Source organism: Microbulbifer sp. TYP-18 (assembly GCF_040932045.1).
GTDB lineage: Bacteria > Pseudomonadota > Gammaproteobacteria > Pseudomonadales > Cellvibrionaceae > Microbulbifer.
The window spans coordinates 1-57,671 of sequence record NZ_JBFRBC010000004.1 but is presented as its reverse complement, the minus strand read 5'-3'; the positions used below and the strand labels follow the sequence as shown (position 1 = coordinate 57,671).

The following is a 57,671-nucleotide window of genomic DNA, read 5'->3' as shown; positions in this document are numbered from 1 at the left end:
CGCAAAACTGGCGGAAGCTATGCTTTTCACTCCACTAGGAATGGAAAGCACAGTATTCTACCAGCATGGGCAATCTAAATTTCCATCGAATGTTGCCAAAGCGCACAATGACAAACGAGAAGTCATTTCCACCGGTATTCCTATCTGCCCAGAAGCTGCTTGCGGGCTATGGACTAATGCGATGGATATGGCCAAACTTTCTATCGAAATTCAAAAAGCATTATCTGGTGTAAGTACTAAGGTTATATCTAGAGTTGTCGCGCAAGAACTTATTAAAATCCAAACCACTAAGTTATCTGGTGGCTGGAGTATAGGGTGGATGCGTAATCTAGCCGTTGGAAACTTAGATTGGTTTTCCCATAGTGGTTATAACAACGGAACTGGTGGATTAATAATGGCAACAGTGGAAAATGGTAGAGGAATATTCATCTTTGGGAATGGTGCTTATCGGGCAAGGTTATCAACCATAGATCAAATTGTTTCCAGTGTGATAGACTCTATGGGCTGGAAAAAAGATATTGAAGCCACTGTAGAAACCCCTTCAAAAGGTTTGGTTAAAAGTATTGTTGGTAATTATGAAAATTTAACCCCACATCATTTTTCCCCTTTTGCAAAGAGAGTAAGAATAGAAGAGCAGGACGGTATCCTTGTATTATTAAATTCGCAGAATGAAATCAAGCCACTACCTTTGATACATATAGGGAAAGATAAATTTAGGGTAGATCAGCTGGTTAATAGTCAAATAGGATTTTTAGTTGACAAAAGTGGGGCTGTATATTTAACGCTAGAGCAAACTGATACTGAGTTGGTTAGTAAGGCCCTACGCAAATTGAACCGGAGTTAGGGGGGACCCAATCAACTCGGCTCAGGCGGGCCGAAAGCGCAGCAGCGGATTGACCAGCCAGCCGAGTATGCCGGTAACCGAAACGGCCGCTTCCGCGACGGAGAGACACAGGCATTCCTGGTCCTGGGTGGCCATGGGCCTGTGTACCTCCCCCGGTTCGCGCACCAGAAAGTCTCCCGGTGCGTAGACACCATCGGCATCGGAAAAACTGCCATATAACACCAGGGTGATCTCGCGGCCGCGGTGGTCGTGTTCCACCACCTTGCCGCCTTGGCGGATACGCTGGAGCGCCACCTCGCATTGATTCTGCCCACTGGCAAGCCGGGCCATCTGCAGGGACGAGGACATGCGCCGCCAGTGAAGCGGTTGGTTGTCACGCACCAGTTTGTCCACCAGCCGCGGCAGTTGGTCCAGGGGGCGGTCGCGATTACCGCTGTCCACAGCCGCGCTGTGTGCTGTGTTTACTTCCGGGCCGATCAGATCACTTTGGCTCGGGTTATTCTCATCCTGGTCGATGCGCTGCAGTACGCGGGCCAGGCTGTCGGAATGGACCGCCTGTGGCTCTGTGTGCCTTAGCAGCCCGCCGCCGACACAGTCCAGCTGGTGACGCCCTTCACGACATCTGGGGCACAACTGGAGATGCGCGCCGACTGCCAGACTCATCGCCCAGGGCAGGGTGCCTGCGGCGTATTCCATTAAGACGTTGCTGTCTGGGTGGTGACGAATCATGGGGTTTCTACCTGCTCAATTTCACTTGCAACTTCTTGAGCGCCAGCCGCACGCGGGATTTCACTGTGCCCAGAGGCAATCCCAGCTCGCTGGATATCTCACTGTGAGACTTCCCCTCCATATAGGCCTTTTCCAAAACGTGCCGCTGTTCCGCCGGCAGACTGTCCAGGGATTCCGCGATAGTCCGCTCACTGCGTTTTTGCTGTAGATATAGCAGTGGCTGCGCATCCGGCGTCTCATCCCAGATATCATCCACTTCGATGTCGGTATCCGCTTCCCGCCGGCGGCTATTGCGGCGGAGCATATCGATGCGACAGTTACGCATGATGGTGTAGATCCACGTATTGGCGGAGGCCTTACTGGAATCGAAACTTGGCGCTTTGCGCCAGACGCGAAACATCACTTCCTGTACCAGCTCATCAGCAGCTTCGGCACAGTATGCCTGAGCGCTGCGGCTGTAGTGAAAACCCTTAATCAGCGGAGCGAAATGGTGGAACAGCCGCTCGAATGCACTCCGGTCAGCCCGGCTGCCAACCAGGGTGAGGAGGTTGCTCCAGTCGTCATCGCGCTGATGGGGTGCTTCCACTGTGTTCAACTGACTACAGGTCCGGTTTATTTGCGCCATTTTAGCAATCTTTTACTGGCAGTCGGGGCACAATACGGCATTTCCAAGTGACTGGATCACCATTAACCCGGCTACTTGTTGAATTATTGGGTTAATGTCTGCCTCACCGGGATTGCCGCTTCACCTACCCCGGCTTGTAAGTTGGCTAATTATTGACCCGATAGGCCGGCCGATAACACTTTATCGATTGAATTGCCACTCTTGAAACCCGCTGCAATGACTTCTGTTGCGATTGCCAATAACGGCTCTGGCCCGTGGTAGGGCTCGGGCCTGTGCCACACTAACCTGCAACCCATGGATTTGACAGTGGCAGCTTCAAGTTGCGAAAAGCCCGGAAAGGAATCTGGGGGTCTTAGGGCCTGTTCACACTAACTGAGTTGGCCCTGTTGTGACTGAAAAGGGGCCAATCGAGGCAAGAGGAGAGAGGTTTGGTTGCTCCAAATGAGCGACGAGCAACGAAGGGTGGCGCCTTTTCGGGCACAACCCAAAGGGCTGCCTCTGGATTCCGCGCCCTGCGGCGTTAGAAATTGCTCATGTGGACCCACCACACTGCGCAATTCCTGCCTTGCAGGCCACAAAACCAGTGGCAGCAGGGCTATCTCAGTTAGTGTGAACAGGCCCTAGTTTTGGCAGTGAATCCATTTGGTTAGGGAGAGCGTAACAAAGCGGCAAGCGCGCCGTATCGGCACACAGAGCAGCGGGAATTACTCCATGAGCAAGCTGATAACACAGTTGAAGCAATACTATACCGACTTTCTGGCAGTTGACCCGGATTGCCTGGGTGAACTCTATTCGCAACAGGTAATTTTTTGTGACCCTCTGCACCGGGTGGAGGGGCTGGCGGCTCTGAAAGATTATTTCGCCAGTATGAGCGCAAGAATGATTACCTGCCGATTCCAGTTCGACGATGCGGTTGTCGGTACCGACGAGGCCTGCCTGCCCTGGCAGATGCACTATGCCCATCCGCGACTCAATGCTGGGCAGACCCTCAGTTTACGGGGCTGCAGCCTGCTGCGATTTGAGCATCGGGTTTATTACCATGAGGACTTCTACGACCTCGGGGCAATGGTATACGAACGGCTGCCTCTGCTGGGTAGCTTGGTGCGAGGCGTGAAATCCCGTATAGCCGGGGAGGGACCCCAATAATGGCCGCAATTCGTGACAAGTCCGTGTGGATAACCGGCGCCAGTTCGGGTATAGGATGCGCACTGGCACTGCGACTGGTATCACAAAACAATTTCGTGATTGTCAGCAGCCGAAATGCCGATGCGCTGCGGCAGCTGCAACAGTCGGCGCCAACGCGTATTCGGGTGTTGGAGTGCGACGTGACTCAGGATGAAGCTATGGATGCCGTGGGACACAGGTTGGCGGGGCTCACGGATAACCTGGACCTGGTTGTGGCCTGTGCGGGAACCTGCGAATACGACGACGGCCTGCAGCTGGACGCAGCCAGTTACCGGCGCGTTTTCGATGCCAATTTTTTTGGTGTCGTGAATAGCCTGCGTGCGGCGCTGCCACTTCTGGCGGGCAGCCGGGCACCGGTGTTCGCTGCGGTGGGAAGCCTTTCCTCCGTGGTGGGATTTCCCCGCGCGGAGGCTTATGGCGCATCCAAAGCGGCACTGGGATATTTTTTGGATTCGGTGCGAGCGGATGTATCCCGCCTGCCACTGCGGGTGGTACACATCCGCCCCGGATTTATCGATACCCCCTTAACCCGCGCGAACGATTTCCAAATGCCGTTGCTAATGACTGCGGAAGAAGCTGCCGAGCGCATTGAGCACGGATTGCTGCGCGGTCGGCGGGTTATCGACTTTCCCCTGAGACTCAGCTGGCCACTGCGGTTTTTGGGGTTTTTCGACGCCCTCTGGCTCCGTTACTGCGCCCCGAGATTGACACGTATTCGATCACTAAGGAAATCTTGATGCGCATAGCTGTAGCGGGCAGCGGTATAGCCGGTCTTACCGCCGCCTACTTATTGAATAGGCGGTACGATATTACTCTGTTTGAGGCCGAAGACCGGCTGGGGGGGCACACCGCTACTGTCGAGGTGGAGGAAGACGGTCGTACATTGGCCATAGATACGGGTTTTATCGTATTTAATGACTGGACCTATCCAAATTTCATTCACTTATTGAACCAGCTGGGCGTGGCTTCCCAACCCACGGATATGGGTTTTAGTGTCTGCTCTGACAGGGATGATTTTGAATATGCGGGCAACAATCTCAACAGCCTTTTTGCGCAGCGATCAAACTTGTTCAGGCCGGGGCACTGGCGCATGCTGCGCGATATTCTGCGTTTTAACCGCTCGGCGGTCAGTGACTGGCATGCCGGCAAGCTGGATGAGCAGCTGACCCTGGGTGATTACCTGGCACAGAATGGCTATTCTGAGGAATTTGTCTGGCGTTACCTGGTGCCTATGGGCTCGGCCATTTGGTCTGCCAGCACAAAGCAGATGTTGGAATTTTCCGCCAGCTTTTTCGTGCGTTTTTTCTTTAATCACGGCTTACTGAACCTCTTTAACCGCCCTCAATGGCGGGTGATTCGCGGTGGTTCCCGCGAATATATCGAGCCACTGGTGGCCACCTTCAAGGACAGGGTACGTTTGGCCACTCCGGTGCAAAGCGTATTGCGCAAACCTGATGGGGTATCCTTGCTGGCAGGGGGCGAAGAGATGGAGTTCGACGCGGTAGTGCTTGCCTGTCACTCCGACCAGGCACTCCGCTGTCTGGGGGACCCCAGCAGGGAAGAGCGCGAGCTGCTGGGCGCCATTCCATACGCGCGAAACTCTGTGGTACTGCACACGGATTGTCGCCTGCTACCCCGCTATCGCCGCAGTTGGGCCAGTTGGAATTACCGTCTGCAGGAAGGAGACACACAGTTACCGGTCCTGACATACAACATGAATATTCTACAGCGACTGGACGCTAAACTGACCTATTGTGTGACACTAAATTCTGAATCTAATATAGAGCCGGGCAGGATTCTACACCGGTTTGAATATGCTCATCCGCAATTTTCCATCGCTGGTATGCAGGCGCAAAAAGCATGGGGAAAAATTAATGGAGTGAATCGCACCTGGTACTGTGGTGCATATTGGGCCAACGGATTTCACGAAGACGGAGTCAACAGTGCCCTGCGGGTGACCAGGGCGCTGGGAGTCGACTTGTAATGGAAAGCGCACTTTACGCCGGTTGGGTTCAGCATCGGCGGTTTGCCCCCAGGCCGCATCAGTTTCGCTATCGAGTGTTTATGGTGTATCTGGATCTGGCGGAACTGGATTTATTGACCTCCCTGACACCCCTATGGTCACGGGGTGGCTGGGCACCGGCGCGATTTTGTCGCGCCGACTTCTATGGTGACGGGAAAGTTTCCCTGGAGGAAGCGGTGCGCGGCCGGGTGGAGCAGGAATGTGGGGTTCGCCCGGAGGGTCCCATTCGGCTATTGGCGAACTGGCGGTATTTCGGTTACAACATGAACCCCCTCAGTGTTTATTACTGCTTTGATACCACGGGCAGGGAAGTGCAGTGGATTCTGCTGGACGTTCACAATACGCCATGGAAGGAGCGCCACAGTTACCTTTTGGACTGTCGTGGGCAAGGTCGGGTACAAAAAGCAAAATTCTGCAAGAAATTCCATGTCTCGCCGTTTATGCCTATGGAGCAGGGATACCGGTGGCGCAGTGTTACCCCCGGCCATCGTCTGACAACTTACTTGCAGAGCACTCAGCAGGGCGAGCGGATCTTTGATGCAACTCTCGCCCTCCAGCGTGAGGAAGCCACAGCAGTATCTCTGAGGAGGGCGCTGATCCGCTACCCGCTGATGACCGTACAAGTCATCTCTGCCATCTATTGGCAGGCACTGAGGTTGTGGCTCAAACGCGTGCCCATTCACACGCATCCCGGTTCCCCATTGGGGTCTGAAGCAGGAGACAGTCGCCGATGAAATCCGCAGAACTACAGACACCTGCGCGCAAGCAGGATAAAACCGCTGCGAATCATTGGCTCAGTCGGTTGGCGCGGCGCCTGGTGTTGGGAAAACTCGCGGCTATTCAGAAAGGCAATCTGCTGGTGGAGGAGGCGGGGGCAGAGCCCCTGTCCTTTGGGCAGCCCCGCGAGGACGCGGAAATTGCGGCTCATATCTGTGTCCACCACGAGAGCACCTATGTGCAGATTTTACTTAATGGGACTATAGGCGCCGGCGAAGCCTATATGGAGGGCGCCTGGACTTCCCCGGACCTTGTGGCGGTTATCCGGTTAATGGTGTCCAACATGCAACTGCTGGAAAATATCGATTCCCGCTGGAGCACGGCCAACAAATTCATATTGCGGCTTCTGCATGGCTTTAATGCCAACACACGCAAGGGGGCGCGCAAAAATATCGCCGCGCATTATGACCTGGGCAATGACTTCTTTCGCCTGTTCCTCGATGAAACGATGATGTACTCATCGGCGGTTTTTCCCCGGCCCGATGCCTCGCTGCAGGAGGCCTCCCAGTATAAACTCGACCAGATTTGCCGGAAGCTGCAGCTGAAACCCGGGGATCACCTACTGGAAATTGGCACCGGTTGGGGCGGTATGGCACTTCACGCCGCCAAACACTATGGTTGCCGGGTTACCACCACGACGATTTCCCGCCGGCAGTATGAATATGTACGAGCCCGGGTGGCACGAGAAGGGCTCGCAGATCGGATCAATTTGCTATTGCAAGACTACCGGGAACTCGGTGGTCAGTACGATAAGCTCGTATCCATTGAAATGATAGAAGCCGTGGGTCACCGGTTTTACCACCGTTTTTTCAGGCATTGCAGCCACCTGCTGAAAAGCGGCGGATTGATGGTAAAGCAGGCGATCACCATCAGGGACCAACGCTTTGACCGCTACAAAGACCAAGTGGACTTTATTCAACGCTATATATTTCCGGGGGGCTGCCTACCCTCTAACGCCATTATTGCAAAGCATATCTGCGAGGACACAGATATGCAGATGCTGGGGTTCGAGGATATCACTCTGCACTATGCCGCCACCCTGAATGCCTGGAGAAGTGCTTTCCTGAACAAGCTGGATGAAGTGCATCGACAGGGGTTTGATCAGCAGTTTGTACGCATGTGGGAGTTTTACTTGTGCTACTGTGAGGGGGGATTTCTTGAGCGGGCGATTGGGTCCGCCCAGTTTGTATTCGCCAAACCGGATTACAAGACACCTTAGGGAAAATCCATGTGGCGTATTTTGGTCAATGCACTACTGTTTGATATCGCCTGGCCCCTGTGTGTATTGGTGGATAATCTAGCTCTGGTGTGCGCGTTTACCCTGTTGAATCTCTATGTGCACCTGCGCTTTATCGCCAACCTGCCTCATGAATTTTTATGGGTGGGGATGATCTGGGTGTTCGGGGTTCTGATCGATGGCTTCCTATTTTCCCAGGGCCTTATGATCAATATTGACGGATCGAAATTCCCGCCTTTTTGGCTGCTTCTCCTGTGGGTGAATTTCGCCATGGCCCTGCGCTACGCTTTCTTTTTTCTGCAAAAAAACCTCTGGCTTGCGGCTGCTGTGGGGGGAGTCGCTGGGCCATTCAGCTATTATATGGGCGCCTGGCTCAATGGCACAGTAATGTTTCGCGAGCCTGTAGTACTGTCACTTGCCGTATTGTCCCTGGTTTGGGCTCTGTTTCTGCCACTGGTGGCCTGGCTCGCACGGGGCTCCTTATTCAGCAGGGTAGGGTATGCCTGACCTTGCGGCCAGCCTGGCAATGACGGCGGCGCTATGCACTTATGAAGGTGCAGTTTACGCCACTGGTGTGGCCACCAGTCTTGACAGTGGAGAAATTCAATACTGCGAATATCATCTGCCCTCGGTAAACAACAGCCGGCGGGTGCTCTACTACTCAGCGAGCGGACATAAGATTGCCGAAAAATACGTGACCGGAATTGACAATACGCGGCCACAGTTCCAGCAACACGATATTCGCCAGGGTGAGGAGCGCCAAATATCTCTTCAGGGGCAACGGTTGAAGCTGGCTTACCGCAAGAATGCCACTGCCCCCTGGCAATTTTCACTGATCAGTGCCAGGGATGTCGATGTTGCCGATGCAGGTTTCGATGTTTTCGTCCGCGAGCAGTGGGCGCACCTCGCGGCAGGGCGTACAGTCCAATTTCAGTTTGCATCGCCTCTACATGGTCGATCGATAAAGTTGCGCGCCCGGAAAATTCCCTGCCGTGAGAGCGATACTCCCAGCCTGTGCCTGAAAGTCGATCTTGCCCAGCCCCTACTGCGTATTTTTGTCGGGGATTTGTATCTGGTTTACGATAAAGCCAGCCGTCGATTGCGATTGTTTGAAGGAGTGGTAAATCTGCTCAGTGACAGTGGCATCAGCCAGCGACTGACAATTCACTATTCCTATTGAGAATGCCCTCTCCACTTTTTCCCCTATCTGTAAAGCGTCACCGCCTGGGGCCTGTTCACACTAACTTAGATAGCCCTGCTACTGCTTTTGTGACCTGCAAGGCAGGAATTACGCTGTGTGGTGGGTCCACATAAGGAATTTCTAACGCGCAGGGCGCGGAAACCGGCGGCAGCCCTTCGGGTTGTGCAGAAAAAGGCGCCACTCTTCGTTGCTCGTCGCTCATTTGGAACAACCAAACCGCGCTCCTCTCGCCTCGATTGGCACCTTTTCTGTCACAACAGGGCCAACTCCGTTAGTGTCAACAGGCCCTAGCTGGAGTCCCAAATACTTATTTTCGAAACCTTATGGTCAGTATTTTACCGGGCGCTCACTGGCGCTAAGTTCCTCTTGGGTCTAAACCTAAGTTGAATGAGGCGACATTAGGGCAACTCCACAGAGAGCTTGCCCGAAAGTGCGCATGTGAGGTGCAGTCATGAAGTTTGGATTTCTGAGTGGCCTGGGATTGAGTGCCGCGCTGATTACCGCCTGTGTATCACAGCCAGACCAGGTGCCGGGTGCCGGAGGGATAGTGATTGATACCTATGGTGTCAACATGCGCCAGTACCAGATGGACTTGGCGGATTGCAAAGGGCTTTCGGTGGCCGCCGGCAGTGACGCCGGTCGCCGTGGCGTAACCAGAGCCGCCGGCGGGGCCGTATTGGGTGGAGCCCTCGGGGCCATTTTGGGCGATTCCAGTAGTGCTGCTGCGGCTGGCGCCGGAGCCGGCGCAATACTGGGCGGTGTTTCCGGGGTCGGGAGTGCCGGTGCTGAGGAACAAAGTATCGTCAGAAACTGTCTGCGCGGTCGCGGATATCGGGTATTGAATTGACCTTTTGCATCCTGAGTGGGTCAAAGTGTCATACAGACCGCAACTATGCGGGGACTCACAGGACTTGAATTCAGCCGGGCCCAAAGCTCGGCTTTTTTTTGTCTTAAATTCAGGTTCGGCAACTGGAGATCCGCATTTCTGTTTGCCAGGGCACTGAAAAAACTCAACCTGATTTTCTTAGCAGAAATTTGTGACAGTTAATCGACCGACTGCCTTCGGCAGTAAAATTGGCGCCGAGAACCAGGTGTTGAAATTGATACATAGGTACCCGGTGCACAGTTGGTCAGAGTATTCGAATCACTTAAAGAAGGGCGCGGCTTGACGGACACGCTGAGAATAGACAGTTAATCGGAATTTCTTCAGTTATTCACCAACTGGTATCGGGACCCTGGTGTCCTCAATGATTACATTGAGTCAGGTAAATCTCAATAGAGGTCATTCGCTCTTGATTTGAATTATCCATTTCAAGGCGAAGCTTACAATAGGATACAGTTTCCCCCTTTACGGGCTAAGGCCAGTCGGGCTGGGGGAAAGGTTTGCAACGGCCCAGGAATAAATTTTCGACAGCAGTGGTCGGGAAACAGGCGCGATTTTCAACTGAACCGGTAGTACAAAAAATATACACCATGGGGAAACCGGCATACCGCGGCTCGGCGCCAGCATTCGACTCCCGTGCCTGGCTAAGGCATAATCGCCTGCCGCATTTTTGGGAAAGCCTTCTCCATTTGTGCAAAGATTAAGCAAGTGGAGAGTGTAAATACTGCCAGTCGCCGGGCCCACGAATCGGGGCTGCTTGGAGTAGCTGTGTCGGAATTCCAAAATATCGGTCTAATTGGCCGCACTGAAAATGAAGATACGGTTGTTTCGCTGAAACGCCTGATGGCGTTTTTGCAGCGCAAAGGCTATGCCATTGTGCTGGAACAGGAAACCGCCGCTGTCGTGTCCGCCGGTAATCTGCGTATAGCTCCCAAAGACAGGCTGGGCGAGCTCTGCGATCTGGTGATCGTTGTCGGAGGTGATGGCAGCCTTCTAACCGCCGCCCGTGCCCTTGCCAAGTTCAGCGTGCCACTCCTGGGTATCAACCGCGGCCGGCTGGGCTTTCTCACCGATATAACTCCGGATCAGATTGAACAGAAAGTAGACGAAGTGCTTGCTGGCAAATATATGGCTGAGAGCCGTTTTTTGCTGGATGTGACTGTCACCCGGGAAGGCAGGCCGGTTGGAAAGGGCTCTGCATTAAATGATGTGGTTTTACACCCGGGGGAATTTATCCGTATGATTGAATTTGACCTCTATATCGACGGTCAATTCGTATACACCCAGCGCTCAGACGGCCTGATTGTGTCCACGCCTACCGGCTCCACCGCCTATGCTCTTTCCGGAGGCGGTCCGATCATGCATCCGAAACTTGACGCCATTGTCCTGGTTCCGCTCAATCCCCACACGCTCAGCAGCCGTCCGATTGTTGTTGAGGGCAGCAGTGAGTTCAAGATTATTATCGGCGAACACAACCGCGCCAAGCCGCATGTTACTTGTGACGGACACGACCAGATAATCACCGAGCCTGGCGATATTATTCGCATACATAAGAAACCCCATAGACTGACATTGATTCACCCAATCGACCACAATTTTTATGAGACCTGCCGCTCCAAGTTGAATTGGCAGAATAACTAAACAATTGCTTCCAGGCTATAGGATTACAAGGCTATGTCTGCGACCAGGGTAGGTCGGTAAATTATTGAATCTGCTCAGGACGTAAATACTCCCAGGGACTCCCTGAGAGCACAGTTATTTGACAATACTCCAGCACTTATAGGTTTTCTACCAGCCTTACAACTCATTCGATGATCCTGTACCTGTTGGATTGTCGCCCTTAAAGATCTACACAAGTACACTGAATCGCTGGCTTTTCTAAGAGTACAACCGGCTTCCGCTTTGCGGTGGAATCTCCTTGTGTTTTTTAACCTGGAAATTTAATGGTTACCAGACCAATAACTGTATTTATGGAATACGCCAGGGATAGGAATTTATTTCAGAAGTGCAAATGACTATGAATTTTGTGTAGAAGAAGAATTGGTGCGGAAAAACAAGAAATATTTCATAGTGCATACAGTTACAAATAGTCATGTAGTTGATGATTTCCCTGTGAGAATCGACGTCTTATATTCTACGCTTTTACACAAAGCACCGGTTCTAAATCTGGTCATCCTGCTAGTTACTAAAGAATTTGTCTTTTAATGCCAAAAATGCGACCTTCATCACAAAATAAAATATCTTTTTTTTAAATAAAATTTTATGTTTTTTCTCGGCTCAATGCTTACTGGATGACAGATAAAAATACAGGTTTGACTATTTATATAAAATTTTTATCTTGGATTTAATTTCATATCAGTAGCAGTTCAAATAGATTGCTGTATAGGTAGCGCAAAGGCATTTTATAGATTAAACGGAGTGCGTAATGATAAGAGCAAAGATAAGAAATAGGTTCCTGTTTTTAATAATCGGTTTGTTTGGTGCAGTGTCACAGGTTTACGCCTTTTGTACTCCTGCCGGGTGGACTGCAAGCTGCTCAGTCAATGGGGTTCAAGGGTATAAGGTTTGTGGTACTAACGGTTTTTTTGGGCCATGCATCACTCCGCCCCCGGAGGAATATACAGGCGATGTCGTGCCCAAATATAAGGTTTTAACGGTTGTGTATGCTCCACCGGGAACGCAGGGGGGCGGCAGTAGCAGCTCTGTCAATTACGGACTATCAAGCTCACTTGGGTCCACAGTTTCAGCCAGCAACTCGTTTAATAACAGCTATTCGGTTTCAGTAACAGCCTCAGGCGGCGTTCTTGGCAGTGGTGGAAGTATAGGTGGCAGTTGGGGCTTCGGCGTAAATTCCATGAATAGTGAGTCCATGGATATTAAAAAATCAGCATCACTGTCAATTAGTCGAGCAGGTCCATCCGTCGATGGTATCGACCATAATCGCGATCAAATCTGGCTTTGGCTTGGACCCAAAGTGAATATGACGATGACCCCAAATGCAGGGGAGTGGACGATTGATAACTCTGAGGTAATGGATCTTCAATATGTGTACGTGGGCTGGTTAAAAAATCCGAGCCAAATGCCTCCAGGGGTAACTGACCGCTTGGAGGCTTATGGAATCACTACAGCGGATTACCCGGAAATTTTAAAGGCCAATCCCCTGGCTGATCCATCCATCCCATTGGATACAAATCGTTATAAATCAGTTTACACGACCTTTCCCTATGAGCCGCCTTACGCGGCCAACGATCCGGTTTCCACACTGAGTTTTACGGCTACATTCGGCCAGACAAGCTCTTCCTCGTCTTCAGTCACGAATCAATACACTGTAGGAATGACGCAAAGTGGCAGTGTTGGTTTCGAAAACCTATTTACACTGAACATATCACAGCAGAGCAAGTGGACCTGGACAGACTCTGATACCCGGGCAAACTCATCCGGCACCTCAGAATCAGCTTCTGTAACCGTCGGTGGGCCATCTTTTGGTTACACCGGACCAACCGCTATGCAGGTTTACTATGATGTTATCTATAAGACTTTTGCATTCGTGCCAATTCCCCCAGGGGGAGTCCCACCATTTCAGGGGTCGTTGGTAAGTATTTCGGGCCAGCCCTTAAGCTCTAAAGAGGTGGTGGTAACCGCTGGAGATGTTGAGTACCGGACCTTTACCAACGCTAGAGGTGAGTATCGACTATATGGTGATATCCCCACCAATAGGCCCCTTGAGTTCAAAGTTGATGGTCTGGAAGTCAATTCGGTACCGTTCCAGGAAGATACTTATATTGTCATGCCCTAGATTCTTAATCTAACGGGATGAGCTAATTACTTAAGCTTTGGTATGTCCCAATAGTTGCTGGCGGCGTCGCACTACGGCGCCGCCAGCGAGAACTTCCAAAATTTGTTATTTTTCTGCACATCCAGTCAAAGACCTGGTTGGTAAACGTGTGACCGGCTGGAAGTTAAACCAGTCAATCACAGCTTTCTAAACTGGCGCTATTTACCCATCTACAAAGCAGCCGAATGCTATCCAATTGAAAAGGGGCAACCATTGGCTGCCCCTTTTATTAATTCGACAACTTATTGAGTTGCCAGTTTAATAGTGCCACCTCTTTTAAAAACTACCCATTAGGGAGACACCAGAATAGCTGCTGTAAGCACGTACCATTACATAATAGGTGCCGGCCTGGGGGTTGGAATAACTACAGGTTTCATTATTGCCCACGAAATAGGGGCGGCAATCGTAGGTGCCTGTCGTAGGCTGTGCACCATAGCGGAGATAGAGGTCCGCATCGCCACTGCCACCGGACATCTGAAAAACCAGGTTGCTGGCACCGGCAGGCACTGTCAGAGTGTAGTAAATTTCGTCACCGGTTGTGCCGGAGAGACTTGTCACCGGTACACCATTGACCAGAACACCGCCACCCGGGTTACCGCCGCCACAGCTGGCTGTGGACACACCAACGGTGTCGAATGCTGCAGTCACAGCGGTTAGGTCATAGTTCAGATCGTTGGTGGCAGATACCACACCGCAGGCCGCATTGACAAAACTGGAGGAGGGGCTCCAGTACATTTGGTTGGCGAGTACGAAAATATCAAATGCCTGCCGGGTATCCCAGCCGTTGCTATTGGCGATCAGGAAGAAGGCCCGGTTGAAAACCCCGGAGCTGTAATGCACGTTCATGCCGTTGAAATAGTCACTGGCGTGGCCGATGGAACGTCCATCTCGGGTGGGGTCTTCAAAATAACGCAGGGCACCGCTGCTTTTGAAAATTTCCGCACCCACGAGCCAGTCATTGCTGCCGCGCATATAGTACTCTGCCGCCTCGCCGGCTATATCCGAGAAAGCCTCATTGACGCCACCGGACTGGTTAAAATACTGTAGGTCAGAGTTCTGCTCGGTAAAACCATGGCTGACTTCGTGCGCCGACACATCCAGGCTGACCAGCGGGTAGAAACGGCTGGCGCCGTCCCCAAAAGTCATCTGCTGGCCATCCCAGAAGGCATTTTCAAAGCTGTTACCATAGTGGACCCGCATACGCAGCTTTTGGGTCAGCGGTGAGGTGTTATACCAGTCGCTGAACATATCGAATACCACTCCACCGAAGAAGTGCGCATCATTGAGAGGCGAATAGGCGCCATTGATAAAGCGGTAATCATTGAATGGACAGTTAAACTGGAATACAGAGCCACCGCTGGTGCGGTTATCCATATCGACGGTTTCCACATTGTCGGTGCTCATACGGCAGCTATCGTCGACAACCATTGGCGGGAAATCGGTGCCATAGAGGTAGCGACCGGTCTTCTCGTTACCTCCCGGGCCGGTGGCATTCTGTGCAAAGGTAAGGCCTTCCCAGTGCTCCAATACCTCGCCAGTGCGCGCATCTATAAAATAGAAGGGCCTTGAAGGTTCATCGCCATACTCAACCCAATTGACCAGGTAAGCGAGGCGGGAACGGTTGTTTTGGTCGAGATAAATATACAATCGCTGGTTCGGGTTCCGCGCGGCTAGCCGCAGGGCCGGTACCGACAGGGCCCCTGTTAGAGAACCCTCCTGCAGGCGGTTGTCGATCGCCCTGGACATAGCCCGCTCCAGCGCGTTGCGAGCCGGGAGTGATGGTTGCACAGAGGGAAGCTCCACAGCGAGCCCTGTGACTACGTTGCCGGTAACCTTTACCGCTGAGCCCAGGCTCGAACCGGTAACCGTCTGGCCCCATACCGGTATTCCCTGATGGGTCTGGCGGTAGCGGGTAACAACCCGGCCATCGGCTAAGGTGCGACTGCGCACCTTTTCCAGACTGACATCGGATCTCGCCGCAGCCCCCGTCTGTGCAGGCAGCATATCCGGAGTCGCTGGAACTTTATCTGCGGCCTGGACACTGGTAACTAAGGCCAGTGAACAGGTAATCCCAAGTAAAAGCTGTTTCATTTGATATTTCCCTATATGTGCTTGTGTATTTGCCGGGCCCTGCGGGCAGGGGAATACCCCATGGCAATACTAACTAGGCGCTTAAATCCTTGCGCAAAAATGACAAAGCTTAGCCCGAAAAAGCCGGCTCGCTGGAATGGTCAGAATGCAGAAGACGAACCGGAATGCCTGGGAAGAGAGCAACTGACTGCTATGGCATTCCACTTTCTCTAAACCTAGAGATTTACATGCCCGGTATCTCCGGACGGCATAAGGTTACTACGGATATCGCCATCTATGACAAAAAGGTGAATTTTTTATGAATTGCTCCCAATTTTTGCGAATTAGTTCACAAAACTGCAATACTTATCCTGCATTTGGGACTCTAATTGGTCCCTTTATTTCAATTTGCCACCAGCCTGGTTGGCCTCTTAATTGGGGTGGCTGGTTTAGGGAAGTGGCGGCACCGGATGAAAGTGCATCGGAGATTTTTAAAGACAATTAACTCATTCTGATTCTGCGGTATTTCGGGAGCTACGAATCTGGGAGCTCCGATTCCTGTCACTAAGACTTCGTTTTATGTAGAAGCTATACATAGTTAATAAATTTTTCATTAACCGCTCTTAATTTATTGATTTATATGTATTTTTTGTGTGGCAAACAGTTTATCTATGGTAGGGGTTAGGTTGTGGTAAAAGCCAAGGCTGCCTTCTGAATGGCCGCGACATCTATTGCCGGAGTGCAAGAAAAAAAGGGCCGCACAGCGGCCCAATCACAGTATAGAAATTGGCAATCGGAATTTACTTGAACTGCTCTTCTTCAGTTGAGCCGGTCAGGGCGGTTACGGAAGACTGGCCGCCCTGGATAACATTGGTCATATCATCGAAGTAGCCGGTTCCGACCTCCTGCTGGTGGGCTACAAATGTGTAGCCCTTGTCTGCGTCGGCAAATTCCTTTTCTTGTAACTTTATGTAGGCGGACATATCTTCGCGGGCATAGTCATAAGCCAGGTTGAACATGCTGTTCCACATATTGTGGATACCTGCCAGGGTAATGAACTGGAATTTGTAACCCATTGCCGACAGCTCCCGCTGGAATTTGGCGATAGTGGTATCGTCCAGGTGTTTTTTCCAGTTGAAGGAGGGCGAGCAATTGTAAGCCAGCAGCTGATGCGGGTACTCCTTGTGAACGGCTTCCGCGAATTTTTTCGCCTCGGCCAGATCCGGAGTGGCGGTCTCGCACCACAACAGGTCTGCATAAGGCGCGTACGCCAGGCCGCGGGCTATTGCCTGGTCAATGCCGGCTTTGACCCGGTAAAAACCCTCACCTGTGCGCTCGCCGGTAAGGAAGGGGGCATCGTAGGGGTCGCAGTCAGAGGTGAGCAGGTCGGCCGCATTGGCGTCGGTGCGGGCCACCAGGATGGTGGCTACGCCCTCGACGTCGGCCGCCAGCCGCGCGGCGACCAATTTTTGAATAGCCTCCTGGGTGGGCACCAACACCTTGCCACCCATATGGCCGCACTTTTTCACGGACGCCAGCTGATCCTCGAAATGGACACCGGAGGCGCCGGCGCGAATCATATTTTTCATTAACTCGTAGGCGTTCAGAACACCGCCGAAACCCGCTTCACCATCTGCCACTATCGGCGCAAAATAGTCGATATAGCCTTCGTCACCGGGGTTTTTACCGCTCTTCCACTGAATCTGATCCGCGCGTTCCAGGGCATTGTTGATCCGGCGCACGACGGAAGGTACAGAGTCGACCGCATAGAGGGACTGGTCCGGATACATGGTTTCGGAGGTATTGGCATCGGCTGCCACCTGCCAGCCGGACAGGTAAATGGCCTGCACACCGGCTTTCACCTGTTGTACCGCCTGGCCGCCGGTCAGGGCGCCGAGGGCGTTGACGAAATCCTTGTCGGGGCGATAGGAGGGGCGGCCACCCTCATGTAGCAATTGCCAGAGCTTCTCGGCGCCGTGTTGGGCGATGGTGTTTTCGCGTTTGAGGGAGCCGCGCAGACGTACTACATCTTCGGCACTGTAGGTACGCTTGACTCCCTGCCAGCGGAAATTCTCCGCCCAGTCCTTGTCGATGGCCGCGATTTCCGCATTGCGCTCATAACTGCCAGTGGTCATCTCTCACTCTCCTCGAAACTGTGACTGCGAATAAGTGTTGATTATGTTAGGCATGCTGGCATAATTCGCCTAATTTATTATTGTTATCTTCGCTATTAGTTTGGCAAATATGTTATGAAGTTGGAAAGAGCCGATCTCAACCTGCTGGTGTACCTGGACGTGCTGCTGCGGGAGCGCAATGTCACCCGTGCCGCCAATCACCTGGGCCTGTCGCAACCCGCCATGAGCAACGGCCTCAAGCGGCTGCGGGAGCTTTTTGGCGACCCTTTGCTGGTGCGCACAAGGGAGGGCATGATGCCCACCGAGCGGGCGCTGGAACTGCAGCCTATGACCCGCGAAGCCCTGGCCTGTATCGACCGTGTGATTCAGCCGAACCGGGATTTCCAGCCGCAACAGGCGCGCAGGACTTTTCGGATCATGGCCAGCGACTATGCGGAGTCGACACTGATCCCATCGCTGCTGACCCAGCTGCGAGAGCTGGCTCCGGGTATCAGCCTGGATATTATGACCCCCAGCGATGTGAGCTTTGTGGATGTGGAGCAGGGCAAGGTGGATATGGTGATCAACCGTTTCGACAGTATGCCGCAGAGTTTCCACCAGGCCACTGTCTGGCAGGACGCTTTTTCCTGCGTCATGGGGGCGGATAACCCCATTCTTCGCGACTACAATCTGCACAGTTATCTGGCCGCTCAGCACATCTGGGTGAGCAAGACCGGGATGGGGGTCGGCGTCGGTGTGAACCCGGAGGATGTGCAGCGTCTGGGCTGGGTGGACGAGGCCATAGCGCGGCTGGGAAAGAAACGTGAAATCGCTGTTTTTACCCGCCACTACCAGGTGGCTATGTTGCTGGCGGAGCAGAGCGACCTGATAGTGACGGTACCCACGCGACTGGCGCAACTGGCCCGCGACAACCCACGCATTGTGCGCCGCGACCCTCCACTGGAAATTCCTCCGCTGGAGTTGAAGATGGCCTGGAGCCCCTTGCTCCAGCAAAGCGCACCGCACCGCTGGCTGCGCCGGCTGATTCTGGATACGGCGCGCCAGTTGTAGTGGTTCGCGGAGTGCGACACTGGGACCCACCCGTTGTTGTGCTTCTGCTTTGAGAGGTGAAAATTCAGAAAATGAATGGCGGAGATTCGATCTATAAATTAACGCTATAAACAACCCACTGTGTAGAATGCCCGGAGTTCTCCCAACAGAAGTTTTCCCCAACCAAGGACACTGCTATGACAGAACGCGTTCAAATCGGCAATCTGCGTGTGGCATCAGAACTGCAGAAACTGATTGACGATGAAGTGATACCGGGGACCGGTGTCAGTGCCGAAGCGTTCTGGGCCGCTCTGGAAAAGATACTGGTCGATCTGGCTCCGCTCAACCGCGCCCTTCTGCAGCGGCGGGATGAACTGCAGCAAACCATCGACCGCTGGCACGAGGAAAATCCCGGTGCTTTTCGTGATCTGGACAGGTACCGGCGCTTCCTGCAGGAAATCGGCTACCTCCTGGACGAGCCTGGGGATTTCACAATTTCCACGGACAAGGTGGACCCGGAAATGGCCACTGTGGCGGGACCGCAGTTGGTGGTTCCGGTGATGAATGCGCGCTATGCGCTGAATGCGGCCAATGCCCGCTGGGGCAGTCTCTACGACGCACTCTACGGCAGCGATGTAATCAGTGAGGCGGACGGTGCGGAAAGGGGCGCTGCCTACAATCCCTTGCGCGGTGAGCGGGTAATCGAGTTTGGCCGGGATTTTCTCGATCAGTCGGTGCCGCTTACCAACGGCAGTCACCGCGACGTGGTGGAGTACCGGGTCAATGGTTTGTTGATGGAAGCCCTATTGCGCAATGGGGAAGTGGCGACTTTAAAGCGCCGCGGTGAGTTTATCGGCTTCAATGGAGATCCCAGTGAGCCGAGCGCTATTCTGCTGCAGCGCAACGGCCTTCATTTCGAGATTCAGATAGATCGCGACAGCCCCGTGGGCAAAGCCGATCCCGCCGGAATCAGGGACTTACTGATGGAGGCGGCGGTGACCACCATCATGGACTGTGAAGATTCCGTTGCGGCCGTGGACGCGGCGGACAAGGTGGCCGTCTACCGCAACTGGCTGGGTTTGATGCAGGGTACCCTGGAGGAATCAATCCGCAAGGGCGACAAAACCCTGCTGCGCAAGCTGAATCCGGATCGCGAATATACGGGACGGGATGGTACCTGCATCACACTGCCCGGCAGAAGCCTGATGTTGGTGCGTAATGTAGGGCACCTGATGACCAGTGACGCCGTGATAGATGGCGATGGCAGGGAAGTGCCCGAAGGTATCCTGGACGCTATGGTTACCAGCCTGATCGCCCTACACGATTTGCGCGGGGCAGGGGAGATGAAGAACTCCCGCACTGGCAGCATCTATATCGTCAAGCCAAAGATGCACGGTCCGGAAGAGGTACATTTCGCCAATACCCTGTTTGACCGTATTGAGGACGCGCTAGGGTTGGAGCGCAACTGCATCAAAATGGGAATTATGGATGAGGAGCGGCGCACTACCGTCAACCTCAAGGGCTGTATCCACGCAGCGAGGCAACGCGTGGTATTTATCAACACCGGATTTCTCGATCGTACCGGTGATGAGATCCACACCTCCATGCTGGCCGGACCAATGGTTCGCAAGGGCGACATGAAGCAGTCAAAATGGATTGCCGCCTACGAGGACTGGAATGTGGATATGGGCCTGGCGACGGGCTTCAGGGGTCGGGCTCAAATCGGCAAGGGCATGTGGCCCGTCCCGGACCAGATGGCGGCTATGATGGAGGCAAAGATCGCCCATCCGCTGGCCGGTGCCAACACGGCCTGGGTGCCGTCCCCAACGGCGGCCACCCTGCACGCGCTGCACTATCTGCAGGTGGACGTCGACCAGCGCCAGGAGGAATTGACCCAACGGGCCAGGGCCAAACTGGACGATATCCTCACGGTGCCGGTGGCGGACCACCCCGACTGGAGCGCAGAGGAGATACAGCTGGAGCTGGACAATAATGTCCAGGGGATTCTGGGATATGTAGTACGCTGGGTGGAGCAGGGAATCGGTTGCTCCAAGGTACCGGATATCCATAATGTGGGCCTGATGGAGGACCGCGCCACTCTGCGCATTTCCTCCCAGCACATTGCCAACTGGTTGCGCCACGACATCGTCAATCGCGAGCAGGTGATGCAGACCATGCGCCGCATGGCAGCGGTGGTGGATCAGCAGAATGCGGGTAACCCGGGCTATCGCAATATGGCACCGGACTGCGAGCAGAGCATCGCCTTCCAGGCTGCCTGTGAACTGGTACTGGAGGGTTGTTCACAACCCAACGGGTATACGGAACCGGTTCTGCACCGGCGGCGCAGAGAATTCAAGGCGATTCAAGGGGGGCGTTAAACCCCACTTTAGCCAGACCAGCCCGGCACAAGGGCCTATTGGAAAACAGCGTAAAATCAACTGGTTGAAAGCAACCCAGAAGGATTGTGGGCCCTTTTCGGCCAATCCCGTACAAAGCTGACCGCCTATTGATTTCGGTGACCGGCGCCCCCATAGTGAGTGTCTAGAAAGCTAGCACTCCAGATTCCATATGGTCTCTACACAGCTATTACAAATTATCCGCAGAGTCCCTTCTCAATGGACTATTCCTTTGGGATTCCTGGTCCTTTGTGGATTGATTGTCTGGGCTGTAAATCTGCCGGACCACAGAAACGGAATAGCACCGCCGGTATTCGCCAGCCAGGGGGCACAGCAGGTTTTAGCCGGTGCTGGCAGCGATTTACGTGTCCGGCCCGGTGTTCGCAAAGGCAAGTTTTTTTCCGATTCCGGCGACAGTCCCGACCAACCCTGCTGGGCAGGCGTAACTGCTACAAGCCTATTTGACCCCTATTTATTCCCACTCAATTCCCCCTTTCTCACAAATGTCCAGTTTACGGGAATAATCCGCTACCAACTGCCGTCCCCACGCGAGCCGCCACAAGTTTAATCCTCTGTTTTCAATTTTCTATACAAATTAGATTTGGCCGCTTTTGGCACAAATATCTTATGAGGGTTACCCATGAAATTCCTCTCTATGAGAGCGGTTGCGTACTGCCTGGCTATTTTTCTGGGCCTGCTCAGTGCGCTACCCAACCTTTTACCTGACTCTGTTATCGGCAAACTGCCCGACTGGTACACAGCCAATACCCTGGCTCTGGGGCTTGACTTGCGCGGTGGATCGCATCTGCTTTTGGAAGTGGATACGCGGGATCTGCTGAAAAGTAAGAACGAGCAATTGGCAGAGCAAATTGGCACAGCTCTGCACGGCGCACAGCTTGACTACAGCCTATCAAGAACTACTGAGAAGGCTATTTATATTGCCCCCAAAGGCTCGGTAAGTCTGGATGATTTAGAGTCTATTGCCCGCGATGTTGTTAAATCCATAGGGAATGCCTCCTCCTATTCAATTGATAGAGACAATGGACAGCTTGCCCTTGTAACTACTGACGCATATCGCGACAGCCTGACCGCTGATGCCGTGGAGCGTAGTCTTCAGGTGGTACGGCAACGCCTGGATGAAGTGGGTTTGGTGGAGCCGAGTATTACCCGCCAGGGCTCAGATGGTATCCAGGTGCAGTTGCCCGGTGTAGATAATCCACAGCATATCCGTCAGCTCCTGGGTACTACTGCAAAAATGAGCTTCCACTGGGCCGCCCCTAGCAGTTCCAACTCTCATGTCAGCACCATCACTCTGGCGGGTAAGAATGGAGCACCCTACAAGCTGGAACGGCGGGTTGCCCTCGAGGGCAAGCACATCGCCGATGCGCGGCTAGCCTATAACCCGGAAACGGGAGAGCCAGTGGTCAACTTTCGGCTCGACAAAGAGGGCGCCCGGCTCTTTGGCGACATGACCAGGCAAAATATTGGTCGTCCACTGGCTATTGTATTGGATGACCGTGTCATCACGGCCCCGGTGATTCGCGGTGTAATTGCTGGGGGTAGCGGAGAAATCAGCGGGTCCTTTACCTCCGGCGAGGCAGGCGATCTGGCCGTACTGTTACGCGCTGGGGCACTGCCTGCACCATTGAAGGTCATTGAAGAGCGCACTGTGGGCCCGGACCTTGGCAGGGACTCCATTGCCATGGGGATAACCACAGGTCTTATTGGCGCAGTGCTGGTTATCGGTTTCATGCTAACCGTATATCGCCGTTGGGGATTGATCGCTTGCCTGGGGTTGGGTGTTAATGTCGGCCTTGTATTCGGGGTTCTCAGTGTACTGGGGGCAACACTCACCCTGCCGGGTATTGCGGGAATTATCCTCACCGTCGGCATGGCAGTGGATGCAAACATACTCATCAATGAACGTATTCGGGAGGAGGGGCGCAAGGGTCGGTCAGCTTACGGAGCATTCGAGGAAGGATTCAAGCAGGCCTATCGCACCATAGTGGATTCCAACCTTACCACCCTCATCGCCGTCAGCCTGTTGTTTTTGTTTGGCAGCGGCCCGGTACGGGGTTTTGCTGTGACTATCGGCATAGGGTTATTGACATCCCTGTTTACAGCCATCTCCGTAACACGACCCCTGATGAAGTGGCGTGTGCGTAAAGCTGGTCGGCGCCCGTTCCAGCTCCCTGGTATCCAACTTATCAATCGGCTGAGCAGCCAAACCATTAATTTTATGAGAGGGCGGATTGCCGGACTTGCCCTATCCGTCGTTTTATCCCTATCTGCAGTGATACTTTTCATCCATCCAGGGCTGAACTACGGGATTGACTTTAGCGGTGGAACCCTCGTAGAGGTTCAGGCGCCGAACACCTCCGTCGAGGACCTGAGAAAAACCCTGACTCAGCAGGGCTTCAACCATGCAGCCATCCAGGAATTTGGCGAGGGTGGCGGAAATTACCTGATTCGTGTTCCATTGGGTAATGCAGGGCAGGGGGATGATGAGGTCGCCACGGGTCTGCCCGTGGAGCAGCTAAAACAAGCCGTGCTGCGGGATTCGCCTGAGGCCAAATTCCCCCGTGTGGAAATGGTCGGGTCCAAGGTGAGTGGCAATTTCTCTGATGCGACTATTTTGACATTACTGCTGGCTGGCGCTGGTATGCTGGCTTATCTATGGATGCGTTTCGAGTATCACTTTGCCCTGGCAGCAATCCTGACCATTGCCCTGGATCTCACCAAGACAATCGGTTTTTTTGTGCTGGCCGGTGTGGAATTTAACCTCACGGCAGTAGCAGCATTGTTGGCCCTGATGGGTTACTCCATCAATGACAAAGTGGTTGTTTTTGATAGGGTCAGGGAAAACCTGAGACAAACGCCGGATAAACCGCTCCTGCAATTACTCAATGAGAGTATCACCTCCACCTTGACGCGGACAGTTTTCACCTCTACAACCACCTTTATAGCGCTGCTGCCAATGGCGATCGCCGGAGGAGCTGCCGTGGCCAGCTTTGCATTGCCAATGCTGTTTGGAATTGCTATTGGCACAAGTTCCTCTATTTTTGTCGCAGCACCTATTGTGTACTACCTTGGGCAGCGTAGATTAAAAAAAGGGTTGTCCCAGTTGCGTCCGACCGCCGATGAGATCCGGGCGCAATTGGAGCAAATGCCTTAGGACAGCAGTTGAACCTGCCGAAGAAAAGTCTAGCATTTGGTTAGTTTGCGGTAGTAACCTATTAGAAGAGTCGGTATGCCCAGCCAACCCATCCTGGGAGTTGGCTGGGTATCAGATTCCAATAGTGCATCTGTCGGATAAATACAGGTTATTTCTATAGTTCAGCAACCGCTCGTTCTGCGGGTAGTTGCTGATTGACCGTCGAGCTCACGTACATGAGCTTTTTCAATGACAGAACTAGAAAACACCGGTTGTCAAAACGCCGCCGCCCCGGTAGCCGGGGTGGCGGTTAAGAGGCTACTGCCCTAAAGTGAACAGTTGTGTGTTGCCACCAGTGGCCACTGTGTTGATGGTTTTGGTTTTTTCCTCGGCGAAGCGGAACAGGTAGTGCGGCCCTCCTGCCTTGGGTCCGGTCCCGGACAAACCCTGGCCCCCAAAGGGGTTTACCCCGACGACAGCGCCGACCATATCCCGGTTTACGTAGCAGTTGCCCACCTTGACCCGCTTGAATATGGCGCTGGCGCGCCCCTCGATGCGGGAGTGCAGTCCAAACGTCAAACCGTAGCCGGTGGCATTGATCTGCCGAATCACATTTTCCAATTCGCCGCCTTTGAAGCGCACTACATGCAAAATGGGGCCAAATACCTCTCGCTTTAGCAGCGAGAAGTCCTCGATTTCCACCACTAGCGGGCCAAAGAAAGAGCCACTTGCGGGTTTTTTCTTTGGGTCGTAGGCGAACAGGACACTGGCTTCTTTCTGCATGCGCTCGCTGTGGGCCTCCAACATGGCCAGGGCTTTGTCGTCGATGACCGGGCCGATATCGGTTTCCAGTTTGGAGGGGTCGCCCAGGGAAAGCTCTTCGCAGGCGCCTTTGAGCATTGCCAGCAGACTGTCCGCAATCACGTCCTGGACACACAGAATTCGCAGCGCTGAACAGCGCTGGCCGGCGCTGAGGAAAGCGGATTGAATCACATCGTCGACCACCTGTTCGGGCAGGGCGGTGGAATCCACGATCATCACATTCTGGCCGCCGGTTTCGGCAATCAGCGGGATGATGGGGCCCTCTTTATCTGCCAGCTGCCGGTTGATCAGGCGGGCGGTTTCGGTGGAGCCGGTAAAGGCGACGCCACCCAGGCGCGGGTCGCCGATCAGCAGTGGTCCCACCGCAGCACCAGTGCCGGTGATCAGGTGAAGAACCTCCTCCGGTACCCCCGCTTGCAACATCAGTTGCACGGCCCGGGCGGCGATCAAGGGCGTCTGCTCCGCGGGCTTGGCCAGCACCGCATTGCCCGCCGCCAGTGCCGCCACCACCTGGCCGGTAAAAATGGCCAGGGGAAAGTTCCAGGGGCTGATTGCCACAAATACCCCGCGCCCGGTCAGGTAGAGCTGGTTGCTCTCACCGGTGGGGCCGGGCAGGTCCTGTGGCGCGTCAAAATGACGCCGGGCGCCGTTGGCGTAATAACGGCAGAAGTCCACCGCTTCCCGCACTTCCGACACGCCGTCATTCAAAGTGCGGCCGGCCTCAGCGCAGACCAGCGCCACCAGATCATCCATGTGCTTTTCATACAGCTCGGCGACGCGATCGAGAATCTCTGCACGGGCCATGCCGCCCATACGATCCCAGGCGATCTGGGCCTCAACGGCGGCGGCATAGGCGGTATCGATCTGGTGTTTGTCCGCGTCGGCGGTATACCCCACCAATTCGCCGGTAGCGGGACTGTAGACTGGTTCTGTGGTTTCCCCCATGGCGCCTTTGATGATGGGGCCGCCCCTGAACTGTTTACCGCGGATGTCGTTGACCACCTGCAGCAGTGGTTCCACTGCCAGGGGGTCTGTCAGCTCAATTCCGCAGGAATTGTTGCGCGGCAGCACTTCGTGGCCCAAGTAGATGTCTTTGGGCAGGGGAATCTGTGGATGGCGATAGGGCTTGCAATTCTCGCTCAGTTCGATGGTGTCCTGCACCAGCGTATCAATCGGGGTTTTTTCGTCCATAAAGCGATTGACGAAGGAACTGTTGGCGCCGTTCTCCAGCAGGCGGCGCACCAGGTAGGGCAGCAGGTCCTTGTGCGCCCCGACCGGAGCATAGACACGCACCGGCACCGGCTTGCCGTGCACTGCCTCCACCTGGGCGTAGAGCAGGTGGCCCATGCCGTGCAGGCGCTGGAATTCGTAGTCGTCGCGGTCGCCGGCCAGCTCCAGTATCTGGCCTACGGTATAGGCGTTGTGGGTGGCGAACTGGGCATAGATGGCATCGCTCGCGTCGAGCAGCTTCTTTGCACATACCTGGTAAGACAGGTCCGTATGGCACTTGCGTGTATATACCGGGTAATCGGGCAGTCCCAGCTGCTGTGCATGCTTGATTTCGCTGTCCCAGTAGGCGCCTTTGACCAGGCGTACCATCAGCTTGCGCCCCGTGTCGCGACCCAGGGCGATGAGCCAGTCCGCCACATGCGGAGCGCGCTTCTGGTAGGCCTGCAGGACGAATCCGAGTCCCTGCCAGGCCGCAAGCTCCGGGGCGCGGGCCAGGGCTTCGAAGATGTCCAGAGAGATATCTAGGCGGTCCGCTTCCTCGGCGTCGATATTGAGCCCCATACCGTGTTCAGCGGCGGCCAGGCACAGAGCCTTTACTTGGGGCAGCAGCTCGGTCATCACCCGCTCGCGCTGCAGGGCTGTGTAGCGGGGGTGCAGGGCGGAGAGTTTGATGGAGATTCCGTTGGCCTCCACTACGTCACGCTTGCTGTTATCCGTACCGATGGCTTCAATTGCCGCCATGTAGGCGTCGAAATAGCGTTGGGCGTCCGCCATGGTACGGGCACCTTCCCCCAGCATATCGAAGGAAAAGCGCGTGCCAGGCAGGTTTTCCGCCGGGCCGCGTTTCAGTGCCTCTGCGATGGACCTTCCCAGCACATATTGACCGCCCATGATCTTCATGGCCTGCATCATTGAGGTGCGTACCATGGGTTCACCCATACGGCTGACCAGACGCTTTACCCAGTGGGAGGGTTTTTCGGTGATATCCGGGTCCAGCTCGACGATATTGCCGGTCAGCATCAACCCCCAGGTGGACGCGTTCACAAACAGGGAATCGGACTGGCCACGATGGCTGGACCAGTTGCCGGAATGGACTTTTTCCGCGATCAGTTTGTCGGCAGTATCAGCGTCCGGAACCCGCAGCAGGGATTCCGCCAGGCACATGAGTGCCACACCTTCCCTATTGGATAGGCCGAATTGCTGCAGGAAGGCATCCAATGTGCCGCGCTTGCTCCTGTGTTTGCGGGACTCGGCCACCAGGGCGCGGGAGGTATCGAGAATTTTCTGGCGCGATTGGTCACTGGGGCGTGGGGCCGACAACAGTTCGCTAACACACTGGTTTTCGTCGGCGTGCAGATACTGGCGGGCCTGCTGGCGCGCGCGGTGCAGTTCTCCGGCGAAGTTTGTGGACATGATCACTCCCAAATATCAGTTAGTACGACCAGAATAAAAATCGGATTATGTGGCATTTTGTTCAGAATTAATCGCCATATTGGCGGCAAATGTGGTTAAATATCACGCCTATTTAGCTGATAACCAGTAGGGTATGTTGTCATGTCTCGACAGTTGGAAGACCTGGATAGAATAGACCGTCAAATACTCAGTATCCTGCAGCGGCACGGCCGCCTGCCCAATGTGGAGCTGGCGCGCCGGGTCAACCTCAGTCCGACTCCCTGCCTGGAAAGGGTCAAGCGCCTCGAGCGGGAAGGCTTTATCCGGGATTATGTGGCTTTGCTGGACCCGCTGAAAGTCCATGCCGGTCTGGTGGTATACATTCAGGTGACACTGACGGACACGGCTACCGAAGCGCTGGAAGCCTTCAACAGGCATGTCTCGGGCCTGGAGGAGGTCCAGGAGTGCCATATGGTTGCCGGCGGCTTTGACTACCTGGTGAAAATCCGCATCAAGGACATGCTCGGCTACCGCCGTTTCCTGGGCGAGAAACTGGCTTCGATTCCAGGGGTGCGGGAGACCCACACCTATGTAGTGATCGAAGAGGTCAAGACCGATACCGCCGTGGCGGTGCCGGACCCCGAGGGTGATTCCAGATCCAGCAAGCGCTCCTCCTAGGGCCATTTGCCTCAGTGCTGGCCTGTGTCGAAGAGGGCTGGCGTCAGCCATATACGCCTGTGACGCACTGATTTCGTAACCAGTTTGTTTGCCGGGCTAACAGGGGATAGCTGGCATAGCTTCCTGATTACCCTCGCCAAGCGGGTTTCTGCTGTGGGAGACATCTCAAAGCGATGAAGAATTCTTCTACCGTCAACAACCGCCGCGCCTATCTACTGGCGCTGGCGGCAGTGCTGTGCTGGTCCACAGTGGCCAGTGCCTTCAAGCTGTCACTGCAGTTTGTGTCACCGCTGCAGCTGGTGACCATCGCTGCGCTTGTCTCCACTCTGCTGCTGGGGCTGGTGGTCACATGGCATAAGGAATGGCGCACTCTGGGGGTCTCGTGGCGCAAACGCTGCCGGCTGTATATGGCGCTGGGATTTTGCAATCCGTTTCTCTACTATCTGGTGCTGTTTCACGCTTACGATATGCTGCCCGCGCAGCAGGCACTGTCTCTGAACTATACATGGGGCGTATTGCTGGCACTGCTGTCGGTACCGCTACTTAAACAGCGAGTGCGACGGCGGGACCTGTTTGCGGCTCTGGTCTGTTATGGGGGTGTCCTGGTCATTGCCAGCGGCGGTAGTCTGCACGGATTTCAACTGGACAATCTGCCCGGTGTGGGACTGGCGTTACTCAGTACGCTTATCTGGTGCTGCTACTGGCTACTCAGCACCCGTATCGGAGGCAGCCCGGCGGTCAACCTGTTATTGACTTTCCTGTGCGGTTTGCCCTGGCTTGCCCTGGTGATCCTGATACGGGGAGACTGGCAGTGGCCGCCCCTGGCCGGCTGGATGGGGGCGGTTTATGTGGGCCTGTTTGAAATGGGTATCGCCTTTTTGCTCTGGCAGGCCGCGTTGATGGCCTGCGACAACACCGCCCGCATCAGTAATTTGATTTACCTCTCGCCGCCGCTGTCACTGGTGCTGGTTGCACTGCTGGTGGGGGAGAAGATTCACCCGGCCACGGTTGTGGGTCTGGTGTTGATCCTGCTCGGCGTCGGGATCCAGCGGGGCGCATTGCGCGGCCTGTTGGGTAGGATGTCTTGGGGCGGAGCCATGGCGCCGCCGGACTCTACACATAAATAGCATAGGTAGCCTATGAATTTCGCACTGACCGAAGAACAACAGATGATTGCCGAGGCGGCCCATCAATTTGCTGACAGCGAATTGAAGCCGATAGCCGCAGAGTTGGATAAAAGCGGGAACCGCGAACTGCTGCTGCAGAAACTTAAAGCTTTGGCTGAACTGGGCTTTATGGGTATCAATATCGAACCCGAGTACGGCGGCACCGGCGCCGGCACTGTGGCCTTCAGCCTGGCAATTGCAGCTCTTGCCCGTGGCTGTGCCTCCACCGCCACTACCACCTCTGTAACCAATATGGTTGCCGAGGTGATTCAGGCGGTGGGTAGTGAGGCGCAAAAAGAAAAATATCTGCCAAAAATCTGTAGTGGTGAATATGCTGCCGGTTCCTTCTGCCTTACGGAATCGACGTCCGGCTCCGACGCGGCCGCCATGCGCACACGAGCGGTCAAGGAGGGCGATAACTATATCCTCAATGGCAGCAAGCTCTATATCTCAAGTGCTGAATTCGCCGGAGTGTTCGTGGTTTGGGCGGTGACCGATCCCGAGGCGCCAAAAGGTAAAGGCATCTCCTGTTTCCTGGTGGAGGCGGGTACACCCGGCCTGATCATCGGCAAGGCGGAGGAAAAAATGGGCCAGAAAGCCTCTGTCACCAACGAGGTTGTATTCGACAATTGCCGTATCCCTCTCGCCAACCTGATGGGGGAGGAGAACCGCGGTTTTCGTATCGCCGCCGGAGAACTGGCGGGTGGGCGCATCGGAATAGGTTCGCTGGCGCTTGGCCTCGGCCTGGAGGCACTGGATCAGGCGCGCGCCTATATTCAGGAGCGCGAGCAGTTTGGGCAGCCGTTGGCGCGGTTCCAGGGGCTGCAGTGGCAGTTGGCGGATAAATATACTGAAATGGAAGCGGCGCGACTGTTGCTGTTACAGGCCGCCTGGCAAAAGGATGCCGGCCTGCCTTTTGGGCCCGCCGCCTCGATGGCAAAGTTGTTCGCAACGGAAAAGGCCAATGAGGCGTGCTACACCGCTTTACAAATGCATGGAGGAGCGGGGTACACGCGGGATTATCCGCTGGAGCGTATGGCCCGGGACGCGCGTATTACCACCATCTACGAGGGAACCAGCGAAATCCAGCGTTTGATTATCGCCCGCCACCTTCTCGGATAACCTTTAATCCATCGGATTCCTGCCCATGGAAACCTGCGCTATGACGCGAAATCGACGGTTTTCCCTGGGCTTGCGCCGGTCTCATTCCCGCGGCGGCACATCCCTGTGTCCCAACAGGGCCAACTCAGTGAGTCTGAGCGGGCCCTAGTTGCCGGGTGAATAATCAAAATAATCGACGCCAAAAAATGGAAGTCAAAGCCACCAAGCACGGTATCAGTCTTTACTGAATATTGGCTGGCAGGATTTTACAGGCGTACTCGTTTCCTTAATTTTTCCGCTGGATTTTACCCGGCTGGGAGATAGGAAAAACAACGCCTAGCCGATGTAAAAGCCTGGCACCACTGCGCTGATTTTATCTCTAGTGAACTTTGATCACACCTTGACAGAATGCTGGGCGCCTGGAGCAGAGGGACCTGACGATGAGTAATGGGGCTGAATTGGGCTCAGGGACGCGCAAGCTGTTGATCTATACGGCACTGACCTCAACGCTCACTGCAACCCAGCTGGCTTTTGCCGGGGGACTGTTGTTTTGGGAAATGGGCACACCGACGCTGGGCACAGCGGGAGCGGGTTGGGCGGCTATGCCGGAGGACGCGTCCACCGCCTTCACCAATCCCGCCGGCACCGTCTGGCGGGAATCCACCGAGATAATGGCGTCGGGACAACTGCTGTACGGCCATCTGGATTTCAGCGACGGCGGTGAGAGCAATGTGCCGGGCAATGATGGCGGCAATGCCATCGAGTGGTTTCCCGGCGGAGGCTTTTTTGCTGCGGGTCGCTTGAATGAGAATTTTGGCTGGGGGTTTAGTGTCAGTGGCAATTTCGGTGGGTCAGTGGCCTATGACAGTCAGTGGAAGGGACGGCGATTCGTACGCAAAGTGGACCTGCTGAGCGGCAATATCATGCCTTCTCTCAGCTGGCGGGCCAGTGACAGGCTTTCCCTGGGGCTCGGGTTTATCCTTGCAACCGGCTATTACCGCTTTGAGTCGTCGCCACGGGCGGGCATTCTCCCGGGAGACGCCAGTCTCAGGTATGACGACACACAGGTGTCCCCCGGCGGCAGCCTGGGGGTTATTTACAAGCCCACCAGTGATACTGTTCTGGGTCTGACATACACCTCAACCATCTCCTGGGATTTCAACTACCGGCTGCAGTTAAAGAATTTCGGTCCCCTGTTCGGGCCACTGGCAGAGCAGTTCAATGGCCGCAATTTGCGGATCAATGTGGATGTTCCGCAAACGCTCACCGCCAGTGTTCAGCAGCGCCTTTCCCCAACAGCCACTGTGTACGCCAACCTGAATTGGCAGCACTGGTCAGAATTTGGATATTTCGGACTTGAAATCGACAATCCAGCTCAGGTTAGCGTTACTCTCAACCGAAACTACAAAGATACCTGGCATGGCGCCATTGGAATCCGCCACAAATTTGATAGCGGCACCCTGCAGGACTGGTCACTGTCTGCGGGAATTGCCTACGATAGCGGTATGGTCAACACCGAGAACCGCACCGCGGATCTGGTGACGGATGCGGCCTGGCGCCTGGGTTTCGGTGGCCAAAAGGAACTCTGCTATGGCTTGCGCCTCGACCTCGGCTACACATTGCTATGGTTTGGCGATACGGATATCGACCAGACCGGGCGCCCGCCTTTTAACCCGCGATTGCAGGGCACCTATAAGAATTATTCGGTGAATTTTTTTGGCGCTTCGCTGCAACGCAGTTTTTAATAACCCCTCAACAGCCTGGTACCGGAATATGGATGTTCCGGCAAAATCGGCGACGCCTAAGTCGGTGATTTTGGGAGAAAAGTGGAAATCACATTTTTCGCTTTTCGTGTGTTGCAAAAGGCAGGATGCCTTTTGCAACAACCTGCTAGGGCCTGTTGACGTCCATTCAGCCACTGGGATTCAACAGCGCCTCATAGTGCTGCGCTTTTTTGTCATTGCCGGACTGGTGGTAGAGGCTGGCCAGTGCGCGGATAATACCGCCGTCGTTGGGAAAGCGCTGCAGGCCCCGTTCCAGTACCGCCAGGGCAGAGTCGGTCCGCCCCTCGGAGTTCAGGGCGATAGCGTAAACATAAATATAGCGGCTGGATGTGTCGGTTCCCTCTGCCGCCTTGCGTAAATATTCCATTGCCTCGTGACTTCTCTGCTGCCGGACCAGGCAGAGTCCCAGCGAATGCTGGACCGGCTCCGGATTGGTGGCCTGTTGTAATCCGCGACGCAGCAGTGCCTCCGCCTCCTTTTCTCGGTTGGAAACCCGGTAGAGGTCCGCCAGATTAATATAGGCGGGGGTATAGTAGGGTGCTTTGGCCAGTGCCCGTTTGAACATGGTTTCCGCCAGTTGTGTATTGCCCTCTTGCCAGTGCATGGTGGCCAGATTGGTCAGGGATTCAGGGCGGTCGGCATTAAAGGTTTCCGAAATGCGGTAGTGGTTCAGAGCTGAATCGAACTGCTGGCGAATATCGCGGGGATAATTTTCCAGTGGCGCGCCAACCAGGCTGTTGGCCGATAGGGCCGCCACCACCCGGCTGTTGTCGTAGAGCAGGGGAATGGCGAAAGCCGGCCTGATATTTCCCGGCACCATTTCAAGTGCCTGAGCCAAGCCCAGGTTGAGCAGAGCGTTATCCCCCTGGGCAATGGCCTGCAGTATCGGCGCAGATTTTGGAGAAAGGTAGCGGGGCAGCATAGTCACTGCGGTCGCCCGCGCAATAGCCGGTTGCGATTCATCGGCGATAAGGCGCAGCAATTGGGCTTCCGCGCCCGGGAGTCCTCTGCGCCCGGCGTGGAGGGCCGCGCCGAAGTGCTGTTCCTCCGGCGGGCCGAATCTATCTGTCAAAACAGCGGCTGCCCATTCGCTGGTTTCATCCCGGTGACAGTCGGTGCAGACGTCCGGAGTGCCGAGGGTTTTGGCCAGATCCGGCCGCGGTATGCGAAAGCTGTGGTCCCGCCGCGCATCCACCTGCATATAAGTCCGGGCCGGCATGTGGCAATTGATACATTGAGCGCCGGCGCTGTCCGCGGCGTGCAAATGGTGTTCCGCGGTATCGAATCTGGCCGGCATATGGCATCCCGCGCAGAGATCATTGCCGGAAGCGCGGAGTTGCAGGTTGTGGGGTTTGTGGCAGTCGCCACAGGTGACACCAGCGGCGTGCATCCGGCTTTGCACAAAGGAACCATAAACAAAGACTTCACCTTTGATCTGGCCGTCGGCGTGATAGAGGGGTTCCCGCAGCAGCGCCAGGTTGAAGTAATCCAACAGGAATTCGTCGGGTTTGCGGCCGGGAAAGCTGGTAGACCTGCGGGAATGGCATTGACCGCAGACACCGAGTTCCAGGCGGGATTTATGGCTCGATGTCCGCCGGGCTATGCCAGTGTCCCAGTCCATGGTCCAGTCGCTGCTCTTGCGCCCGGGATACCTTATGGTCAGGCCATTATCGATGTTGTCCGCACCTGGCTGCTTTGCCCACTGGATGTGTCTGGAGCCGGGGCCGTGGCAGGCCTCGCAGCCTATGTTTATATCCGACCAGCTGGTGGAGTAGCTATCCGTTGCCAGATCATAGTTTTTGTGCAGATTGGTGGAATGGCAGTCTGCGCACATGAAATTCCAATTCTGGTTGACACCGGTCCAATGCAACTGGTCCCCGTGTCTCACCGGCTCTTCCGGGTATAGGTGAAACCAACGCTGACCGCCCTCCGATTTGTCTCTGCTATCCCAGGCGATGCTCAAAGCCTGGAGGCGGCCTCCGGGAAACTCGATCAAATACTGTTGCAGGGGACTGACACCGAAGGTATAGGCGATGGGGTATTCCTGCAGTTCGCCGGTGGGCCCGTCGGTATCTACGTAGAATTTACCTCCCTTTTTGTAGAACCTCGACAGAGTGCCAAAGTAGTCGAACTCCGCCTGCTCGAAATCTCCCAGCACCGAACTGGCGTCGGCTGTCTGCATGGCCAGATCGTGATGTGAATTTTTCCAGGCGGCGTATTGGCTGCGATGACAATTAATACAGGCCGCGGAGCCAGTGTAAGTTGGCTTGCGCGCCTCGGCCCTTTTATGCTGGTTTCCCACTAGTTGTTGCAGACCGGAAGTATCTACCGGGGCCACCCTGGGGCTGGAGCCAGGATCCCGGCTGTAAGAAGTGTGTTCAGTGTTGTCGCCCTTGCCACCAGTTCCTTTGTCGCAGCCAGTCAACAGCAAAAAGAAGACCAGCAGTAGATAGTGGCTCCCTGGCATAGCTGATTCGCTACCCTGCCTGTTCATAGACGCGCTCTTATGTCTTCCCTGCGGCCATAAGTGTAATCGATCAGAGGGACTGGAGTGGGGCGCTAGGGTGGCGTCCTGACCAGACAGGCGCAAAATAACACTCTTTTATTTCATTGCGGATTCTGCGGGATGGTTTTCACAGTTGTTTCCCAGGGCCAGGCCCTGGTGAACTTCTGTGGGAAGAGGGAGTGTCGTCCTGGCGTGTTTATTCCGACATTCTCAATTCAGACTGGAGAGGCGCAAGAAGTGGCTTTTTTATAAATTTACTGGCGGCCGGATCAATCGTTTGAATATGGTGCAGACTGGTAGCCAATAAAATCAGATAATGCCTTTTTGCAGTGGTCGATGAAGGAAAGTAAACAGTCCCAGTGAATCCTAAGCCTTTGGTCTAGTCCATTGGTCAGCACTCGCTAATTGAGTGGGTGCCGTAAGGAAGATTCGCTAAACTTCCCACTATGGAACTACTGAAGGAGAAGGCAATCTCCTGATTTGCTGGAATTTAAATGGATAGAATCCAATTAGACAGGGTAGTTCAGTACAGGACTGAACTACCAAAGTTTGCCTACCTACAGGCTGCGGCAGTAGCGATTGCGTTGGGAAGCGTATCTACAATTACATTGCCGTCGTTGTCTTCGAATAGAATTGACACGTCAGCGAATTCAACCGGCACACATCGTAAAGGTAGCCCAGCCACAGAGTTCTTAAGAAGTCCATGGGTGGTATCTGCTTGTAGGGAATTACAGGTTCCTTGCGCTTCTTTTATGTTTAACGTAGTGGGGGCAATAACGAAAGGATAGGCGGCTTGCAGATTGACTGTCCTGTCAACCAAAGTGCAGTTTGCATAGCTAAAGCTGGCAAATAATGCGGCAAATACCATTAAAGCGTTTTGTAATATTTTATTCATATTATTATTCCCTTGATAAATGTGTGGTTAATGTTGTATTTCTGCATTGAAATAGATTCAATCAATGCGCGCCCTTTATAGGTCGGACTTTTTTTTCTTTCAAGGGAATGGTTCACAAAGCCGTGTTGGTCGAGCAGGAATTATTCAGGTCGCTCAATAAATCAGTCAGAAAACTTGCGGAATAATAATTGCCTGCAAGTAAATAGTCGGATAAATCAGCTGTCGATAGTTTTTGCTTTTCTGGTAATTGAAACAATGATAGATTTCCTTTTTAGTAAAGGAAAATAGGCAAGTTAGAAGCTTTCTGGAATTAAATATTCTTGTCTGGGATTTGAAAAAGGAATATTCATTTTCAGTTTATAGTTTTTCCACTTTTATTTTTTACAATAGGGAAAGACTGGGGTTGTGAAATTGGTAACCTTCAGAAGCTTTTGAATATTTGCGGGCTGAAAGTTTAATTTGCGACAAGAAAAACCAAACCTTTACTGTGTTACCTGTCCGATGATTCCAATTGCGGAATGCGTTAATTCTCTGAAGGTGATCCTGTGTCGGCTTTTGGGTCGGAACACCATGACAATTCTCGCCAATAATATCCTCAATATTCGGGAGTGATTGCAGCAGCATATGGCAATACCACACCCTGGAGGTCTAGGCTCCGACCAGGATAACTTCTGAAAGGTGCCGTCTGACCTGTATCCCCAATTTCCCTCTCTTCAGGCTGAGCAGGTAGCCTCCGTCAGTCAGTGGGGAAGGGCAAACCTGGCAGCGACCGCCTCTCCAAATCCCCGTGAACTACAACCAATCGTGACATGCCTCGCTAGTGGCGCATTCGCAATTCCGGATAATTGTGCTTGACTTGTCATGGAAACTTAGGGGGCTTGTGCCGTAAGCCCGCATCACAAAGAGGCTGGAGACGCCTTGCTCGATAAGAAGTCAAGGAGGACTGATGTGACTGACAAAGCGCAGGCCGCGAAGGTATCCGGCCCCGGAACCAAAACCCTGACCGCCGCCACGCTGGGCTTTATGACCGCCGCCACAGTGGTGACCAGTTTGCGCGGTCTGCCGATGATGGCGCAGGAAGAACTCACCATGTTCTTCTATATCGGCTTCGCCACCTTTCTCTTTTTGATTCCCGCAGGGCTGGTGGCCGCTGAGCTGGGTGGCGCTTTTGCCGACCGCACCGGCGGCGTCTACACCTGGATGGGCGAGGCTTTCAGTCCCAAGTGGGGCTTTGTCTCCATCTGGCTGCAGTGGATACAGAATGTGGTCTGGTATCCCACCGGCCTCAGTTTCGCTGCCGCCGCTATCGCCTATGCCATAGGCCTGCCCAATTTGGCGGAAAACAATACTTTTGTGGGCCTCTTCTGCATCATCCTGTATTGGGTCGCCACACTGGTGGCTCTGAGTGGCACCGACTTTCTGGCCAAGGTGACCAAGATGGGGTTCCTGCTGGGCACACTGGTTCCCGGCGTTATATTGATGTTGCTGGCGGTCTGGTGGGCGATGGATGGAAACGCCATCGGCTGGGAGACCACCACGGACCCGGCGGTGACGGTGACCGAGACCGGCGGTAAACACCACCCCCGCTGGTTCCCCCATGTGGCCGGGCTGGGTTCTCTGGCTTTCCTTGGCGGCATACTGCTGAACTTCGCCGGGGTGGAGGCCCAGGGCACCCACGCGGCGGAGATGCGCAATCCCAAGCGGGACTATCCGCTGGCTATTTTACTGGCGGCGTTGCTGTCCTTCGCCATTTTCACTCTCGGTGCCCTGGCCCTGGCGGCGATACTGCCCTATAGCGATATCACCCTGCAGAGCGGCCTGTTTGTCACTTTCGAGCGGGCTTTCGAAAAGCTGATGGGTGTCGGCTGGCCGGTGAACATCCTCTCAATACTGGTTTGCTACGGTGCTGTCGGTGGCGCCCTGGCGTGGCTCGCCGGGCCCAGCCGCGGCCTGCTGGCCACCGCCCAGGACGGCATGCTGCCCCCCTGGTTGCAGCGCACCAATGCCAAGGGCATGCAGCGCAATATCCTGCTGGTCCAGGGCCTGATTGTGACTCTGATCTCGTCCATCTATTTCGTGATCAAGGATGTCAGCACTGCCTTCTTCCTGATCTCGGCGATGACTGTCACCCTCTATATCATTATGTACCTGCTGCTCTATGCGGCGGTCATTCGCCTGCGCAGCACCCAGCCGGACCTGCCGCGCAGTTTTAGTATTCCCGGCGGCAAGACGGGTTTATGGCTGGTGGCCGGAATCGGCTTTTTGGCGGTGGCCTTTGCCTTCGTGGTGTCCTTCTTTCCACCGGACCAGTTGCCGGTGGGCAGCCCGGCCATGTATGTGGTCCTGGTGGCTGGCGGTGCCGTGGTGTTTACGGCTCTGCCGCTGCTGATTTACGCCCTGCGCAAGCCGGGTTGGAAGGCCGGGGGTGAACACGGGCACAAGTCCTTCCACAAAGAGGGCTAGGGCTATCCTTGCGGTGAAGGAGCGCCGGGGCATTCCGGTATTTTAGGCCGCCGGCGCCCCGGGTATCGGTCGCGCGAAAGTTTCTTTTTTGTCGGCAAGGAGGCCGCAATGCAGCAGTATAATAAACGCATCCGCAAACAGTGCTCCTGGTGGCTGCTGGCGGGCTTGTGGACAGCCCTGGGTGCCCAGGCACAGGTGCAGCTTCCGGAAGAAATGTCCCTGGAGATCTACGGTTCGGCCCACGCAGATTTTATCTACGATTTCCAGACCAACGACCCCGACTGGTTCGATGTGAACCGCCCCTCCAAGTTGCCGTCCTTTCCGGGTGAATTTGGTCGCGACGGCCATTTTTATGCCAGCGTCCGCCCCACGCGCCTGGGCCTGCACGTCACTACCCCCACCGACTGTGGCAAGCTCTATACGGCTGTGGAATTCGACTGGTTCGGCGTTGGCGATGAAGCCGGGCAGACGCAGACGCGCCTGAGGCTCGCCTATGGCCAACTGGGGAAATTCGGTGCCGGGCAGCTCTGGAGTCCCTTTATGGACCTGGACGTTGTGCCCAACACCCTGGATTACTGGGGTCCCAACGGGGTGCTGTTTTTCCGCAATGTGCAGGCCTTCTGGCAGCCGCTGCAGGGTGACCGGGAGCTTGTGATAGCGCTGGAGCGACCGGGGGCCACCGGCGATGAGGGGATTTTCGCCGATCGCTCCGATATCCCGGACGTGGAGCTGCGTTTCCCGCGCCCGGACCTGTCCGCCGCCTACAGGCACAAGACCGACTGGGGTTATCTGCGCGTCGCGGCCATCGCCCGCTATTTTAAATACGACGACCTGGATAGGGACGACGATCTTGACCTGAGTGGCAGCGACACCGGCTGGGGCATCAGTCTCAGCTCCAACGTCAAGCCCGACGATCGCAATGTGCTGCGCCTGCAGGCGGTGCGCGGGGCCGGAGTGGAGAGCTATTTTAACGACGCACCGGTGGATATAGCGCCCAAACTGAATTTTCGCGATGCGCGCCGGCCGGTGATCGGCAAGGTGTTACCGGTGTGGGGCGCCACTGTTTACCTGGACCACAAGTGGCATCAGAAGTGGAGCAGCAGCATCGGCTATTCCTATCTGAAAATGGACAATACCAATGGCCAGGCACCGGACGCGTTCAGCAAAGGCCGCTATGCCACTGCCAATCTGCGCTACTACCCGACCTCCCAGGTAATGGGCGGCGTTGAACTGCAGTGGGGCAAGCGCAATAACTTCTCCGACGGCTTTGAGTCCGAGGATGTGCGCCTGCAATTTTCGTTCAGTTACTCCTTCTCCTACACATTGAGGGATCAATCATCATGGAAGTAACCACCACATTGTCATTCAACGCTACGACCGCTTGGCGACACGCACTGTTCCTTCTCTGCCTGTTGCTGATTCCCACCGGTGTGGCGGCGGATGCGCACCAGCCTGCCAAGGCGGATATCCAGAAAGCGGTGCAGCAGGCCCACGATAAATTCAAGGGCAATCGGGACGGCAAGAACGCCTCTTATATACCGGCACTGGCCAAGGTGCCATCGCAGCTCTATGGAGTCGCTGTGGTGACCGTCAACGGGGACGTGATCGAAACCGGTGACAGCGGCTATGAGTTTGCCATCGAATCCGCCTCCAAGCCCTTCACCGCCGCGCTGGTGGCGGAACAGCAGGGAATTGATGTGCTGCCGTCAAAAATCGGCGTCAACGCCACGGGTCTGCCGTTTAACTCGGTGATCGCCATCGAGTTGGAACCGGCCCGTACGGTCAATCCACTGGTCAACGCCGGCGCCATTGCCACCGTCAGCCTGCTTCAGCCCAAAGGCGATTTCGACGCTAAATGGAAAGCCATACTGGACAATATGTCCGCCTTCGCCGGGCGGTCACTATCGGTCAACGAGCCGGTCTACAAGTCCGAGATGGACACCAACCAGCACAACCGCGCTATCGCCACACTACTGCAAAGCTATGACCATATGTGGGATGAGCCCACCAAAAGCACCGAAGTCTATACCCGCCAGTGCTCGGTGAATGTCACCGCCCGCGACCTGGCCACCATGGCTGCGACCCTGGCCAATGGCGGCACCAACCCGGTTACCGGTAAGCGCGTCGTATCGCCGGAAGTGGTGCGCCATATACTGGCGGTGATGGCTACTGCGGGGCTCTACGACAGTACCGGCCAGTGGCTGTGGCTGGTGGGACTGCCCGGCAAGAGCGGTGTTGGCGGTGGCATCATCGCTGTGGCTCCGGGCAAAATGGGCATTGGCGCTTTCGCGCCACCGCTTGACGAAGCCGGCAATAGTGTAAAAGGGCAAATGGCAGCAAAGTTTTTATCAGAGACGCTGGGGCTCAACCTGTTTAAGAGTGAGCCTGCCGGCAGCTAAGATCCCGCAAGCCGCGAGTTGGCAATTGTCAAACCATAGCGGTCTGACTTTTCGGGCATAGGATTGGCACAACTGCGACTTATGCAGTCCAGTTGTGTTTTTCCTCTGATCCCCGGGGTTAAAAGCTGCTGTCTCTGTGCGGGTAATTTGGCCGGAGAGAGTAGTGCCCATTTCACGTAGCAGCAAGGAAGCTATCAAGGTTGCCGGGGCCCTGACGATAGTTTACGGAGTCGCCCTGGGGCTCGACTGGGACAAGCCGTATTGGGCTGGCTTTGCGGTGGTGGTGTGCAGCCAGATAAACCTCGGCCAATCCATCAACCGCGCCTTTATGCGAATAGGCGGCACCATTGTTGCACTGCTGGTGTCCTGGACGATTTTCGGAATTTTTCCCCAGGACCGCTGGCTCTTTATGATCGCCTTGTCCAGTTGGGTCGGGATCTGTATTTACTTCCTGCAGGAATCAAAATTCGAATATTTCTGGACCGTCGGAGCATTCGTTACCCTGGTTTTATGGGATGCGACCGGCGGTGACTTTTCCCTGACGTTTGAAAAGGGAATCCTGCGGATACAGGAGACGCTGTTAGGTGTCGTTGTCTACAGCCTTGTTGCCGTCCTGATATGGCCCAACCGAAGTCGACCGGAGCTGGATAAAGCATCAATCGAGCTCGCGGAACAGCAATGTGAATTCAGCAGCCGTTGTTTTTCCAAAATCTACGACCGGCACAAGACCAGGGATCTTTCCCAGCAACGCCTGGATCTAATACAGGCGGATGCGCAGTTGCGCAGCGCCATAGAGGATGCCAGCGTTGACAGCTATGAAATCTGGGAGTCCCGTCGGCAATGGCGTCACTATGGCAGCCGGGCAACAGTGGTCACCCAGGCATTGCTGAAGTTCGAGGAGAGCCTGGCAATAACAAAACGGCTTTATATACCGGATTTCCTTCCAAATATAAAGAACCTCTCCAGGGAATTGGGAGTGTGGTTCACACAAATTTATACTTTCTTCACCCAGAATAAAAAGCTAGAGTTTCCCGGAAGTTCAAAAGGTCATACAATAGAGGAAAATATCAACAAGATAAAATCCCTGCCCACCTTCGAGGCAGCAGCCTTATCAGTTACTTACCTGAGATTAAAAAAGCTTGAGATAGACACCCGATCTCTTGGCCGCTCTATAGTTGATATCAGTGAGCCGGGAAGCTCATATTTAAAATATCCGGACGAAACCAAAAGCAACTGGTTTTCATTTTTTATGCCCACTCCCGATAGGATTGCCACAGTAATTCGCGCTGTTTTGGGCATATGGATCGCCTATCTCGCGTATATCTATATTCCCGATCTGGTTGATGGTATGTTGGTGATAACCCTTACCGGGGTTATGGGGGCTTTGATGGCTACAAAACCCATGTCAAGCCTTTCCGTGCAATGCTTAACTACAATTTTAGCCTGCATGGCTGCCGCACCTTTATATTTCTTTCTATTTCCAAAGCTCTCCAGCTATTTTGCATTGGGTCCAATACTATTTCTATGGTTTTTTAGTGTTGGTTACTTTTCTGATTTGTTTTTTAAAAGCCAGCCTTTCGTAAAATTAATGGCTTTGCTTTTTTCGCAAAATGTATTCAATTTAAGTAATCAACAAGAATACAGTTTTCTTGCTGTTTTGGATTTGGTTTTCGCAATTTTAATAATTTTTTCCATACTTGGGATAGTGAAAAATATACCGTTTTCACTAATTCCGGAAAATAAATTCAGGCAGATTATAAGGCGCTTTTTTGCTAGTGCTGCTTATCTGCTCTCAGACAAAAATTTTACGCCTGTATCAAAATTTAATTTTTTACGGCGATTAATTATTCAGTACCACATCAATGTGGTTCTAAAAACCAGGGAGACACTTAAATATTGGGTAAACGGTATCGATGTAAAAGATACAAATTCCATGACCGAAGAACAGCTGCGTAAAATAGTTAAGCTGGTTATCCTGCTTGGCAATCAGGTTAATACTTTTTATGAGTTGGATAGAAATAGAGGCCCTTTAATAGCATCAAATAAAATCGCCAATGAGGTTCTACAATGGAGGGCGCTTACCAGTCAAACAATGTTGAATTTATCGTCCAGTAAAGCAGATTTAGATACTGAGCGACTTAAGGAGCAGTATGCCAAGCTTTTTAAAAGTGAAACTTTTTCCACTGATAAATTATTCTTTAACGCTAAAGATGATCCCGGTGAGCACGGTAAGATAATCAAATTTCTGTATTTTCTGGGTATTACTCAGTATATCAATATTTTTTTATTGGAAGTACTTGAATTATTCAAAGAAATTAATTGGGACGAATTTTGCCAGCCTAGATTTTTTAACTTGAATGAGGCGGCAAAGTGAATAGTGTACCCCACGAATTGGCAATAGGCGAGGTCTATTTTTCACCACTGTTGTTGTCTGGTCTTCTGGGATTGCTGGCAGCGTTATTGACTGCACGCAGTTTGGACCGCTATCGGATTTCCAGATACTTTGCAAACCCTCCTGCCGCTATTGTTGCGATGAGCGTCATCTATGCAATTGTGATAGGAAAGGTTTTTGTGGGTATTTAGCAATGCGCTTTTCAAAGAAATATATGTTAACAGGAGGTCTGATTCTTATTGCACTGCTGATGTTGCTCGCACAGCTGTGGAATTATTTAAAAAATCCCTGGACCAGGGATGGCCAGGTGCAGGCGGAGGTTATCCAGATTACACCGAGAGTGTCAGGGCAGATTGTGGATCTGCCTGTCAAGAATAACCAGTTCGTCGAGGCGGGAGACCTGCTGTTTCAGATAGACCCGCGCTCCTTCGAGGCGGCATTGGCGGAAACCAGGGCGGAGTACGAGGAATCCCTCGATACCTATGAGGCGCAGAGACAAAATGTCTTTGCCTACGAGGCCAGGGTGCGGGAGTCCGACGCAGCGGTAGAGCAGGCGCGCAGCAATATCAAGGCGCTGGAGGCGGAGGTGGTCAAGGCCAAAGCGGAATTTGAACGTCAGCAACAATTGTTACCGCTGCGCGCCACTTCACAAAAGTCCCTGGAAGCCGCTCAAGCCGAGTACGACTCATCGGTGGAGAATCGCATCGGTGCGGAGGCGGCGCTGGTGGAATCCCAGGCTACCTCCGAGCAGTCCAGGGCGGAGTTGGAGCAGGCCAGGGCTCAACTCGGGGCGCTCGGGCAGAATAACCCGAGCCTGAGGGCAGCGCTGGCCGCTTTGCGCCAGGCGGAACTCAACCTGGAATATACCACCGTGACCGCGCCCGTATCCGGCTATGTGACCAACGTGGACTTTCGTTACGGCGACCAGGCGGTGGCCAACCAGCCCGCAATGGCGCTGGTGGATTCCAACAGTTACTGGGTGGACGGCTACTTCCGGGAAACTTTTATTCGCCGTATTGCGCCCGGGGACCGCGCCGTGGTGACACTAATGGCCTATCCGGACAACCCTCTGGAAGGCTATGTGGACAGTATCGGCTGGGGCATAGCGCAACAGGATGGGACCGCCGGTAACGACCTGCTTCCAGAAGTCAACCCAACCTTCGAGTGGATTCGCCTCGCCCAGCGGGTGCCGGTCCGAATTCATTTGACCAGGGTTCCTCCCCCCGTCAGGCTCATAGTCGGCTTTACCGGCTCGGTGTTCGTTATGGGCGGCACGGCGGATGCCGATAAAGCCGATAAAAAAGATGAAATGGCGCCGGAACCCTGAATCGCGTTGTTGGGCGGTTTCGCGCTTTTTCGCATTTGCGGGGGTATTTTCCCTGCTGGCGGGTTACGGCTGTATGCTGGGCCCGGACTATCATCCCCCCCCCGTGGCCGTCGAGGATTTTTGGATGTACCGCGACGACAGCGGCATTGACACTTTAGATGCGGTCAATCCCCTCTGGTGGGAGTCGGCCTTTTCCGATGCGCTGCTTGACGACCTGATCGCAGGGGCGATAAGCCAGAATCTGGAGCTGAGATCTGCCGCATTGCGGGTATTGCAGGCCCAGCAGCAACTGGCCATATCCATCGGCAATCAGTATCCACAGTTGCAGCAGATTACCGGATCCGCAGAGCGCTCAAAAGGTCTGGACGAGCCGGGAGTGATCGAGAACGAATTCAGCCTGGATTTTAACCTCAGTTGGGAGCTGGACATGTGGGGCCGGCTGCGGCGCCTGGTGCAGTCCGCGTCCGCGGATTTCGAAGCCAGCATGGCCGACTACGACGGGGTTCTGGTCTCCCTGGTGGCGCAAGTGGCGCAGACCTATATCAACATCCGTACTACCCAGCGGCGTCTGGAGGTCGCCGAAGAAAATATTCGCCTGCAGCGGGAGAGCCTGCGGATCGCCACGGTGAAATTCGAGGCGGGGGAGGTCAGCGCACTGGATGTGGAGCAGGCCCAGACATTGCTGAGCAATACCCAGGCAACTGTACCGGATCTGGAGATCACGCTACAGCAGCTGAAAAATACCCTGGCGATACTGCTGGGCGAGCCTCCGCACCATCTCAACTACCTTCTCGGCGGTTTTTCCGGGATACCCACTGTGCCAGCCCGTATCGCGGTGGGTATGCCCCAGGATTTGCTGCGGCAGCGCCCGGATATTCGCCAGGCAGAGCGATTACTGGCTGCGCAGGCGGCACAGATTGGTGTCGCCAGGGCTGAGCTTTACCCCACTTTTTCCATCGGTGGGTCCATTGGCACCCTGGCCATGGACGCGGGGAAACTGTTTGAAGGGGAGAGCGAGACCTGGGACCTGCTGTTTGATTTTGAGTGGAATGTCTTCAACTACGGCCGGCTGCGCAGCAATGTGCGACTGCAGGACGCAACTTTCCAGCAGCTTCTGGCAGACTACCAACAGACGGTTTTACAGGCCCAGGTAGACGCGGAAAATGCAATTGTTGCCTACCTAAAATCCCAGCAGCAGCTGATTTACTATGCCAGGGCCGCAGAGGCCTCCAAGGAATCGGTGAACCTGTCTCTATCCCAGTACACCAATGGCCTTATAGAGTTCAACACGGTTATCACAACCCTGACCTCGGATGTCACCCAGCAGGACACCCTGGCGGTGACCCAGGGCCTGGTGGCCAGCAACCTGGTGCAGATATATCTCTCGCTGGGGGGTGGCTGGCAGATACGGGAAGATCGTACGCCCATCGAGCTGCTGCCGGAATCGGTCATTGAGGAAATGCAGAGGCGCACAGGTTACTGGGACAAATGGCTCCGGTAGTGGGTCCAGTCCGCGGGCAGCGGTCTCCAGCGGGGATATTGGGGTCGCAAGGCCCGGTTGAGTAAAGCCGGCAAAGGCTTTTGTCAGCTGATTGTCAGTGGGGCCTGTCCATTTTATTTTCCTGTGGCCATAGCTCGGCAATGTGGGTAGGGAAGAAAGCCATCGCCACTATGAATAGGTGGGTGTGGCGTTAAGCTGTACAGCTTTTGTTCGCCTGATCAAAAGCGTTATTTCACGCCATTTTAGAGGTCCATGTGCGTCCCGGGCCGGCTGGAGAAAGCGACAGTCCCGCAGGGCTTTTTGGCCGCTAAAAACACCTAAATTTTGTCTCCCGATGCCCATGCCGGCCGCGGCTGGTCTACTTTTCAAGCAGGCCCAGCGCAAATTCAAGGAAGCCCTAAATGAAACCCCAGCCTTCCCATGAAACCCCCTACGACCAGTACAACCACGATATCCCTGAAGATAAGATGCCTGCGGAGGGGGTTGCCCCCCGGACCGCTGAGGCCATGGTCAACGCCGAGGCTTGGACCGACGCCCAGCCGGCCATGAACCTGTCTTCCTTTGTTACCACCTTCGACGAACCGGAAGCGGAACAGGTGGCACTCCGCAATTACCTCAAAAACTATATTGACCACGACATGTACCCGCAGCTTTTTGCGATGGAGAAGCGCATGGTGCGCTGGTTGCACAGCCTGTGGAACGGACCCGCCGATGTCACCCCCTACGGCACCGCCACCATAGGTTCATCCGAGGCCTGTATGCTGGCCGGTTTGGCGCACAAGTGGAACTGGCGCCAGGCGCGGGAGAAGGCCGGCAAAGACGGCAGCAAGCCGAACCTTGTCACCGGCGGCAATGTGCAGATAGTGTGGAAGAAGTTTATGCGCTATTTCGACGTGGAGCCGCGCATAGTGCCGCTAAAGGTGGGGGACTACCGCTTGACCGCCGAGCGACTGGATGAGTTTGTGGATGAAAACACCACCGCGGTGGTGGCCATCGCCGGGCAGACTTTTACCGGCGAGGACGATGATTTTGAAGGTATCCACAAATGGCTGGACGACTATGAGGCCAAGACCGGAATCTCAATCCCCCTGCATATCGACGGCGCTTCCGGCGGCTTTATCAATCCCTTTCTCTACCCGGATTACAAATGGGATTTTCGCCTGCCGCGGGTGCAGTCCATCAACACCTCCGGGCACAAGTACGGGCTGGTGCCTCCGGGGCTGGGCTGGGTGATCTTCCGCGATGACAAGGTGTTCAACGAAGACCTGATTTTCTATGTCAACTATCTGGGCGGTGAGCAGCCCACCGCCACACTGAATTTCAGCCGCGGCGCGGCGCCGGTGGCCCACCAGTACTACAATTTTCTCCGCCTGGGATTCTCCGGCTACAAGGATGTGATGCAGCGCACGGTGGACAATGCGGACTGGCTGCGCAAGGAGCTGGTGGACAGCGGTTTCTTCGAGATTATGAATAAAACCCAGCGCATTCCTGTGGTGGCGCTGACCCTGAAGGACGGCCTCAACTTCAATGAATACGATGTGTCCGCCAAGGTGCGGGAGCGCGGCTGGGTCCTGTCCGCCTATTCGATGCCGCCGGATGCGGAGTCGGTCAACACCCTGCGGGTGGTAGTGCGGCCGCACCTGAACCGGGACAGTGTGCATATCCTCCGCGACGATATTGTCAACGCCTGCGAGTGGTTGAAGCAGCATGGGGGCAATGCCACACCACCCAAGCTGCACGATCACACCAAGGTATCACCCAGTAAGTGTTAGCGGCGGGGTAGGGCTATCGCCATTTCCTGCAAGCGGCTGAAGAGCTGCTTGCAGGCCCCGCCAGCCAATCCCTGATCCGGCAATATAGGGCACTGGGGGCTGCGAATATAATCTCCAGCCTAGCAGGTTGTTGAGAAAGCCCTCCCTGGCTTCCCTCAACCCGGGTTTGCGGCTCATGTCCGCAAACCCTCCACGACAAATCAAGCAGTTACATGCTTGATTTGCGGCCCGAACATCCCTGTTCGGGACAGCAGGCTGCTGAAAAGGACTTTTTCAACAGCCTGCTAGTGCTTCCGGATCTGCTGTCGCCGACGCTGTTGCCGAACTTCTATCCGACATCCCCAGGCCACTGAAAAGCCCTTCTTCAGCAGCCCGCCAAAATCCTCTCCCAGTCCTGTTGTTCAGTGTTCTCCGTTTCGCAGTCGCAGATTAGCGGCCAGAGTCGCTGTGCCGAGGTCGCCAACCACCGGACCACTGCGAGTTACGCCCAGATTTTGGCAATTGTGTTTAATTTCGCCGGGAAGTTTCTGGTAAACTGCCCGGGTGGAATACCCCATAGCCGGTTTCCACCGGCTTGGGCTTCTTGTCCTGACGGAGCCCGGGGGCGTCGTTCAGGCATCCCCCCAGCCATAGTGAGATGGTCTGGCAACCAGATAGCTTGCCCAACTAACAAAATGAAAAGGCTCCAACCGGATAGATCCGGCATCACTGGAGCGGATAGTCATGCGGTCTTTGGTAGGGACCGCCACTGAACAGAAGGAAGTACCATGCCTGTAGTCACCCTCCCTGACGGCTCCCGCCGTGAATTCTCCCAGCCGGTTTCGGTATACGATGTGGCCAGCGATATTGGGGCCGGCCTGGCCAAGGCCGCACTCGCCGGCGTGGTCGACGGCACAGAAGTCGATACCAGCTATGTTATAGAGCGGGACGTGCAACTGGCCATCGTCACCGACCGCCAGCCGGAGGGGCTGGAAATCATCCGGCACTCCACCGCCCACCTTTTGGCCCAGGCGGTCAAGCAGTTGTACCCGGGTGCCCAGGTCACCATTGGCCCGGTGATCGAGGACGGCTTCTATTACGATTTCGCCTACGAGCGCCAGTTTACCCCGGAGGACCTGGAAAAAATTCAGCGGCGTATGGAGGAGCTGGCGAAGCAGGATATCCCCGTCAGTCGCCGGCTGATGCCGCGCAGAGAAGCGGTGCAACACTTCCGTGAAATGGGGGAGGAGTACAAGGCGGAAATCATCGCCAGCATTCCCAGTGATGAGGATATCTCCCTGTATCGCCAGGGGGACTTTGAAGACCTGTGTCGCGGCCCCCACGTGCCCTCCACCGGCAAGTTGAAGGCATTCAAGCTGACCAAGGTGGCCGGCGCCTACTGGCGGGGTGACGCCAACAACGAGATGCTGACGCGGGTTTACGGCACCGCCTGGGCCAGCAAGAAGGACCTGAAGGCCTACCTGCACCGTATCGAGGAAGCGGAGAAGCGGGATCACCGCAAGCTGGCGAAGAAATTTGACCTCTTTCATATCCAGGAAGAGGCGCCCGGCATGGTGTTCTGGCACCCCAACGGCTGGACCATATACAGCACCATCGAGCAGTATATGCGCCGCCGTCAGCGCGAGTACGGCTATAAAGAGATCAAGACCCCGCAACTGGTGGATTTCAGCCTGTGGCGCAAATCCGGCCACGCGGACAAGTTTGGCGACGATATGTTTACCCTCACCAGCGAGGAGCGCCAGTTTGCCATCAAGCCCATGAACTGCCCCTGCCATGTGCAGGTGTTCAACCAGGGGCTGCGCAGCTACCGGGATCTCCCCTTGCGCCTGGCCGAATTTGGCTCCTGCCACCGCAGTGAGCCATCCGGCTCCCTGCACGGCCTGATGCGCGTGCGTGGATTCGTACAGGATGACGGTCACATTTTCTGTTCGGAAGACCAGATCCAGTCGGAGGTTTCCGACTTTATGGACCTGCTGCATTCGATCTACAGGGACTTTGGCTTTGATGACGTCATCTACCGCCTCTCCACCCGCCCGGACAAGCGCGTGGGCTCCGATGAGAGCTGGGACAAGGCGGAGAAGGCCCTGGCCCAGGCGCTGGACGCCGCCGGTCTGCCCTGGGAGGAGCTGCCGGGGGAGGGGGCCTTCTATGGCCCCAAAATCGAGTTCTCACTCAAGGACTGTCTCGGGCGGGTCTGGCAGTGCGGCACCATTCAGGTGGATTTCTCCATGCCCGGCCGCCTGGATGCCCAGTATGTGGCCGAAGACGGCTCCCGCCAGGTGCCGGTGATGCTGCACCGGGCGGCACTGGGGTCCTTCGAGCGCTTTATCGGCATACTGATAGAGCATTACGAAGGGGCCTTTCCCACCTGGCTGGCACCCCAGCAGGTGGCCATCATGAACATTACCGACCGCCAGGCCCCGTACTGCCGCGACCTGGAGGCCCGTCTGGGTAGTTTGCAATATCGTGCCACAGCTGACTTGAGAAACGAGAAGATCGGCTTTAAAATCCGCGAGCACACGCTTCAGCGTGTCCCTTATCTGTTGGTGATCGGCGATAAGGAAGTGGAGAGTCAGACGGTCGCCGTTCGGACACGCAGCGGTGAGGACCTGGGAACCATGACTTTTGAGTCATTTCTGGAGATCCTCGAGCGGGATGTGGGTCGCTATGGCCAATCCGGCGACGATAGCCAGAGCTGACTTTATTTGGGTAACAGGAGACGACAACTATTAAACGAGAGAGTAAGGGGCGGTCCAAGAAGGCCCGCATTAACGACCAGATAGAGGCATCCCAGCTACGCCTTATCGGCGCCGATGGAGAACAGGTGGGCATTGTTTCCCTGGAACAGGCGCTCGAGGCGGCCCAGGAGGCCAGTCTGGATCTCGTTGAAATTGCCGCGGACTCCGATCCCGTGGTCTGTAAGATCATGGACTATGGCAAGCATGTATTTGAGGCCAAAAAGGCCAAAAATGCTGCCAAGAAGAAACAAAAGCAGCAACAGGTCAAGGAAATGAAGTTCCGGCCGGGCACCGATATCGGTGACTACCAGATAAAGCTGCGCAACCTGACCCGTTTCCTGGAGGCGGGTGACAAGGCGAAGGTTTCCCTGCGCTTTCGCGGCCGTGAAATGGCCCACCAGGAACTGGGCATGGAAATGATGCAGCGCATCGAAAAGGACCTGGAAGAACTGGGTACGGTCGAGCAGAGACCCAAGCTGGAAGGCCGGCAGATGATTATGGTCATCGCGCCGACCAGGAAGAAGAAGTAGGGATCGGAGAATCGTCTCCGCTCCCACTGGAGAAGTGATCGGGCGACGGCTGCCTACTCACTCTCAATCCGCCGCCGGATATGCCGGCGGTAATCAAGTCCTGGCCCCACGGGGCTGTGTTTTTTACTGGAGTACAAAATGCCGAAAGCAAAAACCCATAGTGGCGCCGCCAAGCGCTTCAAAAAGACGGCTGCGGGCTATAAGCACAAGCACGCCAACAAGAGCCATATCCTCACCAAAATGACCACCAAGCGCAAGCGCCAGCTGCGTGGTACTCAGACCATGAACAAGTCTGACGCCGGGTTGGTCGACCGCATGCTGCGCGCCAAGTAATTGGTCCCCTGCAGAGAAAGAGTGCATAGTTTTAAGAGGATAGAATCATGGCCCGTGTAAAACGTGGTGTAGAGGCGCGTCGTCGTCACAAGAAAATTCTGAAGCAGGCCAAAGGCTACTATGGCGCGCGTTCGCGTGTGTTTCGCGTAGCCAAGCAGGCGGTTATCAAGGCCGGTCAATACGCTTACCGCGATCGCCGAGTCAAGAAGCGCAACTTCCGCGCCCTGTGGATCACGCGTATCAACGCCCAGTCCCGCGCTGAAGGTTTGAGCTACAGCCGCCTGATCGCCGGTCTGAAAAGGGCGGATATTGCCCTGGACCGCCGCGTACTGGCGGATCTGGCTGTCTACGACAAGGCCGCATTTGCCGCCGTAGTTGAAAAAGCCAAGGCAGCCCTGGCCGCCTGAGTTGTACCTCAGCCGAATAGCTGAGATAGAAATAGGGAAGGGTTGTAATGGCCCTTCCCTATTTTTTTGTCCGGTATCGCTTGAGGCACCGCCGCCCCAAGGAAATGACTATCCGGCTTCCACCGGGCGCAGACCGGTGCACGCCATAGCCATAGAAGGAAGGCGGATTGCGAGTAATCGCGTGGGAATTCAAGGGCGATAACCCCATTGCTGAGGCATCATCTATGGGTTTGCCGGGTTTATAACGTCAATAGAATTGAGTTGGGAACAGTTCGATGCAAAATTTGCAGCCCCTTGTGGATCAGGCGCTGGCGCTGGTCAGGCAGGCTGACAGTCTGCCGGTACTGGATCAGGTGAGAGTCGATTACCTCGGCAAAAAAGGCCACCTCACCGCCTTGCTGAAAGGGCTGGGCCAACTGTCCGCGGATGAACGCCCCGCGGCTGGCGCAAAAATCAATGAAGCCAAGCAGCAGGTGCAGGAATCCATCAACGCCCGCCGCACAGAGATGGAGCAGGCGGCTATCGCCGCCAAGCTGGCCGAGGAGAAAATCGACGTGACTCTGCCGGGTCGGGGCACCCGCCAGGGCAATGCGCACCCCGTGACCCGGACAATGAAGCGTATAGAAGAGCTGTTCGTCCGGCTCGGCTTCTCGGTAGAGAAGGGACCGGAAGTGGAAGACGACTATCACAATTTCGAGGCGCTCAATATACCCGCCCACCACCCGGCGCGGGCCATGCACGATACCTTCTATATCGATCCCTCCACGGTGCTGCGCACCCATACATCCCCGGTGCAGATTCGCACTATGGAAAAAACCGCACCGCCAATCCGGATTATCTGCCCCGGTCGCGTATACCGCTGCGATTCAGATCTCACCCACTCGCCCATGTTCCACCAGGTAGAGGGGCTGGTAGTGGACAGGGGCGTAAGTTTCGCGCACCTAAAGGGCTGTGTGGATCAATTCCTAAAAGCGTTTTTCGAAGCCGATGTACCGGTGCGGTTTCGCCCGTCCTATTTCCCTTTCACCGAGCCCTCCGCCGAGGTGGATATCCAGTGCACCGCCTGTGGTGGTGAGGGTTGTCGCGTCTGTTCCGGCACCGGCTGGCTGGAAGTGATGGGTTGCGGCATGGTGCACCCGAATGTGTTTGCATCCTGCAATATCGACAGCGATGAATACTCCGGATTCGCCTTCGGTATGGGTGTGGAGCGTCTCGCCATGCTGCGCTACGGCGTCAACGATTTGCGCCTGTTTTTCGACAATGATCTGCGCTTCCTCCGGCAGTTTTGATGCCAGTCGGGAATTTGATGCCGGTGGCGGTGAAGCGAGCCACTGGGCGGCCGGCGCTAAACAGAGCGCTGCGGGAACGGACAAAGAGAACCTATTATGAAATTCAGTGATTCCTGGCTGCGGGAATGGGTAAACCCGAAACTCACCACTCAGGAACTGGCCGATCAAATTACCATGGCCGGCCTGGAAGTGGATGGCGTAGATGCGGTTGCGGGTGACTTCTCTGGAGTGGTCGTCGGTGAAATCGTCGCCTGTGAACCCCACCCGGATGCGGACAAGCTGCGGGTTTGCAAGGTGGCCGGCAACCCCGACGGAGAAATGCAGGTGGTGTGCGGTGCTCCCAATGCCCGTGCCGGTATCAAAATTCCTTTTGCTCTGGTGGGCGCCAGGCTGCCCGGTGATTTCAAGATCAAAAAAGCCAAGCTGCGCGGTGTCGAGAGCTTCGGTATGCTCTGCGCACAGACCGAACTAGCACTCGGCGATGACAGCGATGGGCTCTGGGAGCTGCCCCAGGACGCCCCGGTGGGCAGGGATCTGCGCGAGTACCTGCAACTCGACGACAACGCCATCGAAGTGGACCTGACACCCAACCGCGCTGACTGCCTGAGCATCGCAGGAATCGCTCGCGAGGTTGGTGTTCTGAACCGCTGTACTGTGCAGGGCCCGGAAATCCACCCGGTTGCTGCGCAGATAGACGACAGTCTGCCGGTATCGCTGTTGGCCGAATCCGCCTGCCCCCGCTATGTGAGTCGTGTGATTCGCAATATCGACATCAGTGCCCAGACACCGCTGTGGATGCGGGAACGCCTGCGCCGGAGCGGCCTGCGCAGTATTGATCCGGTGGTCGACGTCACCAATTACGTGTTGCTGGAACTCGGCCAGCCCATGCACGCCTTTGATCTGGAGAAGCTTGCCGGAGGTATCAAAGTGCGCATGTGCGCCGCCGGGGAGGAGCTGACCTTGCTGGATGGCCAGAAAGTCGCTCTGCAGGAAGGCACCATGGTGATTGCCGATGAGGAAAAGCCACTGGCGATGGCCGGAATCATGGGCGGGCTGGACACCTCGGTGACAAAGGGCACCCAACATATCCTGTTGGAGAGCGCCTTCTTCAGTCCCTTGGCCATTGCCGGCAAGGCCCGTTCCTACGGCCTGCACACCGATTCTTCCCACCGCTTCGAACGCGGTGTGGACTACCGACTGCAAGAGCGGGCCATGGAGCGCGCTACCCAATTGCTGTTGGAAATCGTCGGCGGCCAGCCCGGGCCTGTGCACCTGCGCGAACTGGTCGAAGTAATGCCCGCCGAACGCCGTATCCACCTGCGCAGGGCCAGGGTAGAGGCGGGGCTGGGCGTTGCGCTTACAGATGAGCAGATCGTCGATATCTTAACCCGCCTGGGCCTGGAGCTACTGGAAAAGACCGCCGACGGCTGGTCTTTCGCCGTACCGAGTTTCCGTTTCGATATCGCCATCGAGAGCGATCTTCTGGAAGAACTGGCGCGGGTCTACGGTTACAACCGAATCCCCAGCGTCAGCTTCTCCGCTGCGCTGGATGTCCTGCCCCAGCAGGAGTCTGCAGTCAGTGGGGATGCACTGCACCAGACCCTGTTGGCGCGCGAATATCATGAAGCCATCAGCTTTAGTTTTATCGATCGCGCGACGGCCACCTTGTTCGATCCCGGGGTGGAGCCGGTAGCCCTGCAGAACCCTATCAGTGCTGACCTGGCGGTGATGCGCAGCTCCCTCTTGCCGGGATTGTGCAAAGCCCTGCAGTACAACCTCAATCGCCAGCAGGGCAGGGTGCGCCTGTTTGAGTCTGGCCTTCGCTTCGTTCCCGATGGTGGCCAAGGCACCGAGGGGCTGCATCAGGAGCCGATGCTGGCGGGCCTAATCTATGGCAGCCGCGATGAGGAAAACTGGACCGGCGACAAAGACCTGGTGGACTTCTACGATATCAAGTCCGATGTCGAGGCGTTGCTGCGGCACTACAAAGGCAACGCCGACGAGTTCCGCTTCGTCGCCGGCACTCACCCGGCCCTCCACCCCGGCCAGTGTGCTCAGGTACTGCGAAAAGACCGGCCCGTGGGTGTACTGGGCGCCCTGCACCCGCAACTGCAAAAGCAGTTGGACCTGCCCAGAAGCGCGTTTGTGTTCGAGTTGAGCCTGGAGGCCCTGGGCGAGGCGCATCTGCCCAGCTTCCAGCCGATGTCCAGGTTTCCAGAGGTGCGCCGCGACCTGTCCCTGCTGATTGACGCCCAGGTGGAATCCTCCGACTTGGTCGAAACAGCTGTCGAAACTGCCGGTGAAACCTTGACCGACCTCAAGATTTTTGATGTCTATCGGGGCAAAGGTATTGATTTCAATAGAAAAAGTGTCGCTTTGGGGTTGACGTTTCAGCATCCGTCGCGCACCCTTAACGATGACGAAATCAATACCGCGGTGGATGCGGTATTCGAACAATTAAAACAAAAATATAACGCCAGTTTGCGCTAGTCGGTGGCGAGGTATCGGAGCGCAGGCTGCCCAATCCGCTGGAGCAGCGGGTTGGGGTACCCCAGAGCGTCCGCTACCGGGAGGCAAGCCGCCATGATTTAGGCTTCCGATCTGGAGTCGACGCCCAAACCTGTGGGCAGAAACCGATGACAGAAGCACTGACCAAGGCCGGACTCGCCGAAAAACTGTACGAACAGCTGGGTTTTAACAAGCGCGAGGCCAAGGAGATCGTCGAGTACTTCTTCGAGGAGATCCGCGACTCGCTGGAAAATAACGAGCAGGTAAAACTGTCCGGTTTCGGCAACTTCGATCTGCGGGACAAAAGCCCGCGGCCCGGCCGCAACCCCAAGACTGGTGAGGAGATCCCCATCTCCGCGCGACGCGTCGTGACGTTCAAACCGGGACAAAAACTCAAGGCACGAGTAGAAGAAAATGCTGGAAGCAAGTCACAATAGCGAACTACCAACCATTCCCGGTAAACGCTATTTCACCATTGGTGAAGTGAGCGAGCTGTGTGCGGTAAAGCCCCATGTGCTGCGGTACTGGGAGCAGGAATTTCCCCAGCTCAGCCCTGTCAAGCGCCGCGGCAACCGCCGCTACTATCAGCACCAGGACGTCATTCTTATCAGGCAGATCCGTGCCCTGCTGTACGAAGAGGGCTACACCATTGGCGGAGCCCGTCTGCAAATGGAATCCGGTGGTGAGAAAGTTGACAAAGTGCATCTGCAAAAGATCCTGCCCCAGCTCATTGCCGAGCTGGAGGACGTGGCCCGTTTGCTGGAGGCCTGACCCCCGTGGATCAAAACAGGTGAATATGGGCTTGCAATCCCCGGTCACTGCTGTATGATTTGCGCCTCGAAGCAGTTCGAGCCCTTTAAAATCAAGTACTTAGGAAAGTTTCTGAGAGCTGATTTTTCCTTGTCGGAGTGTAGCGCAGCCTGGTAGCGCACCACACTGGGGGTGTGGTGGTCGTCGGTTCAAATCCGGCCACTCCGACCATTCAAAGCCTTATGCCATGCGGGTTTCAGACGAGTTCTCGCATTGAGCGTACAAAAACCACCCCTCAAGCGTACAAAAACCCCGTACAAAAACTCTCAATCACTTCCGATTGAGCAGTTTGGAATCTATATTGATCCCCACATTCACGTATTCTCTCTCATGCCCTGAGAGGTAGAAGTTTTCGGTGATTTCTGCGTCAGTATGGGCGCAAATTTCAGCAATAGCCTCCGGGCTGTGACCTGACTTCTTCAGTAGATGTGAAGCCAATGCTCGGACTTCATGGAAGGTTGGCCTGAGTTTTCTAGCCTCTTCAGCAATTTACGGCCCTCTGGCGCATCGCCAGATTGACCGGGGAACAAGGAAAAGGTCAGCGCAGTGCGGTCATCTGCCGCTACCATGTGAATCTTAGTTGACCATCCACGTCTTGATTTTCCAATGGCTTGTGGGCCGTTTTTTTTAATGCGCCTGTGCCGTCTGGATGGACTTGAGTGATCGTACTGTCCAAAGAAACTTCATCCACTTGAATGTTGATCACATCGGCATCTTGAAGGACACCAAAGACATGATCCAATACACCATTTTTAGCCCAGCGATTTACACGGGTGTAGATGCTGTGCCAATTACCAAAGTGCTCAGGCAGCCCTCGCCACTTACAACCATGCTCAGCCACGTACAAAACAGCGTTTATGACCTGGATATTCGGTATTTTGACGTTACCTCGCTGTAAAGGCAGCAGGTGTTCGATAATTTTGAACTGCTAAAAGTTATTCGGTAAAAGATAAGCTCTCCGACTATTTTAAGGGCTCAAGAAAATAGCTGGGAAGATGACAGAAGCACAAAGATTCAGATGCTCATAAAGGGTGCGTTGGATGAAAAATAAATACTGGAATACAATACAATAGCCTGAACTCAGGCTGTTTATTTAAAGGGAAATTCAAGATGTTAAACTATAATCGATTAATAGTCTCGGTTTCAAGTAATAACTGCAATTTCGTTACGCAGAGAGTAAATCTGCTCGCTGCCCCATCAATAGTTCGTTTGGCGATCGACAACCCCTCGTCTTTCTCAGACGGTCGTTGAGTCGATCCATCACTGCTTGCACCTCTTCATCCGTGACTTCATTGAAGTCAGTGCCTTTAGGAAAATACTGTCGGATTAGGCCGTTGGTATTTTCGTTGATCCCACGCTCCCAGGAAGCATACGGATGAGCGAAGTAGACATCGGCGCCAAGCCCATCGCCAATTTTTTCGTGCTCCGAAAACTCCAAACCGTTATCAAAGGTAATGGTTTTGACCTTCGATTTCAGGGCCTTCATGCCCACAACAGCTGCCTCT

Annotated in this window: 42 protein-coding genes, 1 tRNA gene and 1 pseudogene (1 of these 44 running past the window's edge); 35 read left to right on the top strand and 9 right to left on the bottom strand. The window is 54.9% G+C overall.

Annotated features, from left to right (window positions below; genetic code table 11):
* Window positions 1–844, top strand: the 3' portion of a protein-coding gene (locus tag ABVT36_RS06100; protein WP_368455755.1) for a serine hydrolase domain-containing protein. 614 nt of this gene lie to the left of the window's left edge; only the last 844 of its 1,458 coding nucleotides appear in the window; its start codon lies off the left edge, out of view; the stop codon is at window positions 842–844.
* A 21-nt stretch (window positions 845–865) separates the two neighbouring features.
* On the opposite strand, the gene ABVT36_RS06095 is transcribed toward ABVT36_RS06100, so the two are convergent.
* The gene (locus tag ABVT36_RS06095) at window positions 866–1,573 is read right to left on the bottom strand and encodes a ChrR family anti-sigma-E factor (protein ID WP_368455754.1); all 708 of its coding nucleotides are present in this window, start codon (window positions 1,571–1,573) and stop codon (window positions 866–868) included.
* A 7-nt stretch (window positions 1,574–1,580) separates the two neighbouring features.
* A complete protein-coding gene (locus ABVT36_RS06090; protein WP_368455753.1) occupies window positions 1,581–2,198 on the bottom strand; it encodes a sigma-70 family RNA polymerase sigma factor in 618 nt (205 codons plus the stop codon).
* 711 nt (window positions 2,199–2,909) lie between these two features.
* Between ABVT36_RS06090 and ABVT36_RS06085 the strand changes: the two genes are divergently transcribed.
* From ABVT36_RS06085 to ABVT36_RS06040, 10 genes are all read left to right on the top strand, one after another.
* Window positions 2,910–3,344: a nuclear transport factor 2 family protein gene (locus ABVT36_RS06085; RefSeq protein ID WP_368455752.1), complete on the top strand. Its 435-nt coding sequence runs from the start codon at window positions 2,910–2,912 to the stop codon at window positions 3,342–3,344.
* Window positions 3,344–4,120 carry an SDR family NAD(P)-dependent oxidoreductase gene (locus tag ABVT36_RS06080; RefSeq protein WP_368455751.1) on the top strand — a complete coding sequence of 259 codons (777 nt, stop codon included), beginning with the start codon at window positions 3,344–3,346 and terminating at the stop codon, window positions 4,118–4,120. The genes ABVT36_RS06085 and ABVT36_RS06080 overlap by 1 nt, the downstream gene beginning before the upstream one ends.
* The gene (locus ABVT36_RS06075) at window positions 4,120–5,367 is read left to right on the top strand and encodes an NAD(P)/FAD-dependent oxidoreductase (protein ID WP_368455750.1); all 1,248 of its coding nucleotides are present in this window, start codon (window positions 4,120–4,122) and stop codon (window positions 5,365–5,367) included. Before ABVT36_RS06080 ends, ABVT36_RS06075 begins: the two co-directional genes overlap by 1 nt.
* Window positions 5,367–6,140 (top strand): DUF1365 domain-containing protein, encoded by a 774-nt coding sequence (locus ABVT36_RS06070; protein ID WP_368455749.1) that lies wholly within the window; start codon window positions 5,367–5,369, stop codon window positions 6,138–6,140. The genes ABVT36_RS06075 and ABVT36_RS06070 overlap by 1 nt, the downstream gene beginning before the upstream one ends.
* Window positions 6,137–7,402 carry a class I SAM-dependent methyltransferase gene (locus tag ABVT36_RS06065; RefSeq protein WP_368455748.1) on the top strand — a complete coding sequence of 422 codons (1,266 nt, stop codon included), beginning with the start codon at window positions 6,137–6,139 and terminating at the stop codon, window positions 7,400–7,402. Before ABVT36_RS06070 ends, ABVT36_RS06065 begins: the two co-directional genes overlap by 4 nt.
* A 9-nt stretch (window positions 7,403–7,411) precedes the next feature.
* Complete coding sequence (locus ABVT36_RS06060; RefSeq protein WP_368455747.1) at window positions 7,412–7,927, top strand: DUF2878 domain-containing protein; 516 nt, start codon at window positions 7,412–7,414, stop codon at window positions 7,925–7,927.
* On the top strand, window positions 7,920–8,600 hold the full coding sequence (locus ABVT36_RS06055; protein WP_368455746.1) for a hypothetical protein: 681 nt from the start codon (window positions 7,920–7,922) through the stop codon (window positions 8,598–8,600). Before ABVT36_RS06060 ends, ABVT36_RS06055 begins: the two co-directional genes overlap by 8 nt.
* A gap of 472 nt (window positions 8,601–9,072) precedes the next feature.
* Window positions 9,073–9,468 (top strand): glycine zipper family protein, encoded by a 396-nt coding sequence (locus tag ABVT36_RS06050; RefSeq protein ID WP_367151984.1) that lies wholly within the window; start codon window positions 9,073–9,075, stop codon window positions 9,466–9,468.
* Window positions 9,469–10,272: 804 nt separating this feature from the next.
* Window positions 10,273–11,145 carry an NAD(+) kinase gene (locus ABVT36_RS06045; protein WP_368455745.1) on the top strand — a complete coding sequence of 291 codons (873 nt, stop codon included), beginning with the start codon at window positions 10,273–10,275 and terminating at the stop codon, window positions 11,143–11,145.
* 784 nt (window positions 11,146–11,929) lie between these two features.
* Window positions 11,930–13,300 (top strand): hypothetical protein, encoded by a 1,371-nt coding sequence (locus tag ABVT36_RS06040; protein ID WP_368455744.1) that lies wholly within the window; start codon window positions 11,930–11,932, stop codon window positions 13,298–13,300.
* Window positions 13,301–13,615: 315 nt separating this feature from the next.
* On the opposite strand, the gene ABVT36_RS06035 is transcribed toward ABVT36_RS06040, so the two are convergent.
* On the bottom strand, window positions 13,616–15,430 hold the full coding sequence (locus ABVT36_RS06035; protein WP_368455743.1) for a M4 family metallopeptidase: 1,815 nt from the start codon (window positions 15,428–15,430) through the stop codon (window positions 13,616–13,618).
* A gap of 779 nt (window positions 15,431–16,209) precedes the next feature.
* A complete protein-coding gene (gene aceA, locus ABVT36_RS06030; protein WP_368455742.1) occupies window positions 16,210–17,544 on the bottom strand; it encodes an isocitrate lyase in 1,335 nt (444 codons plus the stop codon).
* A 114-nt stretch (window positions 17,545–17,658) separates the two neighbouring features.
* On the opposite strand from aceA, the gene ABVT36_RS06025 reads away from it, so the two are divergent.
* From ABVT36_RS06025 to secD, 3 genes are all read left to right on the top strand, one after another.
* Window positions 17,659–18,594: a LysR substrate-binding domain-containing protein gene (locus tag ABVT36_RS06025; RefSeq protein WP_367151991.1), complete on the top strand. Its 936-nt coding sequence runs from the start codon at window positions 17,659–17,661 to the stop codon at window positions 18,592–18,594.
* 176 nt (window positions 18,595–18,770) lie between these two features.
* Entirely contained in the window at window positions 18,771–20,951 is a 2,181-nt protein-coding gene (locus ABVT36_RS06020) for a malate synthase G (protein WP_368455741.1), read from the top strand.
* Between the two features lie 673 nt (window positions 20,952–21,624).
* The gene (gene secD / locus ABVT36_RS06015) at window positions 21,625–24,144 is read left to right on the top strand and encodes a protein translocase subunit SecD (RefSeq protein ID WP_368455740.1); all 2,520 of its coding nucleotides are present in this window, start codon (window positions 21,625–21,627) and stop codon (window positions 24,142–24,144) included.
* Between the two features lie 297 nt (window positions 24,145–24,441).
* Here the strand turns inward: secD and putA are convergent, their stop codons facing one another.
* A complete protein-coding gene (gene putA / locus ABVT36_RS06010) occupies window positions 24,442–27,588 on the bottom strand; it encodes a bifunctional proline dehydrogenase/L-glutamate gamma-semialdehyde dehydrogenase PutA (protein ID WP_368455739.1) in 3,147 nt (1,048 codons plus the stop codon).
* 141 nt (window positions 27,589–27,729) lie between these two features.
* On the opposite strand from putA, the gene ABVT36_RS06005 reads away from it, so the two are divergent.
* The 4 genes from ABVT36_RS06005 to ABVT36_RS05990 all read left to right on the top strand — a co-directional run bounded on the left by ABVT36_RS06005 (window position 27,730) and on the right by ABVT36_RS05990 (window position 32,257).
* Window positions 27,730–28,245 carry an Lrp/AsnC ligand binding domain-containing protein gene (locus ABVT36_RS06005; RefSeq protein WP_368455738.1) on the top strand — a complete coding sequence of 172 codons (516 nt, stop codon included), beginning with the start codon at window positions 27,730–27,732 and terminating at the stop codon, window positions 28,243–28,245.
* Window positions 28,246–28,418: 173 nt separating this feature from the next.
* Window positions 28,419–29,372, top strand: a complete 954-nt coding sequence (locus ABVT36_RS06000) for a DMT family transporter (protein ID WP_368455737.1) — start codon at window positions 28,419–28,421, stop codon at window positions 29,370–29,372.
* Window positions 29,373–29,384: 12 nt separating this feature from the next.
* The gene (locus ABVT36_RS05995) at window positions 29,385–30,533 is read left to right on the top strand and encodes an acyl-CoA dehydrogenase family protein (protein ID WP_368455736.1); all 1,149 of its coding nucleotides are present in this window, start codon (window positions 29,385–29,387) and stop codon (window positions 30,531–30,533) included.
* Between the two features lie 419 nt (window positions 30,534–30,952).
* Window positions 30,953–32,257 (top strand): OmpP1/FadL family transporter, encoded by a 1,305-nt coding sequence (locus ABVT36_RS05990; RefSeq protein ID WP_368455734.1) that lies wholly within the window; start codon window positions 30,953–30,955, stop codon window positions 32,255–32,257.
* A gap of 166 nt (window positions 32,258–32,423) precedes the next feature.
* Here the strand turns inward: ABVT36_RS05990 and ABVT36_RS05985 are convergent, their stop codons facing one another.
* Both ABVT36_RS05985 and ABVT36_RS05980 read right to left on the bottom strand, forming a co-directional pair.
* Window positions 32,424–34,790 (bottom strand): tetratricopeptide repeat protein, encoded by a 2,367-nt coding sequence (locus ABVT36_RS05985; protein WP_368455733.1) that lies wholly within the window; start codon window positions 34,788–34,790, stop codon window positions 32,424–32,426.
* 565 nt (window positions 34,791–35,355) lie between these two features.
* On the bottom strand, window positions 35,356–35,697 hold the full coding sequence (locus ABVT36_RS05980; protein ID WP_368455732.1) for a TGF-beta family protein: 342 nt from the start codon (window positions 35,695–35,697) through the stop codon (window positions 35,356–35,358).
* A 948-nt stretch (window positions 35,698–36,645) separates the two neighbouring features.
* Here ABVT36_RS05980 and ABVT36_RS05975 point away from each other — a divergent pair.
* From ABVT36_RS05975 to ABVT36_RS05895, 17 genes are all read left to right on the top strand, one after another.
* Window positions 36,646–38,160, top strand: a complete 1,515-nt coding sequence (locus tag ABVT36_RS05975) for an amino acid permease (RefSeq protein WP_368455731.1) — start codon at window positions 36,646–36,648, stop codon at window positions 38,158–38,160.
* 108 nt (window positions 38,161–38,268) lie between these two features.
* Window positions 38,269–39,510 carry a DcaP family trimeric outer membrane transporter gene (locus ABVT36_RS05970; RefSeq protein ID WP_368455730.1) on the top strand — a complete coding sequence of 414 codons (1,242 nt, stop codon included), beginning with the start codon at window positions 38,269–38,271 and terminating at the stop codon, window positions 39,508–39,510.
* Window positions 39,501–40,559, top strand: a complete 1,059-nt coding sequence (glsA, locus tag ABVT36_RS05965) for a glutaminase A (protein ID WP_368455729.1) — start codon at window positions 39,501–39,503, stop codon at window positions 40,557–40,559. Before ABVT36_RS05970 ends, glsA begins: the two co-directional genes overlap by 10 nt.
* A 163-nt stretch (window positions 40,560–40,722) precedes the next feature.
* Entirely contained in the window at window positions 40,723–42,933 is a 2,211-nt protein-coding gene (locus ABVT36_RS05960) for an FUSC family protein (protein WP_368455728.1), read from the top strand.
* The gene (locus ABVT36_RS05955) at window positions 42,930–43,142 is read left to right on the top strand and encodes a DUF1656 domain-containing protein (protein ID WP_368455727.1); all 213 of its coding nucleotides are present in this window, start codon (window positions 42,930–42,932) and stop codon (window positions 43,140–43,142) included. Before ABVT36_RS05960 ends, ABVT36_RS05955 begins: the two co-directional genes overlap by 4 nt.
* 23 nt (window positions 43,143–43,165) lie before the next feature.
* Entirely contained in the window at window positions 43,166–44,278 is a 1,113-nt protein-coding gene (locus ABVT36_RS05950; protein WP_368455726.1) for an HlyD family secretion protein, read from the top strand.
* Window positions 44,256–45,779, top strand: a complete 1,524-nt coding sequence (locus tag ABVT36_RS05945) for an efflux transporter outer membrane subunit (protein ID WP_368455725.1) — start codon at window positions 44,256–44,258, stop codon at window positions 45,777–45,779. The genes ABVT36_RS05950 and ABVT36_RS05945 overlap by 23 nt, the downstream gene beginning before the upstream one ends.
* A 401-nt stretch (window positions 45,780–46,180) precedes the next feature.
* A complete protein-coding gene (locus ABVT36_RS05940) occupies window positions 46,181–47,551 on the top strand; it encodes a glutamate decarboxylase (RefSeq protein ID WP_368455724.1) in 1,371 nt (456 codons plus the stop codon).
* A 767-nt stretch (window positions 47,552–48,318) separates the two neighbouring features.
* A complete protein-coding gene (gene thrS / locus ABVT36_RS05935; protein WP_368455723.1) occupies window positions 48,319–50,250 on the top strand; it encodes a threonine--tRNA ligase in 1,932 nt (643 codons plus the stop codon).
* Between the two features lie 29 nt (window positions 50,251–50,279).
* Window positions 50,280–50,819, top strand: coding sequence for a translation initiation factor IF-3 (gene infC, locus ABVT36_RS05930; protein ID WP_367152116.1), 540 nt, complete (start codon window positions 50,280–50,282; stop codon window positions 50,817–50,819).
* 138 nt (window positions 50,820–50,957) lie between these two features.
* On the top strand, window positions 50,958–51,152 hold the full coding sequence (gene rpmI, locus ABVT36_RS05925) for a 50S ribosomal protein L35 (protein ID WP_020413351.1): 195 nt from the start codon (window positions 50,958–50,960) through the stop codon (window positions 51,150–51,152).
* 47 nt (window positions 51,153–51,199) lie between these two features.
* Window positions 51,200–51,559: a 50S ribosomal protein L20 gene (gene rplT, locus ABVT36_RS05920; RefSeq protein ID WP_367152101.1), complete on the top strand. Its 360-nt coding sequence runs from the start codon at window positions 51,200–51,202 to the stop codon at window positions 51,557–51,559.
* A gap of 275 nt (window positions 51,560–51,834) precedes the next feature.
* Window positions 51,835–52,848 (top strand): phenylalanine--tRNA ligase subunit alpha, encoded by a 1,014-nt coding sequence (gene pheS / locus ABVT36_RS05915; protein WP_368455722.1) that lies wholly within the window; start codon window positions 51,835–51,837, stop codon window positions 52,846–52,848.
* 96 nt (window positions 52,849–52,944) lie between these two features.
* Window positions 52,945–55,338, top strand: a complete 2,394-nt coding sequence (gene pheT, locus ABVT36_RS05910; RefSeq protein WP_368455721.1) for a phenylalanine--tRNA ligase subunit beta — start codon at window positions 52,945–52,947, stop codon at window positions 55,336–55,338.
* Window positions 55,339–55,484: 146 nt separating this feature from the next.
* A complete protein-coding gene (gene ihfA, locus ABVT36_RS05905; RefSeq protein ID WP_367152096.1) occupies window positions 55,485–55,793 on the top strand; it encodes an integration host factor subunit alpha in 309 nt (102 codons plus the stop codon).
* On the top strand, window positions 55,771–56,127 hold the full coding sequence (locus ABVT36_RS05900) for a MerR family transcriptional regulator (protein ID WP_368455720.1): 357 nt from the start codon (window positions 55,771–55,773) through the stop codon (window positions 56,125–56,127). The genes ihfA and ABVT36_RS05900 overlap by 23 nt, the downstream gene beginning before the upstream one ends.
* Before the next feature lie 133 nt (window positions 56,128–56,260).
* A tRNA-Pro gene (locus tag ABVT36_RS05895) sits at window positions 56,261–56,337 on the top strand.
* 302 nt (window positions 56,338–56,639) lie between these two features.
* Here the strand turns inward: ABVT36_RS05895 and ABVT36_RS05890 are convergent.
* Window positions 56,640–57,085: pseudogene (locus tag ABVT36_RS05890) on the bottom strand (IS5 family transposase); the annotation flags it as partial.
* A gap of 246 nt (window positions 57,086–57,331) precedes the next feature.
* The coding region (locus tag ABVT36_RS05885) for an IS30 family transposase (RefSeq protein WP_368455719.1) at window positions 57,332–57,671 on the bottom strand (340 nt) is incomplete at its 5' end.

Bases quoted from the DNA above. Each gene is read 5' to 3' on its own strand.
- ABVT36_RS06095 (WP_368455754.1), bottom strand. From the start codon at position 1,573: ATGATTCGTCACCACCCAGACAGCAACGTCTTAATGGAATACGCCGCA.
- ABVT36_RS06090 (WP_368455753.1), bottom strand. From the start codon at position 2,198: ATGGCGCAAATAAACCGGACCTGTAGTCAGTTGAACACAGTGGAAGCA.
- ABVT36_RS06085 (WP_368455752.1), top strand. From the start codon at position 2,910: ATGAGCAAGCTGATAACACAGTTGAAGCAATACTATACCGACTTTCTG.
- ABVT36_RS06080 (WP_368455751.1), top strand. From the start codon at position 3,344: ATGGCCGCAATTCGTGACAAGTCCGTGTGGATAACCGGCGCCAGTTCG.
- ABVT36_RS06075 (WP_368455750.1), top strand. From the start codon at position 4,120: ATGCGCATAGCTGTAGCGGGCAGCGGTATAGCCGGTCTTACCGCCGCC.
- ABVT36_RS06070 (WP_368455749.1), top strand. From the start codon at position 5,367: ATGGAAAGCGCACTTTACGCCGGTTGGGTTCAGCATCGGCGGTTTGCC.
- ABVT36_RS06065 (WP_368455748.1), top strand. From the start codon at position 6,137: ATGAAATCCGCAGAACTACAGACACCTGCGCGCAAGCAGGATAAAACC.
- ABVT36_RS06060 (WP_368455747.1), top strand. From the start codon at position 7,412: ATGTGGCGTATTTTGGTCAATGCACTACTGTTTGATATCGCCTGGCCC.
- ABVT36_RS06055 (WP_368455746.1), top strand. From the start codon at position 7,920: ATGCCTGACCTTGCGGCCAGCCTGGCAATGACGGCGGCGCTATGCACT.
- ABVT36_RS06050 (WP_367151984.1), top strand. From the start codon at position 9,073: ATGAAGTTTGGATTTCTGAGTGGCCTGGGATTGAGTGCCGCGCTGATT.
- ABVT36_RS06040 (WP_368455744.1), top strand. From the start codon at position 11,930: ATGATAAGAGCAAAGATAAGAAATAGGTTCCTGTTTTTAATAATCGGT.
- ABVT36_RS06035 (WP_368455743.1), bottom strand. From the start codon at position 15,430: ATGAAACAGCTTTTACTTGGGATTACCTGTTCACTGGCCTTAGTTACC.
- aceA (WP_368455742.1), bottom strand. From the start codon at position 17,544: ATGACCACTGGCAGTTATGAGCGCAATGCGGAAATCGCGGCCATCGAC.
- ABVT36_RS06025 (WP_367151991.1), top strand. From the start codon at position 17,659: ATGAAGTTGGAAAGAGCCGATCTCAACCTGCTGGTGTACCTGGACGTG.
- ABVT36_RS06020 (WP_368455741.1), top strand. From the start codon at position 18,771: ATGACAGAACGCGTTCAAATCGGCAATCTGCGTGTGGCATCAGAACTG.
- secD (WP_368455740.1), top strand. From the start codon at position 21,625: ATGAGAGCGGTTGCGTACTGCCTGGCTATTTTTCTGGGCCTGCTCAGT.
- putA (WP_368455739.1), bottom strand. From the start codon at position 27,588: ATGTCCACAAACTTCGCCGGAGAACTGCACCGCGCGCGCCAGCAGGCC.
- ABVT36_RS06005 (WP_368455738.1), top strand. From the start codon at position 27,730: ATGTCTCGACAGTTGGAAGACCTGGATAGAATAGACCGTCAAATACTC.
- ABVT36_RS06000 (WP_368455737.1), top strand. From the start codon at position 28,419: ATGAAGAATTCTTCTACCGTCAACAACCGCCGCGCCTATCTACTGGCG.
- ABVT36_RS05995 (WP_368455736.1), top strand. From the start codon at position 29,385: ATGAATTTCGCACTGACCGAAGAACAACAGATGATTGCCGAGGCGGCC.
- ABVT36_RS05990 (WP_368455734.1), top strand. From the start codon at position 30,953: ATGAGTAATGGGGCTGAATTGGGCTCAGGGACGCGCAAGCTGTTGATC.
- ABVT36_RS05985 (WP_368455733.1), bottom strand. From the start codon at position 34,790: ATGAACAGGCAGGGTAGCGAATCAGCTATGCCAGGGAGCCACTATCTA.
- ABVT36_RS05980 (WP_368455732.1), bottom strand. From the start codon at position 35,697: ATGAATAAAATATTACAAAACGCTTTAATGGTATTTGCCGCATTATTT.
- ABVT36_RS05970 (WP_368455730.1), top strand. From the start codon at position 38,269: ATGCAGCAGTATAATAAACGCATCCGCAAACAGTGCTCCTGGTGGCTG.
- glsA (WP_368455729.1), top strand. From the start codon at position 39,501: ATGGAAGTAACCACCACATTGTCATTCAACGCTACGACCGCTTGGCGA.
- ABVT36_RS05950 (WP_368455726.1), top strand. From the start codon at position 43,166: ATGTTAACAGGAGGTCTGATTCTTATTGCACTGCTGATGTTGCTCGCA.
- ABVT36_RS05945 (WP_368455725.1), top strand. From the start codon at position 44,256: ATGAAATGGCGCCGGAACCCTGAATCGCGTTGTTGGGCGGTTTCGCGC.
- ABVT36_RS05940 (WP_368455724.1), top strand. From the start codon at position 46,181: ATGAAACCCCAGCCTTCCCATGAAACCCCCTACGACCAGTACAACCAC.
- thrS (WP_368455723.1), top strand. From the start codon at position 48,319: ATGCCTGTAGTCACCCTCCCTGACGGCTCCCGCCGTGAATTCTCCCAG.
- rpmI (WP_020413351.1), top strand. From the start codon at position 50,958: ATGCCGAAAGCAAAAACCCATAGTGGCGCCGCCAAGCGCTTCAAAAAG.
- rplT (WP_367152101.1), top strand. From the start codon at position 51,200: ATGGCCCGTGTAAAACGTGGTGTAGAGGCGCGTCGTCGTCACAAGAAA.
- pheS (WP_368455722.1), top strand. From the start codon at position 51,835: ATGCAAAATTTGCAGCCCCTTGTGGATCAGGCGCTGGCGCTGGTCAGG.
- pheT (WP_368455721.1), top strand. From the start codon at position 52,945: ATGAAATTCAGTGATTCCTGGCTGCGGGAATGGGTAAACCCGAAACTC.
- ihfA (WP_367152096.1), top strand. From the start codon at position 55,485: ATGACAGAAGCACTGACCAAGGCCGGACTCGCCGAAAAACTGTACGAA.
- ABVT36_RS05900 (WP_368455720.1), top strand. From the start codon at position 55,771: ATGCTGGAAGCAAGTCACAATAGCGAACTACCAACCATTCCCGGTAAA.